This is a genomic window from Microcoleus harperi Pol14_C6 (genome assembly GCF_036701295.1).
Taxonomy (GTDB): Bacteria; Cyanobacteriota; Cyanobacteriia; order Cyanobacteriales; family Microcoleaceae; genus Microcoleus.
Genome location: NZ_JAUBQN010000045.1, coordinates 1 through 50,715, shown reverse-complemented (window position 1 = coordinate 50,715; position 50,715 = coordinate 1). Strand labels below are relative to the sequence as shown.

General features: G+C 46.8%; 39 protein-coding genes and 1 pseudogene. 18 read left to right on the top strand and 22 right to left on the bottom strand.

What is annotated here, in order from left to right; all coding sequences use genetic code 11:
• Positions 1-486 precede the first annotated feature (486 nt).
• Positions 487-909 carry a hypothetical protein gene (locus QUA27_RS23420; protein WP_333070958.1) on the top strand — a complete coding sequence of 141 codons (423 nt, stop codon included), beginning with the start codon at positions 487-489 and terminating at the stop codon, positions 907-909.
• Between the two features lie 176 nt (positions 910-1,085).
• Here the strand turns inward: QUA27_RS23420 and QUA27_RS23415 are convergent, their stop codons facing one another.
• The 4 genes from QUA27_RS23415 to QUA27_RS23400 form a co-directional block, all read right to left on the bottom strand.
• Complete coding sequence (locus tag QUA27_RS23415; protein WP_333070956.1) at positions 1,086-1,973, bottom strand: ROK family protein; 888 nt, start codon at positions 1,971-1,973, stop codon at positions 1,086-1,088.
• A gap of 223 nt (positions 1,974-2,196) precedes the next feature.
• Entirely contained in the window at positions 2,197-2,901 is a 705-nt protein-coding gene (locus QUA27_RS23410) for a tetratricopeptide repeat protein (RefSeq protein ID WP_333070953.1), read from the bottom strand.
• 153 nt (positions 2,902-3,054) lie between these two features.
• Positions 3,055-4,257 (bottom strand): murein transglycosylase A, encoded by a 1,203-nt coding sequence (gene mltA, locus QUA27_RS23405; RefSeq protein ID WP_445251538.1) that lies wholly within the window; start codon positions 4,255-4,257, stop codon positions 3,055-3,057.
• Positions 4,258-4,270: 13 nt separating this feature from the next.
• Entirely contained in the window at positions 4,271-4,528 is a 258-nt protein-coding gene (locus QUA27_RS23400; RefSeq protein ID WP_333070949.1) for a hypothetical protein, read from the bottom strand.
• A gap of 321 nt (positions 4,529-4,849) precedes the next feature.
• On the opposite strand from QUA27_RS23400, the gene QUA27_RS23395 reads away from it, so the two are divergent.
• The 3 genes from QUA27_RS23395 to carB all read left to right on the top strand — a co-directional run bounded on the left by QUA27_RS23395 (position 4,850) and on the right by carB (position 9,163).
• Positions 4,850-4,978, top strand: a complete 129-nt coding sequence (locus QUA27_RS23395; RefSeq protein WP_333070948.1) for a hypothetical protein — start codon at positions 4,850-4,852, stop codon at positions 4,976-4,978.
• Positions 4,979-5,098: 120 nt separating this feature from the next.
• Complete coding sequence (locus tag QUA27_RS23390) at positions 5,099-5,338, top strand: hypothetical protein (RefSeq protein WP_333070946.1); 240 nt, start codon at positions 5,099-5,101, stop codon at positions 5,336-5,338.
• A gap of 513 nt (positions 5,339-5,851) precedes the next feature.
• A complete protein-coding gene (gene carB / locus QUA27_RS23385) occupies positions 5,852-9,163 on the top strand; it encodes a carbamoyl-phosphate synthase large subunit (protein ID WP_333070960.1) in 3,312 nt (1,103 codons plus the stop codon).
• A gap of 170 nt (positions 9,164-9,333) precedes the next feature.
• Here carB and QUA27_RS23380 read toward each other — a convergent pair whose 3' ends face one another.
• Together QUA27_RS23380 and QUA27_RS23375 are read right to left on the bottom strand one after the other, a co-directional pair.
• Entirely contained in the window at positions 9,334-9,603 is a 270-nt protein-coding gene (locus QUA27_RS23380; protein WP_333070945.1) for a DUF6737 family protein, read from the bottom strand.
• A 52-nt stretch (positions 9,604-9,655) separates the two neighbouring features.
• Positions 9,656-10,258 (bottom strand): Uma2 family endonuclease, encoded by a 603-nt coding sequence (locus tag QUA27_RS23375; protein ID WP_333070943.1) that lies wholly within the window; start codon positions 10,256-10,258, stop codon positions 9,656-9,658.
• 244 nt (positions 10,259-10,502) lie between these two features.
• On the opposite strand from QUA27_RS23375, the gene QUA27_RS23370 reads away from it, so the two are divergent.
• The 7 genes from QUA27_RS23370 to QUA27_RS23340 all read left to right on the top strand — a co-directional run bounded on the left by QUA27_RS23370 (position 10,503) and on the right by QUA27_RS23340 (position 19,105).
• The gene (locus tag QUA27_RS23370; protein WP_333070940.1) at positions 10,503-11,165 is read left to right on the top strand and encodes a vWA domain-containing protein; all 663 of its coding nucleotides are present in this window, start codon (positions 10,503-10,505) and stop codon (positions 11,163-11,165) included.
• Between the two features lie 175 nt (positions 11,166-11,340).
• Positions 11,341-12,108: a PP2C family serine/threonine-protein phosphatase gene (locus QUA27_RS23365; RefSeq protein ID WP_333070938.1), complete on the top strand. Its 768-nt coding sequence runs from the start codon at positions 11,341-11,343 to the stop codon at positions 12,106-12,108.
• A 176-nt stretch (positions 12,109-12,284) separates the two neighbouring features.
• Entirely contained in the window at positions 12,285-12,956 is a 672-nt protein-coding gene (locus QUA27_RS23360; RefSeq protein ID WP_333070936.1) for a YciC family protein, read from the top strand.
• 149 nt (positions 12,957-13,105) lie between these two features.
• Positions 13,106-13,798, top strand: a complete 693-nt coding sequence (locus QUA27_RS23355) for a hypothetical protein (protein ID WP_333070934.1) — start codon at positions 13,106-13,108, stop codon at positions 13,796-13,798.
• Between the two features lie 349 nt (positions 13,799-14,147).
• Positions 14,148-15,914 (top strand): NACHT C-terminal helical domain 2-containing protein, encoded by a 1,767-nt coding sequence (locus QUA27_RS23350; RefSeq protein ID WP_333070932.1) that lies wholly within the window; start codon positions 14,148-14,150, stop codon positions 15,912-15,914.
• A 264-nt stretch (positions 15,915-16,178) separates the two neighbouring features.
• Positions 16,179-18,296: a DNA-binding protein gene (locus QUA27_RS23345; protein WP_333070931.1), complete on the top strand. Its 2,118-nt coding sequence runs from the start codon at positions 16,179-16,181 to the stop codon at positions 18,294-18,296.
• Positions 18,297-18,565: 269 nt separating this feature from the next.
• Complete coding sequence (locus tag QUA27_RS23340) at positions 18,566-19,105, top strand: MgtC/SapB family protein (protein ID WP_333070929.1); 540 nt, start codon at positions 18,566-18,568, stop codon at positions 19,103-19,105.
• 329 nt (positions 19,106-19,434) lie between these two features.
• On the opposite strand, the gene QUA27_RS23335 is transcribed toward QUA27_RS23340, so the two are convergent.
• A complete protein-coding gene (locus tag QUA27_RS23335) occupies positions 19,435-20,535 on the bottom strand; it encodes a precorrin-8X methylmutase (protein WP_333070928.1) in 1,101 nt (366 codons plus the stop codon).
• Between the two features lie 161 nt (positions 20,536-20,696).
• On the opposite strand from QUA27_RS23335, the gene QUA27_RS23330 reads away from it, so the two are divergent.
• Together QUA27_RS23330 and QUA27_RS23325 are read left to right on the top strand one after the other, a co-directional pair.
• Positions 20,697-22,610, top strand: a complete 1,914-nt coding sequence (locus tag QUA27_RS23330) for a heavy metal translocating P-type ATPase (RefSeq protein ID WP_333070927.1) — start codon at positions 20,697-20,699, stop codon at positions 22,608-22,610.
• Between the two features lie 317 nt (positions 22,611-22,927).
• Complete coding sequence (locus QUA27_RS23325) at positions 22,928-24,994, top strand: elongation factor G (RefSeq protein WP_333070926.1); 2,067 nt, start codon at positions 22,928-22,930, stop codon at positions 24,992-24,994.
• 276 nt (positions 24,995-25,270) lie between these two features.
• Here the strand turns inward: QUA27_RS23325 and QUA27_RS23320 are convergent, their stop codons facing one another.
• Together QUA27_RS23320 and petP are read right to left on the bottom strand one after the other, a co-directional pair.
• Complete coding sequence (locus QUA27_RS23320; RefSeq protein WP_333070924.1) at positions 25,271-26,365, bottom strand: Get3/ArsA fold putative tail anchor-mediating ATPase NosAFP; 1,095 nt, start codon at positions 26,363-26,365, stop codon at positions 25,271-25,273.
• A 185-nt stretch (positions 26,366-26,550) separates the two neighbouring features.
• A complete protein-coding gene (petP, locus tag QUA27_RS23315) occupies positions 26,551-26,751 on the bottom strand; it encodes a cytochrome b6f subunit PetP (protein WP_333070922.1) in 201 nt (66 codons plus the stop codon).
• 669 nt (positions 26,752-27,420) lie between these two features.
• On the opposite strand from petP, the gene QUA27_RS23310 reads away from it, so the two are divergent.
• On the top strand, positions 27,421-28,527 hold the full coding sequence (locus QUA27_RS23310; protein ID WP_333070921.1) for a FecR family protein: 1,107 nt from the start codon (positions 27,421-27,423) through the stop codon (positions 28,525-28,527).
• A gap of 567 nt (positions 28,528-29,094) precedes the next feature.
• Positions 29,095-30,909 carry a CHASE2 domain-containing protein gene (locus QUA27_RS23305; protein WP_333070919.1) on the top strand — a complete coding sequence of 605 codons (1,815 nt, stop codon included), beginning with the start codon at positions 29,095-29,097 and terminating at the stop codon, positions 30,907-30,909.
• Positions 30,910-31,064: 155 nt separating this feature from the next.
• On the opposite strand, the gene glsA is transcribed toward QUA27_RS23305, so the two are convergent.
• The gene (glsA, locus tag QUA27_RS23300; protein WP_333070916.1) at positions 31,065-31,991 is read right to left on the bottom strand and encodes a glutaminase A; all 927 of its coding nucleotides are present in this window, start codon (positions 31,989-31,991) and stop codon (positions 31,065-31,067) included.
• A gap of 426 nt (positions 31,992-32,417) precedes the next feature.
• On the opposite strand from glsA, the gene QUA27_RS23295 reads away from it, so the two are divergent.
• Complete coding sequence (locus tag QUA27_RS23295; RefSeq protein ID WP_333070915.1) at positions 32,418-32,759, top strand: hypothetical protein; 342 nt, start codon at positions 32,418-32,420, stop codon at positions 32,757-32,759.
• Here QUA27_RS23295 and QUA27_RS23290 read toward each other — a convergent pair.
• Both QUA27_RS23290 and pap read right to left on the bottom strand, forming a co-directional pair.
• Complete coding sequence (locus QUA27_RS23290; protein ID WP_333070914.1) at positions 32,756-33,856, bottom strand: YdcF family protein; 1,101 nt, start codon at positions 33,854-33,856, stop codon at positions 32,756-32,758. The genes QUA27_RS23295 and QUA27_RS23290 overlap by 4 nt on opposite strands.
• A gap of 247 nt (positions 33,857-34,103) precedes the next feature.
• Positions 34,104-35,591, bottom strand: coding sequence for a polyphosphate:AMP phosphotransferase (pap, locus tag QUA27_RS23285; RefSeq protein ID WP_333070913.1), 1,488 nt, complete (start codon positions 35,589-35,591; stop codon positions 34,104-34,106).
• A gap of 705 nt (positions 35,592-36,296) precedes the next feature.
• Here pap and QUA27_RS23280 point away from each other — a divergent pair.
• Positions 36,297-37,256, top strand: a complete 960-nt coding sequence (locus tag QUA27_RS23280; protein ID WP_333070910.1) for a GNAT family N-acetyltransferase — start codon at positions 36,297-36,299, stop codon at positions 37,254-37,256.
• Between the two features lie 155 nt (positions 37,257-37,411).
• Here QUA27_RS23280 and QUA27_RS23275 read toward each other — a convergent pair whose 3' ends face one another.
• The 7 genes from QUA27_RS23275 to QUA27_RS23245 all read right to left on the bottom strand — a co-directional run bounded on the left by QUA27_RS23275 (position 37,412) and on the right by QUA27_RS23245 (position 44,094).
• Positions 37,412-38,305, bottom strand: coding sequence for an ABC transporter ATP-binding protein (locus QUA27_RS23275; RefSeq protein WP_333070909.1), 894 nt, complete (start codon positions 38,303-38,305; stop codon positions 37,412-37,414).
• A gap of 128 nt (positions 38,306-38,433) precedes the next feature.
• Positions 38,434-39,207, bottom strand: coding sequence for an ABC transporter permease (locus tag QUA27_RS23270; protein WP_333070907.1), 774 nt, complete (start codon positions 39,205-39,207; stop codon positions 38,434-38,436).
• 249 nt (positions 39,208-39,456) lie between these two features.
• The gene (locus QUA27_RS23265; RefSeq protein ID WP_333070905.1) at positions 39,457-40,500 is read right to left on the bottom strand and encodes a hypothetical protein; all 1,044 of its coding nucleotides are present in this window, start codon (positions 40,498-40,500) and stop codon (positions 39,457-39,459) included.
• A gap of 524 nt (positions 40,501-41,024) precedes the next feature.
• On the bottom strand, positions 41,025-41,768 hold the full coding sequence (locus tag QUA27_RS23260; RefSeq protein ID WP_333070904.1) for a hypothetical protein: 744 nt from the start codon (positions 41,766-41,768) through the stop codon (positions 41,025-41,027).
• Between the two features lie 207 nt (positions 41,769-41,975).
• A complete protein-coding gene (locus tag QUA27_RS23255; protein WP_333070903.1) occupies positions 41,976-43,001 on the bottom strand; it encodes an ABC transporter permease in 1,026 nt (341 codons plus the stop codon).
• Positions 43,002-43,209: 208 nt separating this feature from the next.
• Positions 43,210-43,554, bottom strand: a complete 345-nt coding sequence (locus QUA27_RS23250) for a hypothetical protein (RefSeq protein ID WP_333070902.1) — start codon at positions 43,552-43,554, stop codon at positions 43,210-43,212.
• Positions 43,555-43,923: 369 nt separating this feature from the next.
• Positions 43,924-44,094: a hypothetical protein gene (locus QUA27_RS23245; protein ID WP_333070901.1), complete on the bottom strand. Its 171-nt coding sequence runs from the start codon at positions 44,092-44,094 to the stop codon at positions 43,924-43,926.
• Between the two features lie 120 nt (positions 44,095-44,214).
• On the opposite strand from QUA27_RS23245, the gene QUA27_RS23240 reads away from it, so the two are divergent.
• Entirely contained in the window at positions 44,215-47,610 is a 3,396-nt protein-coding gene (locus QUA27_RS23240) for a PAS domain S-box protein (protein ID WP_445251537.1), read from the top strand.
• Between the two features lie 41 nt (positions 47,611-47,651).
• On the opposite strand, the pseudogene QUA27_RS27515 reads toward QUA27_RS23240, so the two are convergent.
• The 3 genes and pseudogenes from QUA27_RS27515 to QUA27_RS23225 all read right to left on the bottom strand — a co-directional run bounded on the left by QUA27_RS27515 (position 47,652) and on the right by QUA27_RS23225 (position 50,404).
• A pseudogene (locus QUA27_RS27515) lies at positions 47,652-48,379 on the bottom strand (IS1 family transposase).
• A gap of 85 nt (positions 48,380-48,464) precedes the next feature.
• Complete coding sequence (locus QUA27_RS23230; RefSeq protein ID WP_333070896.1) at positions 48,465-49,790, bottom strand: sensor histidine kinase; 1,326 nt, start codon at positions 49,788-49,790, stop codon at positions 48,465-48,467.
• Positions 49,791-50,029: 239 nt separating this feature from the next.
• Positions 50,030-50,404: a response regulator transcription factor gene (locus tag QUA27_RS23225; protein WP_333070894.1), complete on the bottom strand. Its 375-nt coding sequence runs from the start codon at positions 50,402-50,404 to the stop codon at positions 50,030-50,032.
• Positions 50,405-50,715 lie beyond the last annotated feature (311 nt).

The following is a 50,715-nucleotide window of genomic DNA, read 5'->3' as shown; positions in this document are numbered from 1 at the left end:
TCGCCTGATTGATCTGGCGATCGCCTGCTTGACGTTACGAGCGCTACACCAACTCTTTTAAGATACAAGGGGCGGGTGAGAGTAGACAATATTCAAATCGCCCAGACAATCGACATTACAAAACCCACCCAACAGCCCAATAGGATTTGATAGGGGTCGCAGTTACCGGACTAGATATCGGGCAGCATTCTCAACGAGTGAAAAACCTCACCCCCCAACCCCTATGCTAGGGCTGGGGGGCTAGTACCACAAGGGAGAAGGCATAAGGCATAAGGCATAAGGTAAAAATACTGATATATTTTTACTTAACTTTTTACGGATTTCAAGGGTGATACCAGTTTCCCCAAAAAATGCAACTTTAGGCAACTTCCCAACCCCGATAGTCATCAGTCATGCCCAATTTAAAATCTAAAATCTAAAATCTAAAATGGTATGAGTTGTCAAACTATCCTAAAATACCAGGAAACACAGGTTTGAGGAGGCTTTGTGGCTTATTGGAGCAAAATTACTTATGAGAAAAGTACATACATAATTGACCTTGACACTATTAGTGCTTTTTCTAGCGAACTGGATAACAAGCGTCTCACCTTTTGGCTGCCTAATAGCAGTCAGCCGATTATCCTCAATCCCCAAGGCAATTATGAGGCTTACAAGCAAGTTCTCGATTACCTCAAAAAAACCATCGATCGCAATTCTAGAGGCTCGTGGATTAAAATTAATTATGACCGCAAAGAATTTGCGATCGATATGAGTCGAATTAGCTCTTTTGCTTGCGAACAAAACGGTCGGCTAAGCTTTTGCCTGCCTGACAGCGCAACTAACATTATTATCCTGCGCCAAAGCAACCCGGACGCTTATCAAGAAATTCAGGACTACATTAAAAAAACGACTGGACAATCACTGCCATGAAGAAGTCCTTGGTCATTAGTCCTTAGTTAGAAGCACTAACAATGAAGGATGAAGGAGACTATGTTTAGTAACTCCTCACATTCATTTTATTTTTTTTGAGCTAAAGTGTTTAGGTTGCATCCTAATTTTAGATATGAAAAAAGCGCAGTAAAATGGGCTGAGTTTTTAAATTTTAACTATTCAACAAGCTGCCAAGCTAATTTGGCCGCCCCTACCATGCCTGCTTGATTGCCCAATTCAGCAACCAATAACTGTAAATCTTCGCGAGAACTCGGCAGTACACGTTGCTGAATTTCGGCTTTAACCTGCGGTAAGAAAAATTCTGCACCTGCACTAATTCCGCCGCCGATAATAATAGCTTCCGGCGTTAAAATATAAATTATACTTGCCAAACCGATACCCAGATAGCGCCCGTAATTTTGCCAATATTCTAAAGCTTGGGCATCTCCAGACTTAGCTAAATTGGCTAATTCTATAGGTTCTAAACCAGTTTCCCGGCGAATTGCCTGCACCGAAACATACTGTTCTAAAGAACCGCGATTGCCGCTGTTGCACTCCGGGCCGTCGGGATTTATAGTAATCAATCCTAGTTCTCCGGCCGCGCCTTGATGACCTACAAATAGTTTGCCGTCTAGGATAACTGCACCGCCGACTCCTGTACCTAAAGTTATTAAAATTATATTTTTAAAGTGCCTGCCTGCGCCCAACCAAGCTTCTCCAAATCCGGCACAGTTGGCATCATTTGCTAATATGGTCGGCAGTCCGGTTTTAGCTTCCACCCAGTCAGCGAGGGGGACGTTATGCCAGTTTTTGAGGTTAATTGCTACTCTAGCTATTCTGCCAGCGGCGTCTGCGGGGCCTGGAGTGCCGATGCCGATCGCGCTTACAGCATTTTCGACCGGATTCAGTTGTAAAATAGCATCCGTCATTGTACCTAAAACTGCTTCTGGCGTTGCGGGTTGAGGGGTTGGAACAGTTAAGGATTGGTGACAAATGCCGTCTTTGCTAAATCTGCCGAGTTTAATTGCTGTTCCGCCTAAGTCAATGCCGATTACTTGTGTCATTCGATGTGGGTTTTGGATGCAATAATTAAGGACTAATTTTAATAGTATAAACCTATTGTATGTGCGCCTAACATACCTTACAAATTAAGTTGTACTGAGGACTAAAATTCTCAAACTTCTCTTTTAAATGTATGATAATTATCCCGGCAAACTGCGATTAATTATTAATAGTATCAGGTCGCTCGCAATACCTAACAAAAATTCTGGATACAAGCGAGTTCGCCTATTTAATTTCGCCTAACTTACGTTGCGCTACCTCTCGGTTGTGCAAAGCATCGTGATAGTCGGGTTTGAGAGCAATTGCCTGGTTATAAGATGCGATCGCCTCTTCAAATCTTCCTAAATTATACTGCTCATTCCCTCGCTCGCACCAGGCTTTCGCCTCTACATTAACTTCCAATTCTGCCTCCGCACCCTCAGCGCCTCTGCGGTTCACTTCCCCAGAAAAACCCAAACCATCCCCAACAAACACCGCCTCAATCACCCTCCCCTTTGTATCCTCCTCCTCAACCTCCGGCAGCGGAAACCGTGTCAATATCTCCCGCCCAATTTGCCTGGCAACCTCTGACAATTCCCCGCTGGCAATTCTACCTAACAATACCAGCCGCTGCGCCAATTCCTGAAGCGATGCCACGGCATCGGCAGCAGCAGTCTCATCATGTTCGCCCTCTAACAATCTTTGCCCAAACCGTCGCAACCAAGCCGCCAATTCACCATCTTTAAGGCGTTTTGCGATTAAGAATCCCGCTACATCCCCTCGACTCCAGCCGGCATTCACCCCTTCCAATATTTCCATGAATTTCGACTCGTATTCAGCGTCAGTTAAGGCTGGGCGGATGGCGGTATTTCCCGGCGGGGTGGATGGGGTTGGGGCTCCGAATATTCGCTGAAATAGTCGTTTGAAGAATTGCAGAATTTTGTTGAGCATTGGTAAGATTGAGAGGGTCGGGTATTTTCTATTTTATAGCAATTATCAAAAATAGATTATATATTGATTGTCGGCGATATCTGTAGGGACACGGCGCATTGCCGTGTCCGGGATTGCAACGCACAGTAAACAATCACATCAAGTAGAATTAATCTACTTTAAAAGCGGATAATACAGTTCTCCTGTCGAGTTGATATAACCGGCCCGATCGCCCGCTAAATTCCCAGTTCCCATAAATACGTCAACTCTCCCCGCACCTTTGATTGCACCGCCCGTATCCTGATCCAAAACGTAGCGATTTACCGCATTTTGTTCGAGTTGTCCCGCCGCATTCGGATAAGGGAGTTTTGTACTAATTAATGCTAGTGCGCCAGGGGGCATTAAAGCTTTATCGGTGGCGATCGACCTTTCGGCAGTTACTGGCACTCCAATGCTTCCTGTGGCTGGAACTCCGTTAGTATCCCGGAAGAATACAAAGCTTTCATTTTTCGGCAAATACTTGTTCATCTCTGCCGGAAAATTAGTGAAATATTCCTTGAGTTTAGGCAAATTTAACTCTTCTAAAGTAAATTTTCCGTCTTTAACTAATTCTCGCCCGACTCCTGTATAACTGTGACTGGTTTTGCCTGCAAAACCGACGGTCATCACGCTACCATCTGTTAGCTGCAATCTCGCAGAACCTTGGACGTGCACGAGAAATGCTTGGAATCGATCGCGCAACCAAACTAATTCTAATCCTCGCAGCAATCCTTTACTTGCCTGCAAAGCATCTTCGCCTTCTAATTGCAATCTTGTCGGGTGAGGTTTCGGCCAAGATGCCATGTTTGGCGGCATCCGGTACAGGGGATAACGATATTCGGAATTAGGCGTGCGAGATGCTGCATAAGTCGGCTCGAAATAACCTGTAAATGCGACTGTTCCTTTGCCATCTTTGCCCGTGGATTTGTAAAATACAAATTCGCGCTTGACCGATTCCTGAAGTTGTGCAGGGGTTGTGGAACTGACAACTAATTCGCGGAATCGATCGAGGGAACGCCGAACTCGATCGCGCGTAACTCCTGCGACTGGATAGCGGCTGTAAGCAGTGGTGGCGGCCGATGTATCGAGATAGCGGAGGCTGTTGTCGATCGACTTTAACAGCAATTCCCGATCGCCCGGTTTGCCATTTTCGCCCCAGATTTGAGCGTCAAAGGCGAGATCATCCGACTCGCCAGCTTGCAATTGATTTAGACTAATTGGTTGCAGTGGCGGGGCTGCAACGGCGGGCACCGAAAAAGCGATCGCCAAAACGCAACAGGCAATGGCTAATAGCTGATAGCGAAAAATCTTGCTCAATTTCCAATCTTTCCTACTCAATTGATTATTTTCCTTATTCATCGTATCGTTCGACGCTAGAAGTAAATATCGGTTCTACGCGAATTGCGAGAACGCTGGTAGGCCGAACTACCATGTATTCGCCTTGAATATTTTTGATCGGGACGTTAAGAAATTCTCTTGAATCTTGTTTCGGCACCAGTGTACTGCTGTACCACTTTTGAAAATCTTGCAGCGTTGCGAAACGCACTTCTTCGCGGTGGCCACCATCAAGCAGCAGGTGTACGGAATATTCGCTGGGTGTTCTAGGCATAGGATATGGAGAGAGTTGTTGGAGGACAATCTAAAATCTAAAATCTAAAATCTAAAATTGATGTGGTTGCCCTCAAGCAGCAGGTGCACGGAATATTCGCACTTGTGTTCTAGGCATATCTTTATTTTTGATTTTTGATTTTAAGCTTTTGGAACGATTCCATATTTTACCTCTTCCTCGGCGCATTCCCTCATCTAGTAGGTTGGGTGGAGGGAGAGGGACAGACGGGGAGAAGCGGAGGGTGGGAGAGACCGGAGAGTTGCTGCAGGAAAATCTCAATCTAAAATCTAAAATCTAAAATCGATTGACGGCGGCCCCCCATTGCGGCTACGCTGTGAAATTAAGGCTGCTTTCCTCAAAGAGGAAGCAGCCCGCGTCGCTCAAAAATCTAGTTGCACTGCCCAAAGCTGCTACCAACAGCAATGGACAGCTAACCGCCAAACTGAGTAAGCAGTATGGAGGCTAATGGAGAATTTTAACACTCTCTGTAGCCGCCCTGCTCTGTGTTAACGTGCGGGGCGGCTGGGTTTTTGGGTTTTCCTAGAAAACCAAAAACCAGGAGACCATATTATGTCACAGGAATTCGTACCTGACGATAACTTGTCCGCGCGTCCAAATTCCGACTCAGCAGTATCGGAACAGGAAGTCGTGCGGATAACGGTTGTTGGTTCCCGCGCAGCCGTGTTAGAAACCATCCACACCTTGTACCGACTGGGATTTGCCGCCGTCGGCGATTGGAGTCCGCCGCAGCGAGGTGCAAAGCCGGGACAAGTTATAAGCGTACTCATTCGCCGATCGCGCAAAGCTTAACAATAGGCTGAAATACGCTAGGGACACGGCAATGCCGTGTCCTCCATCGCCGCGGCTACATAGCTGGATCTGTGATGGTGACATCCTCGGAGGGCGATGGCGTCCCGCTCCGCAAGCTACGGAAAAAGTCATCATCCAACCCGGTTAATTCTACCCGTTTCCCACAGTCAGGACACGCCTTGGCTGAAGTCTCTACAATGATTAATCAGGCGGAATACAGGGATTGTGTATTTTAGAACACGATTTGACCGCAACACTTAAAATAGTCTTGATTTACCGATCGACTGCACCCTTTTCTCATCAATATTTCTGGTTAGCTGGGGGTGTCTGTCAGCCGGAGTTGCGAGGTTCTGCTTCCAAAAGGCTGAGAATGGTGCACAATTTCAAATTAACAACAAAACTTGCACTATTTTGAGTAAGCTTTGGGGGGAACAGCTCAGAAAGCCTGTTCCTAAGACTGAGGCAAAATATCAAATTAATCCTCCACCTTGTCCAATTACTAATTACGAACCTATGCCCCGTCGTCAAGACTTAAAAAAAATTCTTCTCATTGGTTCCGGCCCAATTGTTATCGGTCAAGCGTGCGAATTTGACTATTCAGGGACACAAGCTTGCAAAGCGTTGCGAGAAGAAGGTTTTGAAGTAGTGTTGGTGAATTCCAACCCTGCAACAATTATGACCGATCCGGAAACTGCCGATCGCATTTACATCGAACCTCTAACGCCAGCCATCCTCGAACAAATCATCGCTAAAGAAAGACCTCAAGCAATTTTACCGACAATGGGCGGTCAAACAGCACTAAATTTAGCAGTGGCTGTCGCTAAAAATGGCGTTTTAGAAAAGTACAACGTCGAGTTGATTGGTGCTAAGTTGCCAGCAATTGAAATGGCAGAAGATCGGCTATTATTTAAGGAAGCGATGGCGCGAATTGGGGTCGCCGTTTGCCCTTCGGGAATTGCCAACACTCTCGACGAAGCCAAAGCAATTGGTCACCAAATCGGCAGTTATCCGTTAATTATTCGTCCTGCTTTTACAATGGGCGGCACGGGAGGCGGCATTTCTTACAATCAAGAAGAGTTTGAAGAAATGGCACAAGGCGGGATTGATGCCAGTCCAGTATCGCAAATCTTGATCGAACAATCTTTGATTGGTTGGAAAGAGTACGAACTGGAAGTAATGCGGGATTTGGCAGATAATGTGGTGATTATTTGTTCGATCGAGAATCTCGACCCGATGGGCGTCCACACCGGCGATTCTATCACCGTCGCCCCGGCGCAAACTCTCACAGACAAAGAATATCAGCGCCTGCGAGATGCTTCGGTGAAAATTATTCGCGAAATCGGAGTTGAAACCGGCGGTTCCAATATTCAATTTGCCGTCAATCCTGTCAACGGAGATTTCATAGTTATTGAAATGAACCCTCGGGTTTCCCGTTCCTCCGCCTTGGCCTCGAAAGCAACTGGTTTCCCTATTGCCAAAATGGCGGCAAAATTAGCGGTAGGTTACAGCCTAGACGAAATTTCCAACGATATTACCAAGAAAACTCCGGCGTCTTTTGAGCCGACAATTGACTACGTGGTGACGAAGATTCCCCGATTTGCCTTTGAAAAATTCCCTGGTTCCGAACCGACTTTAACAACGCAAATGAAGTCTGTTGGGGAGGTAATGGCGATCGGGCGCAGCTTCAACGAATCTTTCCAAAAAGCACTGCGGGGATTGGAAACAGGCCGCGCAGGTTTCGGGTGCGACAAACCGGAAAAGTTGCCGAGTTTGGAACAAATTCGCGCCGGATTGCGGACGCCAAATCCCGATCGCATTTTTACAGTTCGCCACGCGATGATGATGGGAATGTCGGTGGAAGATATCTTCGAGTTTACAGGAATTGATCCTTGGTTTTTGGATAAAATGCAGGAATTGCTGGAAACTGAGAAGTTCTTGAAACGAACGCGGTTGGAAGAGTTGACAAAAGAGGCAATGTTTGAAGTAAAGCAGTTGGGTTTTAGCGATCGCCAAATTGCTTACGCCACCAAAACACCGGAAGATCAAGTCCGCGCTTACCGCAAAGAGTTAGGCGTAATCCCGGTTTACAAAACAGTCGATACTTGTGCCGCTGAATTTGAAGCGTTTACACCGTATTATTATTCCACCTACGAAGCGGGAGCGGCAATTTGGGAATTGGGCGACGAAGAAAAGAAAGTTTCGCCTGTAGGCCACAGTCTCGCGCCGGAGTCGGAAGTTTTGCCTTCTACCAAACGAAAAGTGATGATTTTAGGTGGCGGGCCGAACCGGATCGGACAGGGAATTGAGTTTGATTACTGCTGCTGTCACGCTTCCTATTCCCTAGGAGAAGACGGCTTTGAGACAATTATGGTCAACTCGAACCCGGAGACGGTTTCGACGGATTATGATACGAGCGATCGCCTGTATTTTGAACCGCTAACAAAAGAAGATGTTCTCAACATCATCGAAGCCGAAAATCCAGAGGGAGTAATTATTCAGTTTGGCGGTCAAACGCCGCTGAAATTAGCGGTTCCTTTACAAAAAGCTCTGGAAAATCACCCCGATGTACAAACAAAAATCTGGGGAACTTCGCCGGATTCCATTGATACTGCTGAAGACAGGGAGCGATTTGAAAAGATTCTGCGGGAATTGGATATTCAGCAAGCTGCTAACGGTTTAGCCCGCAGTTTTGAGGATGCTTTAATAGTAGCTCAACGGATCGGTTATCCGGTAGTGGTGCGACCGAGTTACGTATTAGGCGGGCGAGCAATGGAAATTGTTTATTCCGATACGGAATTGGAACGTTACATGACCTATGCCGTCTTAGTAGAACCCGATCATCCGATTTTAATTGATAAGTTCTTGGAGAACGCGATCGAGGTTGATGTAGATGCGATCGCCGATGCTACTGGCAATGTGACGATCGGCGGTATTATGGAGCACATCGAGGAAGCGGGAATCCACTCCGGCGACTCTGCTTGTTCTATCCCTTACCAAACGCTTTCTGACGCAGCTTTGGCAACAATCCGTCGCTGGACTGTAGAATTAGCAAAATCCCTGAAAGTAATCGGGTTGATGAACATTCAATTTGCCGTTCAAGGGGAACAAGTTTTCATTTTGGAAGCTAACCCGCGCGCTTCTCGAACAGTACCTTTCGTGTCCAAGGCGATCGGAGTTCCCTTAGCAAAAATGGCGTCGCGCGTCATGTCCGGCAAAACTCTAGAAGCTTTGGGTTTTACTAAAGAGATTATACCCACTCATGTTTCGGTAAAAGAAGCTGTATTGCCCTTTGCTAAGTTCCCGGGAACTGATACCTTGTTAGGGCCAGAAATGCGATCGACCGGTGAAGTCATGGGAATTGACACCGATTTTGGCAAAGCCTTTGCCAAAGCTCAACTCGGTGCCGGACAAATGATGCCGTTGTTGGGAACCGTGCTGATTTCGATGCGCGATCGGGACAAACTAGCAGTTGTACCAGTTGTCAAGGAATTCTTAGAATTGGGTTTCAAAGTAGTCGCAACTCACGGGACACGCAAAGTTTTGCGAGAGCAAGGTTTAGAGGTAGATTTGGAATTGAAACTGCACGAAGGGCGACCAAATTTGTTGGATTCGATCAAGAATGAGAAAATTCAACTAATTATCACCACACCTTCGGGCGAAGAATCCCGCGCCGACGGAATCTTTATCCGGCGCACAGCTTTGACTTACAAAATCCCGATTATTACGACAATAGCCGGGGCCAAAGCGACAGCAGCGGGAATTCGATCGCTCAAATCCCACCCGATGGAAGTAAAAGCAATTCAAGACTATTACCCCCAAGCCTAGACAGCGAAACACCCTATTTTAACTGGTTCCCAGACTCTTGCTGGGAACCGATGTCACTCTTGCTCTGCCTCGCTTGCGCTTGCGTTAAGAACAGGCTTTCCGACCTGTTCCACAAAGAGTAGATTTGATTGTGGGGCGGGCATACTGCCCGCCCATCACAAGCTTTAGTCTCAACTTTTAATCTCCGATTCCTGATATTTCTCGAGAATCCCGCTAGACAGCATCAACCTCGGCCAAACTAACAAGAAAAAACCCATCCAAGCTAATAAAGGAATCGCCACTAAAACAGTTATCCAAACAGTTTTCAATAAAAACCAACTACCGCTAATTAGGCTAGTACCAGTTAAAAGAATCGACCAAGGCTGACACCACCAAGGTTTGTAACTCCAAGGACTAAGAGCTTTTTGATCGGAAAGTTTTTTATCAGAAATAGATTTCATATTTTCAGTAATTTTTTATGAATGATAGTCTGGTTAGGTGGATCAACGAAAGTTAAACATTCATCACCTCTTCTGCTGTTAGCGTTAATTCGGGAAAAGTCCGCGACACAATTCGTTCGCTGCCTTTAAACGCGCTTCTTTGATAGTTTCCCTCTGCATCCAAAAGGTGGACAAATACAGTTGGAACTTTGGGATTTCCCAAAAATTCCCTGCTGCCAATCGCTAAATAATCGACAATCCAATACTCAGGAACTCCGAGGCGCCGATATTCGTCCAATTTGTCTATATAATCGTCCTCCCAATTTGTTGATGTTACTTCCACTGCCAGTGGAATTGGTTCCCGCAAGGCAGAATAAGCAGAACGGTTCGATCGCCACAAATCGCGATCGATTACGCTGACATCTGGTCTCCGCCCTTGTTCGATGCCGGCTTTACTTACAGTTCTGATAACGGCGGTATTGTTGACTACGTAATTTAAACTTAGCCGTTTAACTTGATCTTTAAATGAGTCAGACGTAAAATCAGCAACATCATCATGATTTCTTGTCACATTCATCTCTACAATTTCTCCATTGACCAGTTCATAGCGTCCATCTTCTGGACATTCTACAAGGAATTGGTCAAAGGTTAATTTCTGTGTGACTGTTGCAATCATAAGATTTGTCCTTATTTTGCAGTAATACTATTAGTATATAGTACCCCAGGCAGGAATGAATTTCTTTTTTTGACCGCAGACATCCAATTCTACAATTTAAAATCTACAATTTAAAATCTCAAATCGATTCAGGTAAATGGTAAAATGCGATCGCCCTAGCAATTTGCACTTAAATTTGTTACTCACTTGATACAGTAAAGTAACAAACCTAGAAATCGAGCCACTCCCAGGTCAACCCCGAACCATGAGATTAGACGAAGCCGTAGAATTTGCCGAAAACCCAGAGCCGCGCTGTCCCTGCGTCCTCCTGCTGGACACCTCCGGCTCCATGCAAGGCGCACCCATAGATGCCTTGAATGAGGGGCTGGAAATTTTTAGGAATGACCTAATTAAAGACGAACTAGCTAAAAAGCGAGTCGAAGTCGCGATTATTTCATTTGACAATCATATCAAAGTCGTGCAAGACTTCGTGACCGCCGACCAGTTCGAGACGCCACTGCTGACAGCTCAAGGACAAACCCACATGGGCGCTGGAATTCAGCTAGCATTAGATACTATTGCGGCCCGCAAATCCGAATACCGCAACAACGGCATTACCTACTACCGCCCGTGGGTATTTATGATTACCGACGGCGAACCTCAAGGCGAATCCGACGATGTTGTGGAAATAGCAGCACAGCGGATTAAAGAGGAAGAAACTAACAAGCGCGTGGCATTTTTTGCTGTCGGAGTCGAAGGCGCTAATATCCCCCGTCTCGCGCAAATTGTCGAGCGCACGCCTGTAAAATTGAAAGGATTAGACTTTAGAGAGATGTTCATCTGGCTCTCGGCTAGTATGCAGAGAGTTTCTCACTCAAAAATTGATGAACAAGTAGCACTGCCACCACCCGGATGGGGAACTGTTTAGTCATTAGTTGGAAGTCCTTGGTCATTAGTAAGTGACCAGCGGTAAGTGCGGTGTGCATCTCCCTACATAATAAGTAAGGTGTGGTGTGCATCGCCCTACCTAATTAGGGATAAATAAACCCGTCCAGACTTTGCATAGTTGTGAATTTACGAAGTTTTGAGTTAAAGAGTTATTAATGCAGAATTCATCCTTTAATTGGCAAGTGGTAGCGGCATCGGTGATAGGTACAAGCCACGAAAAAAGATCGCAGCCTTGTCAAGATGCCCACTGCTGGCGTCTCTTGCCAAACGGTGTTTTAGCGGCAGCGGTTGCTGACGGTGCGGGTTCGGCAGCACTCGCAGAAATTGGGGCAAAAATTGCTGTGGAAGCGGTTGTCGAAACGATTTGCCAGCAACAGGAAAGGCTGCCTGAAAATGACGACGAATGGCAAGTATTCTTGAGAGCATCCCTGCAAGTTGCGCGGGCGCAGGTGGAAGCAGAAGCGGCAGTGCGGGAAGTGGCGCCGAGAGATTTAGCCTGCACTTTAATTGCGGTTGTTGCTACGCCGGAATTAATCGCAGTTGCTCAAATCGGCGACGGTGCGGCGGTAGCAGGTGATAGTGCAGGAAATGCGATCGCCCTGACTGTACCTCCCTGCGGCGAATACATCAACGAAACCGTGTTTTTGATTTCGCCGAATGCTATAGAAACAGCGCAATTTCAGGTATTGCGGGAAAAACTGCGGCACTTGGCAGTTTTTTCCGACGGCTTGCAAATGCTAGCGCTTAAAATCCCGGAAGGCACGCCCCACGGGCCGTTTTTTGCGCCTTTGTTTCGGTTTTCTGGCGAGTGGAAAGAAGAGGAAGATGCGAAACAGCAGTTAGAGTCATTTTTGCGATCGCCCCGCGTTTCCGAACGCACCGACGATGACTTAACATTATTGTTAGCAACTTTTTCTAATTAATAATGTCTCAGTAGGTAAGGGCTAACAAAAATAGTATCTTTTTCGGGCGGGTTTAGCGTAAGATCGTGAGATACCGGCGAGTTGATGAGTATTCTCACTTACCCTCCCATGTAATGTTTATTTTTAAAGCCCACTTAATATGTTCAAATCCACTTACAAATGCAGGATAAAAAATTATGACAGCTTCACGAATTAGTGCCAGAAGCCTGTTGCGAGAAACCTTCACTAATGTAGCTTCTAGATACGCTCCCCTGTTGCTCATCAACTCTCCAATTTTGATATTTGTCGGACTCAATAGTTTTGGCAATCTAGGTTCAGCAGGTGTTGCTTTCAATATTATCTACTGGTTGGTGGTAGTTCCTTTATTGTCGGGAGCTATGATTTTTTACATTTACCGAGATTTCACAAAAAATCAAGTAACTGTGGGTCAGGCTTTCAATCAAGCAAACAGAAAATTGCTACAACTAATTGCGGTTTCTCTTATGTGTTTGCTGCTGGTATGCGCTGGCTTCATTGCACTCATAATTCCTGGGGTTTATGTATCATATCGGTTAATGTTTTCATCTTACGCTACCGTTATTGATAACTCTTCGGCACTCGACAGTATTAGCAGCAGTTGGGAATTAACTAAAGGGCGTTGGTGGTTGGTATTTCGATCCACTTTGCTGATAATTTTTGTGGTTTTTGTGCCAATAGTATCGATTTGCCTATTAATCGATCCGACGGGGAAATCCTCAACATATCAGCTTACAGCTAATCTACTCGGGTTTTTAGCCGGACCGTTGATGAATGTTTATTTTGTTTTATTGTACCAGCGCCTGCGGGAATCAGCCGCAGTTACTCAATAGACATCTCCTCAAATAAAGTTAAGGGCTGGCAGGATACTTACCCACAACAATTTTGGGAGATGTCTATTGAGCGGTGAAAATTTGGTGCGGTTCTATAATAAAATCGAGGTGTCAACAATTCTGGTTTAATCTGTACAGTAGGTCGTCACTTGCAAGCACAAGAGATTAAGGATAAGCTCAACTCCCTAATTAGCGCAGCAGATCCAATAGATCCGAGTTTGGCGAGAAGATTGGATGAAATCAATCGCTGGGTGAAAGATGTTAAACCCGGTTCGCTAACGGCTAAAAAATTTGTGATGGCTTTTTTGCTACAGCTTATCCGAGATTCTCAGGTTTGGCTGGCAGTTCAATCTCTACCTTCGGAAAGAGAACAGCAAGCAGCGTTTGAGTTAATGAATCCGGGGGAAAGGTATTGGTACAGCTATCTATTTCCTAAATGGCTGAGCGAAAACGATCGCAAATTTTACATCTGGAAACAAAAACTCAAGGCCGGCAAATTCGATCCGGGAGATGATATCGTGATTCGGGCGATCGCAGCCCGAATTGTCGATCGCCAAGGCACTGTTTTGTATCGATATGTTGCAGATCTTTCTATGGCAACCGATTCGATCGTTAGCAGCCGCCAACAGCAGCCACTCTGCATTCAAGTCACAACTCTTTCGGATGAATTCTCTGAACAAAAATATCAGAATTGGCAACAAACTCTTCAAGATTGGGGGATTGACAGAGGATTATTTTTAAGTTATGATAAAAACGATGCAAATTTCCTGAACCAGTTAGTTAACATTGCATTATATAATAGCGATAATTTACCCGCAGGTCGTTACCTCAAGTTCCCGTAAATCAAGCATATCTGCTGCTGAGAATAGTTCGACTGCTTAAAACTCGGTGAAAAAAATTTGACTAACTCACATATTGCACAATTTTCGACAATGCTAAAAACCTAACCCCCAGCCTGCTTCTGGAAAAGGGAAAACAGACCAAGATTTTTCCTCCCCTTTTCGGTTTCCGGGAGGGGTCGGCCAGACGGTGCCAACAGGTGCTTGATACGAAGGCTAAGCAATGGGAAGATTTACCGCAGCAATCAATCTTGTGAAATAACTACCAACTCGCTCTAAATTGAATTCAGATTTGATTTAATCAGGGTGAAATTGTTGGAAATAAAATTAAAATACATCAAAATCAAATACTATGACTGTACAAGGTACACACACCGTTGAAAATAACTTGCAAAAAGTCTGGGAAGAACTGGAAGCAGCCAGAAAAATGCAGGATGAATGGATGAATCACGGGGTAGATTTTGTAGATTTGTATGTGGAAGATGCGGGCGGTGATTGGTTGGAAAAGTGGGGTAAATGTGAAGAAGAATTAGAGCGAATTAAACATAAAAATGTAGATATTGAAGCAGTCAAAGCAGCGATAGACATTCCCAGCTTTCAGCAGACAAAACTGCTGGAAATCGCCTTGAATTGCCGTTACTCTACTAGCTATTACTCCGATCGCCCCGAGGAGTCTCCCGCTTGGCAAGAGGTTAAGTACAAACGGCTGTCACTCTTAGGGGGAGCGATTTTCGGTGCTGTTGTTACCGATTACCTCTACCGTGAAAATCCAGAACTCGACCCAGATGCTATCTCAACCTTAAAAGCTCGTTTAGCAGAGCCGAAAAAACTTGCGAATTTTGCACAAAATTTGAAATTAAACGAACTCAGTTGGCGCGTAGGGAATGAGAAAGAAACAGATAAAAGCGAGTACAATAGAGTTTTTTCGGAGACTTTTGAAGCTTTGTTTGGGGCGATTTACTTGGAGTTTAATCGCGATTTATTTCGTGGGGGAAACTGGCTGATTCAGCACTTGATTGAACCAACGGTTAGCCAGCATCTGGATCTAACTGGGCGGCGACAAAGGGGACCCGAAAACGAGGTGAAGCGTCGGGAAATCCTGGGTGGGGATATTTTAGAGGCGATCGCGATCGACTATTTGTACAACCGCTTTCCCGAACGCAACGCCAGCCAGCTAACTCGCTGGAAAAATATGTTAGTGGCTAAAAAGATTTTTCCCAAAGACTTTAAGGCAAAATTAGGCAGTCATTACCTAGAGTTGCAAAGCAATTTCTCGCGTACCCGCGACTGGTTGGTGGATAACTTTATCAAAAGCGCAGTTGACGAACTACTAGAGGAAAGCGAAACTCAACCAGAATACGTGATTGACAGTGCGAACCCGGAATCGCTGCCAGAATTGGTCAGCCGGATTACCGACAAAAAGTGGAAAAATGAATTTGTGAGAGTTGTCAGCATTTTGCAACCTGCTGACGAACTTTTGCTGCTGATGCAACAAAAATTAGATAGTATGGCGGCTAAAGACGAAACTTTGCAGCAGTTGCTAATCTGGGCAAATCACAAGTCTCAGTTAGTGCAAAGGAATTTTAAACCAGTCGAAATTCGCGCTTTTTATGTAGCCTTAGTTTGCGTACTCGATTTGGCTTTGACTCGCGTCCTCGATCCGAGTCTGAAGTTTGATAGATCGAAAGTTCGCAAGTTGCGGAATTGTTTGGCAAAGGCAGGAAAAAATGTAGAATTTGCAGATGTTAACGAGTCTCTGAAATTGGGTTTTGATAATGATGTGGCGGGTATTTTGGTTGGCATTTGGGCGCTGGATATTGAACCAGAACTTAAACAACTGCTGGCACAATTTCAGACGGAGATGCCTGATTTGCAAAACTGGAAAAAGTGGCGCAAAGAGTGCGGTAGCTGCTGGCTGGCAAAATTCAAAACTGCGATCGGCTACAATCGAGACTTTTGCCCCCAACAGAAAACTTTGCTGAAACAGTATTACTATGCCCACAACTTGCTGGTGGAATGCCTCAACAGCGATAATTGTCAGGTGACACCGGCCGTCCGACAAAAAATTGAGGATAAAATGTTGTTATTGTCGGTGGATTTGAAGCTGGTTCACATTTAATTTTGATAGCGCGGACGGGCGGGACGCCTCTCTCACGAAGGGACGAACGGGCGGGACGCCCATCCCACCAATGGAAACAGGGCTTACCCACTCCCACCCAAGAAACCGGGTTTTTTACCGAATCTGCGGGCTGCAACGCCTCTTTTGGTGAAAAACCCGGTTTCTCCTCACCGGTGCCTAAGTCCTAACAAAGGTAAGATTTAATGGGCAAGTCAAATTTATTGAGTGATGGCTTCCAAATCCTGTATCCCATAACGGAATTCTATGCAGTTGCAGCGCCAATTTAGCGGACAACTGATTGCGATCGACACCAAAACCGCGATCGCCAGTGGGGGTGAAGGTCGCATCTACCCGATCGCCCAAGACTCGTCCCTTGTAGCCAAAATCTACCACAAACCGACAGACGAAGACGGCGACAAACTCACAGTCATGTTCAGTATGCCGCCGGATGCGCCGATCGCGGAACCCGGGCACGCTTCCATTGCTTGGCCGATCGATTTGCTGCATACTGTCGGCGGGCGAGAAAAAATTGTCGGTTTTGTGATGCCGCGCGTCAACAAAGTGATGCCGGTACACACTTTCTACACTCCCAAAACCAGGCGCGAACAAAAACCTCTATTTAGCTATCTTTACCTCCACCGTACCGCCAGAAATCTCGCCTCGGCTGTAAATGCCCTCCACGTCAGGGGTTACGTCATCGGCGACGTAAACGAGTCGAACATTCTGGTGACGGATACGGCGTTGGTAACGCTGGTAGACACGGATTCGTTTCAAGTCCGCGATCCTTACACGGGTTACGTTTATCGGTGTCCCGTGGGGAAACCCGAGTTTACGCCGCCGGAGTTGCAGGGGCAGACTTTCCGCGATATTGATCGATCTCCAGAGCACGATTTGTTCGGTTTAGCGGTATTAATTTTTCAATTGCTGATGGAAGGTACGCACCCGTTTTCGGGAGTTTATCTCGGTAGCGATGAACCGCCGTCTTTGGAAGCGAGAATTCGATCGGGCCATTTCCCTACAGGTACGAAGCGGATTCCTTACCGCCCGATGCCTGCTGCGCCTCCTTTTGAGATGCTGCATCCCCGACTGCGACAGATGTTTATCCGCTGTTTTGAGGAAGGGCACGGCAATCCTTCGGCGCGCCCGGATGCGAAAACTTGGGTGAATGCGATTCGGGAAGCGGAAGATGCTTTGATTACTTGCAGCAAAAACAGTCAGCATAAATACGGAAATCATCTCAGTCGCTGCCCTTGGTGCGATCGGGCAAAACTCCTCAAAGGGCGCGATCCGTTTCCTTCGCGGCAAGCAGTCAACAACGGATTGCACTTGCAGCCGGCGAAAACCAAGCGTAAAAAGCCCCAACCACCGCCCGTCGTGAGGGAGCCCGCAGTGCGCCGGCAACAGCCCTCTACGGGGCTGCCGCGCCCCCTCGGCCAGTACGCAGTGCCGCTGCTGCCGATGCCGATGTCTTCTCGGAGTCGGACTCCGGCGCCTCCGGTTCCTGTCGGCAAGTTTGAGCGCATTTTTCAGGATGCTGCTTGGGGAGGTGTTTGGGGCAGTTTGTGTTTGGCGGCGATCGGGGGGATTTATTCGGTAATAGCTGAGGGCGGCGCCGCTATTTTGGGGGCGATTTTTGTTGGTACGATTTGGGGCTGTTTTTTTGGGATGATGTGGGGCGTTTTTACTTTGCCGCCGAATCAGATTTGGCGGAAGTGGGGCGGAGTTTTGGTGGGGGCGGCTTGGGGGGCTTTTTTGTTAGCGGCGATCGGCGGTGCGGTGTTTGGGGCAATTAATAGCAATCCGGGAATCGGCGAGAGGATTTTGGCTGGGGCGGGGGTTGGTGCTCTCTGGGGCTGTGTTTGGGCAACTTTTCGGCCTCCTCTGGCGCTGCCGGTGGGGAGGGTGTGGGGCAGGCGGGGAGCGTCTTTGGGGGCGGTGTGGGGCTCGTTTGTGGGGACTCTGGCTGGTGTTTTGTTGGGGTCTGGGTTAGTGGTTTGGCAGCAGTACGGTGTCCAGATGCGACCGGTGGATGAGTTTGCGGGTTTGTTGCTGGGTGTGGCGATCGTGGCGGCTGGTGTGGGTTCTGTTGGGGGTGTGGTTTCTGGGTGTTTGTTGGGTTTTTGCGGGTTCGCGCCGAAGTTGCCGATTTCGTTTCAGCCTTCGGGTGTAAGTGGTGGGACTTTGGGGGCGATTTGGGGCAGTTTTTTGGGGACTTTTGCGGGTGCGGTGTTGGGTGCGGGGGTGTCTGCGATGTTTCCGGCTGTTAGCGCTGGGGTGCCGGTGGAGTTGGGGCCTGTGGCGGGGGCGATCGTGGGGGCTGGTTTGGGGGCGATTTGGGGGGTGGTTTCGGGTACTGTTTGGGGGGCTTTGGGGAAGTGGTGAAGAAAGAAGCAACGATGTAAATTTGCAACCGCATATATTTCTCTGCAACCTATTAGCCAAGCGCCTCCACAAAGCGTGCGATTTCCAGCGCTTGACGTTTCGGGCCCGCACATCGAACAGAACCTCTACTTGAATTTAACTTAGTCTTAACTTAAACTTAACCTGAATTCCCTAGTAAATCTAGCGACTAACCGGAGTTAGATTGAGTCAGCCTGCCACGCCTGGGAATGCGTGCGCGTGAAGAGCCAGTTCTAGTAGGAGTACAGGCAATGAGTTCTATCTTTTTCAGCCCCAACGATTGGCAAACAGTCACCTTTAGGCTGACGGCTGCACTACTGGTAGGCTTCGCGATCGGCATGAACCGCCAGCAGCCAGGTAGACCAGCAGGTTTAAGAACCTTTATGATTGTGAGTCTAGGCGCAGCTATATTTGTAATGATTCCTTTGCAGATGGATGGCGACAGCACCTTTTCCTCTTCCAATGCTTTGAGCCGAACTATCCAAGGAGTTGCCACAGGGGTAGGCTTTCTGGGGGGCGGAATCATTCTGCAACAAACTCAATACCCAGTGGGTAAAGCTGAAGTAAAAGGATTAACTTCCGCCGCAACTATTTGGTTGGCTGCCGGATTAGGTGCAGCGGCAGGCTGCGGTTTGTGGGTGATGAGTTTGATAGGAACGCTGTTTGCACTCTTGGTTTTGAGTGGCGTCAAACGGCTTAAGAAGTCTGCCTTGATTCGTGCTTATGCTAACAGCCAACCAAAAACACGAGTCAAAGATGCCGCCTCAGTGCAAGATCGGCAGCCAGAATAACTGAGCTTCCCTTTTAAAAAGTACAAGATATACTCACCACGGTCAAAGACAATGGTGAGTAGCTGAGTACCTTTTGCGGTTAATTGCTCTGGCTTGAAGCTCCGAAATTTTTAGGTGAAAATAGAATTCAAATCTTGTTTATGGGTGAGAGGAGCCTGAGTAAATAAGTCGGATATTGCTGTCTTAAACCCGAAAAATCGGAGCAATACTTAGAATATAAACACTTCTTTTTGCCATACTCTTTGAACTAGGTTTCAAGCCAGAATTGCGCTATCAAACAAATCCCGATACAGGAGAATTTGAGTTGTACGCTTTTCTCAAGCCAATTTTTACTTGAGATGACAGTGACAATTCGGCTTTTCAATCAAAGACTCAACCAAAGCATTCAAAGCAACCGCCGCCAACAACCCGCCGCCAAAAGTCCCCACAGTCGTAATATAAGCAACGCCCGATCGCACTAACCGCCGTTTCGCCACCGGAGAATGACTAAAACCGATCGGCATTCCAATTACCAAAGCCGGTTGAAGTTGGCCACTCTCGATCGCCTCGCAAACCGCCATCAGCACAGACGGCGCATATCCTATCACCAATATACATCCTTTTTCCAGTTTCAACAACTTTTCAAACCACTCACCCTGCTGCCAGAATTCCTGTTCCGCTTCCGCCGCAGCATTGATGTGCGGATCGTCAATTAAAGTTGCAATACTTGTTCCCAAATGCGCCAATCTTGTCCCATCCAAAGCAGCAAAAACGGGCGGCACATCAGCCACAATTTGACACTGATTTTTCAAAGCTTCTCGCGCCGATTTAATCGCCGTTGCGCTCAACTTCACAAACGGCAGCAGCGAACAATCACCGCAGGCTAACACCAGTTTAGAAAGCAAGTCTACCTCAATTTCCGAGCGATCGCCCAAATCCGGCAATAACTGCTGCAACGACTCCCCAAAATCCTCCGGGTGAGTGTGCGCCCCCGCATCCCAACCCTCCCAAAGTTGTTCCAACTCATCCAACCCCCCCTCAGTTTCCGCCTGCAACAGCCTTAATTGCGCCAGGGCGTCCGCTTGCACGGCTTGACAGGAAATATCCCGTCCCAGCAATCCTTCCAGCGCCGAAGCCGTTTCTCTGAGGCGAACAATTTGCTGAATAACCGACAGATATTGCCGTTGCAGAGTCGCTATCAGCGCGTCAGGGGAAGCATCCGCGTCTGTTTCTAACAGTTTGCGGATGTGAGACAGTTGAAAGCCTTGCTGCTTGAGTGCGACTATTCTTTGCAGTCTTTGCACGTCACTGCGGGTGTACAGTCTGTAGTTAGAGGTCGATCGCACGGCCGGAGATAGCAGCCCCAAAGCGTGATAATGTCGCACCATCCGAGGGGTAATTGTCCCTTTTACCGCTTCTGTAAGTTGTTTGATTGTCAGGTATTCTTGCATGGGATTTTTTAACCGCAGATATGGGCGGATAAACGCGGATGGATGCAGATGGGTATGGAGCGTTATTGAGTTTTGTAATTTTGTTTGGTTTTACTCTTGACATTGACATTAATGTCAAGGTTTAGGCTACAGGAGTCATTCTACCAAATCAACCTTTACAAATGATTTCTAATTCTTTGTCAATTTCTCGCATCTCCCAGTTAGCAGAAGAACATCCCGACGCTTTAACAGCCGCCCTGTGCGGAATTCTAGTAATCTTGGGTTCGCTAGCCCTGCAATTCGGCTGGCTGGGTGTAGCCGTGTTAATCTTACCCGCAGCTTATGTTATCGGCGGCTATTCCAGTACCCGCGAAGGCTTAACTACGCTTTTTCAAGAACGCGAATTAGATGTAGATTTGTTAATGATTGTCGCTGCTTTGGGCGCAGCCGGTTTGGGGCTGTGGCGGCAAGAATATCATTTAATTGTTGACGGTGCGGTGTTGATTTTAATCTTTGCAATTAGCGGCGCGCTTGAAGGTTATGCTATGCAGCGGACTGAACGCAGCATCCGCAGTTTGATGAGTTTGACTGCGGATACTGCTAGGGTGGTAATGTACGGCGGGGAACGGTTCGTTGCGATCGACAAATTGGAAATTGGCGATCGCATTTTAGTCAAGCCCGGAGAAATCATCCCCACAGATGCGATAATTATTGAAGGCAGCAGCGCGATCGATCAAGCCTCGATTACCGGCGAATCGATGCCCGTGGAAAAAACCAGCGGCGATGAAGTCTATGCTGGTACAATTAACGGTGTCGGCGCGCTGAAACTCGAAGTTCATAAAACTCCAGAAAGCAGCTTGATTCAGCGAGTGATTCGGCTGGTTCAAGAAGCGCAAACCGCAGCGCCGCCTTCTCAAATGTTTGTGGAAAAATTCGAGCGCGGTTATGCTAAATTAATTGTCGGTTTAGGCTTGCTGCTGGCAACTTTTCCACCCTTTGTTTTGGGCTGGAATTGGGAAGAGACAATCTATCGGGCGCTGATTTTCCTAGTAGTCGCCTCTCCCTGCGCCTTGATGGCTTCGATTATGCCGGCGCTGCTTTCGGGAATTGCTAATGGGGCGAGACAGGGGATTTTGTTTAAAAGTGGCGCGCAATTAGAGATGATTGGTAAAGTCAGGGCGATCGCCTTTGACAAAACCGGAACTCTCACCACGGGAAAACCTGAAGTTATCCAAATTGTACCAGCAGCCGGATATACTGAAACAGAAGTTCTGCAATTGGCAGCAGCCCTAGAAGCTCATTCCGAACACGCGATCGCCTCTTCAATTGTCAGCGCCGCCCAGCAGCAACAATTACAATTGTCAACCGCTACCGACGTACAAGCAAAAATCGGTCAAGGAATTGTCGGCAAAGTCAACAATCAAATTATTGCCATTGGTAAAGCCGATTTTGTCGAAGCAACTTCCGAATTAGCTCAAATCAGCCAGCAGTTGCAAGCCGAAGGTAAAACCGTTGTTTGGGTGGCAAAGAGCGAGCAGCTTTTAGGAATCATTGCAGTAGCAGATACCATCCGCCCCGAAGCAGCAGCAACGGTAAAACGCTTGCAAAAATTAGGCGTAGAACATATAATTATGCTAACCGGCGACAACGAGCAAACAGCTCAACACATCGCCGGCCAATTAGGCATCAAAGAAGTGTACGCCGAACTTTTGCCAGAAGACAAAGTGCAGGCAATTAAACAACTGCAAACCCAGTATCAAACTGTAGCAATGGTGGGAGACGGCATCAACGACGCCCCTGCCCTCGCTCAAGCTTCCGTGGGCATTGCGATGGGGATTTCCGGCAGCGATGTTGCTTTAGAAAATGCTGATATCGTATTAATGGCAGATAAGTTAGAGCAACTAGCTAAAGCAATTAGTTTAGGCCGCCGCGCTCAAAATGTTGTCAAACAAAACATTGTTTTTGCACTCAGTTGCATTGTGCTGTTATTGGCGGCTAATTTTTTCGGAAATATCACCATGCCTTTCGGCGTCATCGGTCACGAAGGCTCTACAGTAATAGTAACCTTAAGCGGTTTGCGACTGCTGAGAAATTAGACACCAAAAACAGCTAAAATCGAAGCAGAGCCAAATTGAAATACGTTCCCAGGCTCTGCCTGGGAACCAAAGTCTTATCTGCGTTCATCCGCGTTAATCTGCCATCATCTGCGGTTAAAAATTCAAAAAAATATTAAGAAAAACTACAATTTGTGTTTGCGTCACTCAAAATACGCTAGCGTCAAAAGTATAGAATCATACCAAAATCTGAAATTGCTCGACACTGCAATAAAAATTAACCTAGAAAAAGTCTAGAAAATGGTATAGAACAGATTGCACCAAGAGCAATGGAAAACAAGTTTTCTGTTGGAGGCAATATGAACGAAAAAGTCCTTGGGGCCACGCGGAACGTTGCAATTGTTGGCCCTTATTTAAGCGGTAAAACCGCACTGCTCGAAAGTTTGCTGTCGGTGACAGGGACAATTACCCGCAAAGGAAATGTCAAAGATGGCAACACAATAGGTGACAGTTCGCCCGAAGCGCGCGATCGCCAAATGAGCGTAGAAGTAAACGCCGCCACCGCTGAATATCAAGGCGTCCGCTTCACATTTCTCGACTGTCCGGGCTCGGTAGAATTTGTCCAAGAAACTTACAATGCGCTGATTGGTGTGGATGCGGCGATAATTGTTTGCGAACCCGTTGCCGATCGCACTTTAACCCTCGCACCCCTGTTTAAATTCCTCGACGATTGGGAAATTCCCCACCTAGTTTTCATCAACAAGATCGATCGAGCTTGCACAGACGAAACTACTTGCGGCAGCAACTTCACCGAGGTAATCGAGGCGCTCAAATCCGTTTCCAGTAGACCGATCGTACCTCACCAATATCCGATCGGCAAAAACGAACAAATCATCGGTTTTATCGACTTAGTAACCGAACAAGCTTACCACTACCATCCGGGCGCCGCAGCAGATCCCGTCCCGCTTCCAGAACACCTCAAACCACAAGAAAGCGCAGCGCGGCAGCAAATGCTCGAAGAACTGGCGAATTTTGACGACCATTTACTCGAAGAATTGCTCGAAGAAATCAATCCCGACGTTGAAGAAATTACCCGCGATTTAAAGATGGAATTAGGCGCAGATTTAATTGTGCCAGTATTCATCGGCATGGCAGAACAAGATTTCGGCGTGCGGCCTCTGCTGCAAGCTTTGCTGAGGGAAGCGCCGACACCGGAAACTACAGCCGATCGCCGCGGCATTATACAAAGTGAAAACAAAGTTCTGGCTCAAATCCTCAAAACCTATTACACGCTGCAGGGAGGCAAATTATCGCTAGTGAGAATGTGGCGGGGGACGCTGGCAGACGGAGCAATTTTGAACGGCGTTCGAGTTAACGGTTTGTACCGCTTGACCGGCCAGCAAACGCAAAGTTTGCAGTCCGCCAGCGCCGGGGAAATTGTTGCTGTGGCAAGGCTAGAAGGCGTGAAAACAGGCGATACGCTAGCGCTAGACCGATCGGAAGAATTGCCAAAAGCCGAAATCATCCCGCCTGTCTACGCACTGGCGATCGTCCCAGAAAAGCGCAACGATGAAGTTAAACTGAGCTCTGCTTTAGCTAAATTGCTAGAAGAAGACCCATCTTTAGTCTGGGAACAGCACGGCGACACTCATGAAATTATACTTTGGGGTCAAGGCGAAATCCACCTGAAAGTAGCCTTAGACAGGTTGCGTCGCAAGTATAATTTGCCGATGGTAACTCACTTACCGCAAGTGCCGTACAAAGAAACCATCCGCAAACCAGCATCTTCCATCCACGGGCGCTACAAACACCAAAGCGGCGGACACGGACAGTTTGGCGACGTGTACCTCGATATTACACCGCAGCCTCGCGGAGAAGGCTTCAATTTCACCGACAAAATAGTCGGTGGCGTCGTCCCCAAACAGTATATTCCCGGCGTGGAAGTGGGAGTGCGCGAGTATTTGGATCGCGGCCCGCTGGGTTTTCCGGTGGTAGACGTAGCGGTGACGCTGACGAACGGTTCCTACCATTCTGTGGACAGTTCCGAACAAGCTTTCAAGCAAGCGGCGCGTTTGGCGATGCAGGAGGGAATGGCGAAGTGCGAACCGGCATTACTGGAGCCGATCGCCAAAGTTGAAATTTGCGCTCCGAACGAGTGTACATCAAAGGTGTTGCAGTTGGTCAGCGGACACCGCGGCCAAATTCTCGGCTACGAAGGTAAAAAAGACTGGAAGGGATGGGATGCAGTTTCTGCTTATTTGCCGATCGCAGAAATGCAGAATTTGATCGTAGAATTGCGATCGCAGACAATGGGAGTCGGATTTTTTAATTGGGAGTTCGATCGATTGCAAGAAGTGCCGGAACCTTTAGCTAAGCGGGTTTTGCTAACAACTGGCGGCAATGGAAACGGCAACGGTAAAAGTTAAGCTGTAGCGGCGGGTTTCACCAACCATCTTGACAATAATGCAAAGGATAAATAAACCCGCCCTCGCCCCACGGCAAATCAGAATGTACTTTGCGATTTACCGTTGGGTGGGGACAGGTGGTTGAGATTCTTTGTTTGAGGCGATTAGGGTGGGTGAAACCCGCCCTTACGATCGCACAAATTATACGATGGCGAATCAACGAGACATGATATTAGAGAACTCGATAATTCATCAGTGTATCCGTGTCAAAATCCGTGTCGTGCCTTCTTCCTTACCCTAAAAAGAAATAATCAAGTAACCGTTCAGGAACTTAGCACCAGTAACAGATTTCCCAGTTAGCGCCGGAGGCAGCAAAATATTGCGCCGCTGATCGCCCGCTTCGATCGTTACTTCCGGCCCGGATTGAATCAATTTAATTTCTTTCTTGTCAAACCCAGGCAAAAACAAACTAACTTGACGCTGTGCAATGTTTATGTTAATCGGTGTAGGAGCTTTTGCCGCCTCAGAAAAATCTGGCAAAGCATCAATTAGCGGCTGCCAGTTATTGTCACTGTGCGCCGGAACCGAAACAGCCGTCAAAGGCTCAAAATCGGCAGTAAGAGCTTCTGTAACCGGTGCTTGATTGACAATGACACCGCCCACAGTCAGGCTAACTTGTTGAGAACTTCCCCAAAGATAGCGGGCAGTTGCGATCGCACTTGCATCCCCAGTCGTCACCAAAAACGCCGCCGTGCGGTTCGGATCGGCCAGCGCTTCCTTACCCTTATCCAAAAGATTATCGACTTGCTTAGTCGATTGAAAAGCATTATCCCCCGACATATCCACAGTCAACACGGTACTGACAACCGGTTGAATAAAAGGTGAAAGCGCTTTCCCCAAATCCGAATCTACCAAAGCTTGGCGGAACCTGCGGATGTACCAACTCAGAATTTCCGGCATTCCCAGCATCCGCAGCGTATCCATGCCGCCATTGCCGTCATAAACAATTACATCGTATTGTTTGCTGTCCTCGTATTCCCGAAGTTCGTTCAACGCCAGCGCGCTGTCCATCCCCGGTAAAACTCCTAATTCTTGACCGTAAATCTGCTTGAAAAAGGGAGTGCGGACATATTGAGCTTCTAGTTGTTTAACTTCGTCCCACCTGCGTTCTAGCAGCGGCGCGCTTTGCACCTGAACTGCTTTGAGGTTGGGGGCGATTTCCTGGGGGTTGAGAGTCAGAGGAACCCCTAGCAGAATACCCAATGCAGGGCCAGGATCTTGGCCGAGCAGCAGAACTCGCTTGCCTTGAGCCGCGTATTTTTTAGCTGTTGCGATCGCGATCGTACTGCGGCCAGTGCCGCCTTTGCCCAAAAATGTCAAAATCAAAGCCATTTTCTGTTCTCACTGCCAAAGCTTACTCTTTAACATTTAAGCGCAACCTTCAGCCAGAGTGGGGGAGGGGGGAGAATGGAGGAAGAGGAGAGTGGGAGAGTCGGTGAGTGGGAGAGGGGAAGAATTGGGAAAATTTTTCCTCTTCCTTCTTCCTTCTTCCTTCTTCCTTCTTCCTTCTAAATCTGTTAAACGGGTTCTAGCTCATCTTCAAAGAACCAAGTCGCAAAACCGTCAAACTTGACAACCACGCCTACTCCGCTACCGTCAACCATTTTGAATCCGTCAACAGTGCCTACTGGATTCTCCTTTATCTTGCCCACTATATTTGCAGGTATCCGATCTCTGAGACGGCGCACCTTCACTCTCTGACCTACTTCTATTGCCACGGAAATTGTTCTCCTGCTCTATATAACCTATATACAACCGTTTATTTTACAGTTTGGCGTCTACTTCGGAACAGCAACACCAGCAGGCGATCGCTCACTATGATTTTCCATCGAAATTTCCACCAACGTTCCCTAAAAGACGGTATTCTAGTCGCGGTTGGTCGATCGTCTACCCGAATTCGCTTGGGTGTGCTTCATCAGGTTCCACAGCGGCAAGCTCAACTTCCAGAGCCTCGCGCACCACGGAGATAATTATTTTTTATCCCTTCGCAAAAACAATCTTTTTATTAATTGCCACAACTACAAGATTTATTTCCAATTAGTCATCCTTCCGGAAGAAGCCAAAAGACATTCAGAAGCATTAACTAATTTTATCTTTGCTATATATAAATCTTCTATTTCTAACATTGACATTGGCTAACATCAATGCTGTAAAGCACTTGGAGTCTGGATTGCAAAATTTTCCGAAGTCAGATTGTAGTAAAGTGCCATGTTGTAACAGTTTACTACAATCTGACAATAAAAAGAAGATTTAATGCTAAAATTTCATGTTGAGAAACTTTATTTTTACTGCTGTGTTACGGCATAAAAAGTGGAACGATTGCCGGATTTAGGGTGTCTGATACAGGAAAGGAAGTCTAGAAACTTCAAGATGACAAAATTGAAATTATGAATAAAATTTTTACCTGTGGGCGCTCGACCAAAATTCCGCTCCTAAGTTTGTCGTTAGCTGTGTTCGCCTGTCTGCCACTCAGTCGTGGGACGATCGCCAGTCCGCTCTCTCCGTCCCCCAAACAGCCGTCGAACGCTACTAAAATTATCTCAGTCGATCGACCGTCAGCACTGCCAACAGCCTCAAAAGCTCCAACAAATCCGGCAACAGTGGCGGCTAATTCCTCCCCAGCAGAGACGATAAACGCCCAGGGAACAGCGGCCGGACGATCGCTCGAAATAGAAGAAATTCGCGGTACAGTCAGCTTTAAAGGACGGCCGGCGGTTGTGGGCGATCGGCTACTCGCCCCCGGAGACGAAATCATCACCGGCCCCGATTCCACAGCCCGTTTAGGCATCGACAACGACGCCGGCATCGTGGAAGTTGCCGAAAAAACCGCAGTCAGAATATCCAATTTGTCAAGCAGTGCAGGCGGCCAAAAAGACACAGCGATTTTTGTCAGCAGGGGGCGAGTCAGGTTGTCGATCGGCAAAACTGCTGCGACAACTCCCGCAGCCAACACCTCAACAATTATCCCCCCAAACCAAATAGCCGCCCTCAATACCTTCAGCGGACTCGGCAAATCCAGTCAAATTGCCCAACAAAAAAGTTCTGCCAAAACCGCCCCAGTCAGAGTTGAAACCCCAGAAGGCGTTGCTGGAGTTCGCGGCACCTCCTTTGGCGTCAGCGTCGGCGGCGGGAAAACCGCCGTCGAAACTATTGAAGGTGCAGTCGTAGTATCCGGCAACACCGACTCGGAATTAGTTGTCAACAGCGGCAACGCTACCACAATTTTCCCTCAAACCTCGCCCGTGGCGCCCTCAGCCAGCCCTCGCCTAGCTAAACTCAAAGTCCGCAGCTTGTTGAGACTCAGTGGCAATATCTATCACCTCAGCGGTCAAATTAACCCGATCGACATAATTTATGTCAACAACGAAGCGATTAAGATCGATCGAAATGGCAACTTCAAAATCCAAGGAATTTTACCTCCAAGCCGCCGTCTCAAAATCGTAGTCCGAGGCCCGTCAATCACAGAACGGCATTATAGCCTCGCAGTTCCCTAAACAACCTATCTAAGAGTAAAGTGCGCGGGCAGTCTCGGAGGAAGTAAGTTAGATCGTAAGTCTTATTTGAGTTGATTATTTCGTAGAGGGGCGAAGCATTTCGCGGTGAAACTTCGTAAGCCCAGTCGCGTCTAAATATTAAAGTCAAGTTTAATGCAATTATTGTGAGGTGTCTCGCCCGCCTACAAATATAATTTAGATGCCCAACAGATTAGTCAAAATAAATAAACTTGGCGTTAACCTTTCGCCATTAGGGTCTTGTAAAATTTCATGACTCTACTAGGGATTCCGGTTGCATCTAAATAATCAAATTGAGTCAACAGTTAACACTCAACCATTCAGTTTTTAGATACCGAGTCAAGAGTAAACTGTCACAAGTTCACAATCCCTAGGAGTGCAACCGGAATTGATATATAGTAAGCCTCGCATCATTTGTGAATTTCTTACTCCCTCCCCTCGATCGGGTGAGGGTTGGAGTGGGTGAAAAAATTTACGACTCATTGAGGATGGATATAACTCCTCTCGAAAGTCGGAGTCTAATGTCAATGAATGCGTAAAATTAATTGCATGAAGTTCAAAGAATGGATCGATCGTCTCAAACAAAATCAACTGCTCGGTCTGCGGCACTATATAGCCACAAACCCTCCCTGGATGACAGGAGCAATAGTAGGTATAATGTCTGTCGCCATGCTGCAATTTGGAATGTGGAAACCCCTTGAATATTTGGGATACAAAACCCTATTTCAAATTCGAGAATCGGGTTTTTTTCCAAATCCGGGATGGGATAAGAGAATTGCAGTAATTGCGATCGAACGGCATTCCTTGCAGGAATACGGTCAATTTCCTTGGCCTCGCAACCGCTACGCCCAACTGCTAGAGGCGCTGAAAAAATCCCCCCCCACAGCCGTTGGTTTTGACATTCTTTTCCTCGATCCAAGCCCTAAAGATGATATTTTAGCCCCGGCAATTGCCGCCAACGGCAAAGTTGTACTCCCTAGAACCCTCAAAGAAGAACCCGTAGCATCTTTAAAAGCAGTCGCCGCAGGTGTCGGCCACATCAGCCAAGAAGCCGATAGCGACGGTATTAGCCGCGAGTCAAAAATTTTTCTCAACGGGATTCCTAATTTCGGTTTAGCCATGACTCACAGGTACAATGCTGCTAACCCCGAAGATCCAGTATTGCTTCCCCAGTCAAAAAATAAGCAGGAAAAAAAAGTTTGGATTAACTGGCCGGGGAAAACAGAAAATCTATCTACCTATGCTTTTGTTGATGTGGTACAAGGTAGAATTCCTGCAGACGCTCTGGCCAATAAGTTAGTTTTAGTTGGCATAGTTGCTACGGGTTTAGACCCCATATCTTCACCTCTCAACAAGACTACGGCTGGGGTTTATTTATATGCAGCGTTGGTTGACAATTTGCTCAATCAACGCTTGCTGCAGCGGCTGCCGGTACTGGTAGAAATTTTGTTATTGTTGGGGATTGGCCCGCTTACCGCTTTGGTTCTGTCCAAGCGAGGTGTTCAAGAGAGAATTGCGATCGCTCTCGGTTTGCCTGTTGTTTGGATTGCGGCTGCGGCTTTGCTATTTGGCTTCTTTTTTTGGTGGGTTCCGATTGCTGCACCTATCGGCACTCTCATTTTAGCTGGCACTGCTTTGCAACTGCGGGAACAGTACGAAAAGCAGCAGTTGATGAGGTTATTTGAAAAGCACGTCGCTCCGGAGACGGCTCAGCTTATTTGGGAACGAAAAGCTGAGATATTTGAACAGGGAGAACTCGAACCTCAAGAGCTTACAGCAACCGTGCTGTTTATGGATATTCGTAGTTTTACTTCGATTTCAGAAAAAATGCGACCGCGAGATTTGCTCACCTGGTTGAACAATTATTTGGAAGCGATGACCGACTGTATTATGGATCACGGCGGTGTTGTAGATAAATACATCGGTGATGCAATTATGGCAGTTTTTGGGGTACCTTTTTGCCATACCGAATATCGGCAAATTCAACAAGATGCTTTGAATGCAGTTGCGGCTTGTATTGCAATGCACGAACGGCTGCACCAACTTAACCAGCAGCTTAGAAGTGAACGCAAACCTTTAATTAAGTTTGGTATTGGTTTGCATACCGGACAGTTAGTTGCGGGCAGCGTCGGCGGTTCCCGGCGTTTGAATTATTCTGTGATCGGCGATGCTGTCAATGTTGCTGCTAGATTGGAAGCGATGAATAAGGAAATTGTTTCTGACAGTCCTTTTAATTTGTTGGTGACGGCGAGGACTTTTGCTTACGTGCGCGATCGCTACGAAGGCCAAAAAGTAGGCTCGATTCAATTGCGGGGCAAAAAAGAAGAGACTGTGGTTTATGCTATTTTGGGTGAAAAGCATTAGTTATTGGGCATTGGGCATTGGTTCAGGACTGACGTATCAAAACCAAAGAAACTGGGTTTTTGGCAGTTGATGCCAGCATTCACGAAATATTCTCGCAAAAAATCCCGGTGGTTGAGCGAAGTCGAAACCCTGACCACCCGTGCGTAATTCTTAATCTAATCAAATACGCTCAGTCGCAGAGTTTTAGCTATTTTTTCTAACAGAAGTAAGCCACCGATAGAATTTCCGTCTCGATCCAAGGGCGGACTGTAAGATGCGATCGCACCTTGACCCGGAATTACCGAAAGCATTGCCCCGCTCACTCCCGACTTAGCCGGCAGTCCCACCCGCAGCGCAAAGCGGGCGGATGCTTCATACAAACCGCAAGTTGCCATCAGTGCTTTGACAGTACGGCAGTTTTCGCCGATTTGTCGATCGCCACTATTTACCAAAACCATCCCCAGCTTAGCTAAATCTTCCACAGTTCCCGACAAACAGCAGACGCGGTTGTAGGTTTCTAAAGCAATTTCCGCGTTTTGAAGATAACCCGATTCTACCATTTTTAAGGCGAGATTCCAATTATTTTGATTAGGATTTGTCTTCACTGAATCAAGCATTAACTCGTCCACAAATAACTGACTGTTTGCCTGTTGATTTAACCAATCGAGCAAGTTTTGACACCGCGCCACAGCATTTTCACCGGGAATCAAAGACGCTAGGGTGATCGCCCCGCTATTAATCATCGGATTTCTCGGCTTCCCTTGGTCTATTTCGAGTTGAGTTAAGGAATTGAAAGGCAGTTCCGAAGGCTCGCAGCCCACCCAGTCAAAAACCGTTTTTTCTCCCAATTGGCACAGCAAATAAAGCAGCACTAAGGGCTTGACTACACTCATCAGCGGGAATGTTTGAGCAATACTACCCCAGCTCAAAATTTTACCGTCAATTTCCCGAATTTGCACGGCAAAGCCTTGTCTATCTGCTTGTGCAAGGAGAGGGATGTACGCGGGGATTTGACCGGATTTACTGCGATTTATTGCCTCTTTTGCCCAAGCTGCCAGTTGTTCGGGTTGCAGGCAAGATAGTTTGCTGGTGGATATTTGCACTATAGATTATTTAGATTATTTAAAATTTTAGATTGGCATTCCTGGCGCGATGTTGAGCCAGAAACCCAGTTTATTAACCGAATTGCGTCACTTCAGCTCTCTGTGACCAGAAACCAAGCTCGAACTTCAGGCTATTGACATTTCGGCGCACCGGCAGAAAATAAATTTTTCATAAAAAACCTGTATTTTGCATAAAAACCTCTCCTTCACCCAGATAGATAATTAGCAGCTTCAAGGCAATGCTGCTAAACAAAACAAACAAGCACTAGCTTGAAATGCCTTCAGGTTCTGATGTCTAAGCCCCAGTAAGGAGCGGGGTACATATTTAACTTAATTCTTTCAGAGTTCGCCAAATCCTGTCCGGAAAACCCCCGAACCTTTAAGAATTTACTATCCAACCGGATCTACAAAAACCAAGATAAAAAAATGACAGAAGCGAAAGCAGAAGCACCAAAGCCCGCTCCCATGATTTTTAAGGGTGTGTGCAACGACGGGGTTCTCAAAGGCAAAGAAATAGAAGGCAAACTAGATATCAAAGTCAACGTTGAATCTGTCAAAACCCCTGAAGCAAAGCCCACAAAATCCCAGTGGGAGCCAATTATCTTTTGGGTATTGTTTGCATTCATGGCAAACTTGATTGTCGGCGACCCCGCCGGAATGAGAAAAAAATACAGCTCCCCACAAAGGTCTTCTTCTCATCAGATTTTAAACCAATATGGGGAGCAGTCGCTGTTGCCTAAGAAAAACACCAGCAACTTGCCACTTTAGGCCCTGGGAGCCTGCCAGCCGCGCAAATAGTAATAGAAAGACCCGAAATATTCATCGAATACTCGCGTCGTAGTTACCAAAGCTTCTGCACTAGGCAAAAAATCTCCCGCGTCTAAGCGCAGTCTGGAGCTCCCTCGTGAGGTGGGTTGAAAAGTGTAGAAGTCGGTAGCCCTGGGAATCACCTGAATTCCCATATTCGCAAAAGCTAGGCTGGCACGGCGCATCTGAATCGCAGATGTTACGAGGATGACTTTGCGCGGGGCGCCACGGCTGTCGAGTATTTTTCTCACCTCTTCAGCGCTGGTGCGTATGTTGCTGCCGTTATTGTCCAGAACGATACTGCTGCGTGGCACGCCCATGTTGTTTGCCAGCAAAGTCTCGATATCCTTAGCTTCGCCAACATAACCCTCCAACTCGTGTCTCGGGCCAGCGGTAACGATGACCATCGGTGCGAGTTGTTTTCTGTACAAAACGGCAGCATAGGGCAGGCGATTGCCGGTATCTGTTAGTTGAATCGCTACTCGGTTGGGGATGTGAGGCTGAGTAGTTCCCTTGCCCAGTAGGACGATTGCCGCTGCGGTTTCGTCGCAGCAAACTGTGCGGACGGCTGCGGCGGCGTCCCGTTCTGCTTGTTCGGCGAACCAGTAAGCAACAACTGGCATACTCGAAAGGATTAAAACTAGCAGGGCTGCCAGGATCATTCTCGGCGCCGGGTTGCGGATGCCCCCGTTCGTGATCAGCGCCGATGCAATCACCAGCAGCGTGATGGAAAAACCCAGCGGCTTAAAGAAGAAGGCTATGAGCCCGAAAATCGCTGCTCCGACCGGGGTGTCTGGTGCAAAAAAAGCTAGAATCAAAAGGCTGATCAGCAGTAAAACGCGCAGCCGGTCTAATAAAGGATTGTCTTTACCCCCTGATTGATCCCACCACGATTTGATCAGTGAGAACAGGAGGAATAGAAATAGAATGCGAGCTAACAGTTCTGGCATCTTGCAATATTCTGTGTCTTCATAAATTAGTACAGAAGTTTTGGAAACGAGCGCGAATTTAGCTGCGGGAGGAAATACGGGAATCGGTGAGTTTTTAACGGTCGCCAATAACGCAGCCCGATCGCATTTATCCTAATGCTCGCTTCCGGTCAGCTATCAACTATTGGTTGCAGGGTGCAAGCCCGCTACTTCCAGTCACAGATTGCTGACAGTTAATTGGTAATTGATAACTGGTAATGGTTGATTGGTAATTGGTAATGGATCGAGCACGCCGCAGGTGGAATTGACAATTCAAGCTTGCTTTGTTCTGCCTACTTTTTTCCCCATTACCTGTTACCGATTCACCAATCCCAATTTATCGGCGCTTCAGTTGATTCCGAATTGCCTCCGTTACCGTTTGAATTACTTTAACACGAGCATAATACTTGTTATTGGCCGCAATTAGCGTCCAGGGAGCAAGCGGCGTGCTGGTGCGCTGAATCATTTGATTCACAGCCACTTCATAATAATTCCACTTTTCCCGATTTCGCCAATCTTCCTCGGTGAGTTTGTATTGTTTAAATGGATTGTTTTGCCGCTCTGTAAACCGCTTTAGTTGCTCGTCAGGACTGATGTGCAGCCAGAATTTAACTAAGACACAACCGAAACTGGTAAGTTGCTCCTCAAATTCGTTGATTTCCTGATAAGCTCGCCGCCATTCGAGTTCGGCGGCAAATCCTTCGACTCGCTCGACGAGCACTCTACCATACCAACTACGATCGCAAATGCTAATTTTACCAGCCGTTGGCAGCCGCTGCCAGAACCGCCAGAGGTAGTGATGCGCTTTTTCTTCGTCTGTCGGGGCCGCAAAGGCATTAACGGTGTAACTGCGGGGGTCTAATACGTCCGTCAAGCGTTTGATTGCTCCTCCTTTACCGGCGGCGTCCCAACCTTCAAACATCACTAATACGGGGATTTCCTCTTCGTCAATGCTTTGTTGCAGTTTGCCAAAACGGGTTTGTTGTTCGCGAAGTTGCTCTTTGTATTCGTCGGGCGACAGCGATTGAGTTAAATCTACTTGGGCCAGCAAGTCGGGTTCGGTGGGTTGCAACCTTTCTTGAGGTGGCAATTTTACGGGTGCAGATTGCATCGGCAGCCTGTCTAAGGCTTCTGTAATGGTCGCTGCCATTTGCGTTAAAACTTTGACTCTGGCCCACCGCTGACAATCGCCTTCTACTAGCGTCCAAGGTGCGCGGCCCGTGCCGGTTTGGGCCACCATTTCTTCTGCCAAAGTTGTATATTCTTCGTATTTTTTGGCTTGTTTCCAGTCTTCGGGCCGCACTCGCCAAGCTTGTAAGGTGTCGTCTTCTAGTTTTTTGAGCCGGTGCTTGAGTTCTTTTTTGCTCAGGTGAATCCAAAATTTGGCGATTGCCGCGCCGTCATCTACCATCTGCCGCTCGAAGGCGTTGATTTGCCTGATGACTGTGGGTACTTGGGCGTCGGAGACTCGATCGAACAATCGGTCTTCTAAAATGTGAGTGTACCAACTGTGGTAGAAAAAACCAATTTTGCCGCGGGCGGGGAGTTTCTGCCAAAACCGCCACAGGAAAGGATAGCCCATTTCTGCATCTGACGGCGGCCAAATTGGGTGGACGGCAAACCCCCGCGGGTCCATATACCCGACCATTTGTTGGACTAAAGCGCCTTTGCCGGCGGCGGCCCAACCTTCGAGGACGATAATTGCGGGCAATTTTTTTTCTCGGCAGGCCAGTTGGAGCGATCGCAACTGTTGCATTAAAATTTCTATCTTGGCCTCGTAGGTTTCTTTATCTAGGGAAATGTTTAAATCCAGGTTGTCAAGCATATTTACCTTCTACCAATCCGAAATCTAGTTTAATGTTAGTTTAATGTTTGGATAAATCCCAGCTAAAATCAGGTAAAAAAGTGATAGTAACTACTGTTACGGTCGGTTAAAACTGCGATACTTCTCCCCTCAAAAACCTGCTCCCGTCCATACTACCAAAACTCTCCTGACCTCAAACTTGCAAAAAAAAACAGCTCAGGTTATAGTTGAGATAGGGGACTTTTAAATAAGTTCAATTTCTCCCCTCCCCCGATCGGGCGAGTTAACAGGAGGAGCAACAAATCCCTGAGAAAGGATTTATTGTAAAACAGAGCAAAAGTAAAAATAAACTACCCGGTGGGGGTGACAACTTCTTTACTTAGCTGTAAAAACTTGATCCAAACAATAGTTACTTAAGCACCAAGCTTGGTAACGAAAGAGAGCGCGACTCATCGACATCCAGCCATAAATTTACCTACAAAATTAGCCCCAAAGGGCCAACCAATTTTTATGATTGCCTAATTAGATAAAACCTGAAAACCTGGGTGATATAAACAGGTTTCTGAGTTTTATCGACACCACAATAAATCTGCATTACATCCGCGTTTACCTGCGTTCATCTGCGGTTAATCATCAAAAACTCGGAGTTTTGCAAGAAATTCACTGTACTTGTTTGCCAATACCACTTAAGAGGAACAGTCCGAATTTACGGATTGCAAGTTTTCTATGAATATCTTAACAACACGCTCCTACAAGGGCGAAACTGACTGGTGCGCGATCGCAAATTTAATCGATGCTTGCGAAGCAGTCGATCGACTCGGCGAAGAAGTCTCAGCAACTGAACTTAAGCTAATACTTGATGCCCCCAAACTCGACCAAGCCCGCGACGTGCAATTGTGGGAAGATGGTAATTACAAACTAATCGGTTTGTCACTCCTAGATATGCCCGATTCGCCAGAGGAAATCGACGCTTGTCTTTGGTTTTACGTGCATCCAAACGTGCGCGGCGCAGGTTTGGAAAAATATATCATTAAGTGGGGCGAAAAGCGGCTGCGCGAAGTAGGAAAAGAACGGAATTTGCCTGCAAAATTGCGTACCTACAGCCGGGAGGACAAAACCGATGAGATCCGGCTGCTAGAAAAACAGGGCTTTGAGGTCGATCGCTATTTTTGGACAATGGCCCGATCCCTCGCCGAACCGATTCCCGCGCCGGAATTCCCAGCAGATTTTGCACTGACTCACGTATCGGGAGAACAAGACATCCAACCCTGGGTAGAAATGTTCAACCAGTCATTTATCGATCACTGGAATCACCACGATTTAACTGCGGAAACCGTGCGTTATTGGATGCAAGATCCGAATTATCAGCCGGAATTAGACTTGATTGCTGTTTCGGGCGATCATAAATTTGCTGCTTTCTGCGACTGTCAAATCAAATCCCAAAAAAATGCCCGCAGCGGCACAAAAGACGGTTGGATTGAATTGCTGGGTACGCGGCGCGATTTTCGGAAAATGGGTTTAGGAAAAGCGATGCTATTAGCTGGTTTGCATAAGTTGAAAGCAGCGGGTGCAAACACAGCTAAACTCAGCGTTGATGCTGACAGTTTGACAGGGGCGACAAAGCTTTACAAATCGGTCGGTTTCCGCCCGATGGAAACTTGGATCGAGTGGGCAAAAGCCGTGTAATATCAAATTTAGTTAGATATCACATCTTGCACCATTGGCTATAAGTTTTTCAAGAACAGGCAAGAAGCCTGTTCCACAAGACATTAAGTTTATTGTGGAACAGGCTTCTTGCCTGTTCGCAAGATGCGATGCAAAACCGTCGCACTGTGTCATTGTTAGCTTTGTTTCGTTACTTCGACATAAATATGTTCTAACCGCACCGGATACCGAGCGATTGAATCAATAGAAATCCCGTCGAACAGCAAAATAATCTCTTTTAATTCTAAACGTTCCGGCAGCCAAAAAGCTAAATCGCTACCGTAGCGACGGGGGATGAAACTGTATTGTTTAGCGCGGGCGATGACTTCAGCTTCTTCGTCGGTTTTTACGATGATAATTTCTTGAGCCGGAATCAGTTTTTGCAACTCTTCTAAACTGCCCTCAGCTACAATACTGCCATTTTTTAGAATCCCGATTTTCTGACAAAGACGCTCAGCTTCATCCAACAAGTGAGTTGTCAGCAAAATTGTAATTCCTTCCGATTGCAATCGCTGAATCAACTCCCAAATTTCATAGCGAGCCTCAATATCTAAACCCGTTGTCGGTTCATCTAAAATTACTAATTTAGGCTGGTGTACCAAAGCCACCGCAATATTCAAACGGCGCTGCATTCCTCCGCTCAAAGTTTCTACTGGGCTTGTAGCTCTATCTGTCAAATTTACTGCTTTCAAACAGTGTCTTACTTGATAGCGCCGCTGCTTGCGCTCTAAGCCGTAAATTTGAGCAAAAAAGTTGAGGTTTTCCTCACAACTAAGGCTTTTGTAAAGCAAATTTTCTTGAGGCGCTACACCTATTAAGGATTTTGTAGAGTCAGAAACAGGTTCGCCATTAATAGAAACCTGGCCGCTGTCGGCATTTAACAAATTACATAAAATATTGATAGTTGTAGTTTTTCCCGCCCCGTTTGGTCCGAGCAAACCGTAAATTTCTCCAGCTTGGATGTGCAGTGTTAAATCTTTAAGCACTGAACGTTCGCCATAGGACTTATTTAGCTTTTCTATTTGCAGCACTGCTTTAAGTCTCCGTATTATTTTATATATTTACGGTTTTTTCTGAACGATATTAAACCGCAGAGAGCGCAGAGCGCGCTGAGTCTCCAGAAGAGAGAGATGAATAATTACCACATAATGAGATAGTTTTAAAGTCTTCTTTCTACTCTCAGCATCCTGCGGTAAGAAAGCCATCCACCTGCAATCATGGCAATAGAAAATATGAATAAATACCAGAAGTGTTCGGCAATATCAGCCAAATCTTTGCCGTCAGCCCACACGCCCATCAGCGCTTCGTTCATGTGATAAATTGGATTGTACTGGGCGAGTTCCAGCAGACTTTTGGGAAACAGCGAAGTCGGCAAAAATGCGCCTCCTAAAATCAACAAGGGGACGCCGAAAGCGGCTACTAGGGAGTTGACATCCTCAGTGCGCCTCGCAAACTGGGTGCCGAGAATAAAGCCTACACCTACATAAGATACAATACTGAGCAGAATAATCGCACATCCTAGCAGAAGAGAGCCTTGGAATTGTGCTCCTAAAAAAGAGGCGATCGTGTATACTAAAATTACCTGACCGATGCCGATGCAACTGTGAGCCAGGAAAATCCCTAAAAAGTAGGAAGTGCCGCTCAGAGGGGAAATAAACAAGCGTTTGAGGGTATGCTGTTCTCGCTCTGCTACTACTGTTGCTACGCTACCACCGAGACAGCTAAAAAATAAAGCCGCTCCTACTAAGCTTGCAGGTGCAGCAACTTCAAAGGCTTTTGCTGTGCTGAGATTAGCCCGTTCTTTTAAAATTAAACCGTTAATAAACAAGATAGAAACTGGAAATATACTCCACAGGACTAAGCTGCGTCGCCGCCTCCCCAATTCAATTAAAATTCGCTGTGCTACTGCGAGCGTTTCGTACCAGTATTTCATAGGAAATCTATTAGTATTGTGAGAATTGGGAATTGGTGAGCACGCCACCGGATATCATATCATAGAGATGCCAATAAGTTGAACTCTCAATAAAAAACCCGCCGACGCGGGTTTTGTGATTTTAGAGAAATAGGTTTTAACACCAGTTAAAAAAAAAGGGAACTGTAAGAACTTTCAAAACCATATCGAATCAGCTATTCCCAATCGAAAAGCGAAAATTGTATAACTTGTCGCGGTTTCTCGCTGGTCTCAATTAATACTAAAGTTCTTACCTCTGTAGCATCCTTGAAAGGAAGTTAAACTGGTGCGGTTTGTCTGTTCCAATTTAGTCACCAGGGAGGAAGTATTGGAACTGCCAGTGGTAGCACCCCACTTGTAGATAAAGTCGCCGAGATTGTCTCCGGTTTCTTCGTAGCTGTGCTCTTCAATTGGAATTCCCGAAACTCCTGAAACAGTTTGGTTGTGGTACCCGTTAACGATGATTTTTTCGATAACTGCGCCCGGTTCTGCGGTAATGTTCCATTGCACCGGTTCGTAGGCTGAAAGTGCGAGAATTATTGGCTTGTTTCGGCGTTCTACCTTGACTTCGATCGCACTTTTTGATAAATCTCGGTTCTTGTGATCCGCATTGGCTTCGTAAACGCCTATTAAATGAAGTTCTTTATTTCCGCTTGACGAACCGATATAACCTGAAAAATCGTCGGAACCGCCAAGCCCGCAGTTAGCGCCAGAACTAATTGGAGAAATAAAAGCCGCTTTTTCGGCTATTTTCTGCTGCACCGCCGGTACTACCCACAATCCGGTTCCGATGCCTAAAGCACCTATCAAAGCGGCCGCGATACCGAAAGGAAGGGCATTTGTGAGGTAGCGAACAACTGGTTTGGCTGTTAGTTGAGATAGCGTTTGCTGCCAAGTTTCACCAGTTTGTCGATCGGCATTCCCGCCATCGAGACAGGCCAATAAACCTAAACTTTCCGGCTGTTCGAGCAGACTTTGAACAGTTTTCCCCTCGCCGACGTAGAGATTTCTAGTTTCGGTGTCTAAAAGCAGCCAGTAGCGATCGCCCTCGCCGAGGTTGTACTCTTGTAGCGCAGGATCGACTAAATCGTGCTGCAAAAACACCAGCCAAGCCATATTATTGCCAGTGCCGACTGTTTTGCCGTCGCTGGAAATAAGTTGGTCGATGTCGGGTTCCCAGCGCCAAGCTACCCAACGACTATCTCCTCGATAGCCCAGGGATTTTTCTAGTTGCGGATGAGCGGTTATTTCTAAGCGTTGAACTAAGTTTGACACTAGATGTCCTCCTCAAGTGCGTTAGCGAAGCCCTCGGAGAGTATCGGGTCTAGAGCAATTTTGTTCCAATTTAAAACAAATATTTTGCTCATGAAGAGCCTCCGAATAATCGGGTTAATTTTGTCTGGCTAATGTTATCAGCCTGTACTTTCCAAACCACACTGGCTTAACAAAAATATGTCTGTTTAATGGCTTAGCTTGAGAAATTGGAGCTGGCGAGCACCCGCCTGGGAATAATTTTAACCTATGCCGATCGCTAATCCTGTTACGGATTAAAGCTGGCTATCTATCACTGCTTCTACCTGGTTGTCCAGTTTTGAAAGAGTGCTTGGCCGATAGCGTCTACAAGTTCTTAGCTTAACTTTTATTTGGCTACTTTGCTACAAAATATGCCGATCGCACCTGACATAAATATTAAGCAGGCAAATAAATATTCCGGCTTCCTCGCGGGTGAACAATCCCTAAAAAAGAGACGGTTTCAGAGAAACCCGGTTTCTGTGATGAAAGTTCTGACACTTCGCCGATTACTGGCGGGGCCCATCAATCGCATCTCTAGTCGGTGCAACACCTCCGGGGCTAAAGGAACTCGGCGGCACTCTCGGAAGATTGAGATTGGGATTGGGGACTAAATCGCTGTTGCTATCGCCAGCAGTTCCACCCGTGGGAGACGCACTATTATTGGGATTGGTACTCGGCGAACTTCCCGGATTGAGATTATTGGGATTGGTATTCGGCGAAGTGCCCGGATTGGCATTATTGGGAGTGATATAGGGCGAACTTCCCGGATTGAGATTATTCGGATTGGTATTCGGCGCTGTTCCCGGATTCTGAGTGGTATTCGGCGAAGTTCCCGGATTGGCATTATTGGGATTGGTACTCGGCGCTGTTCCCGGATTGGCATTATTGGGATTGTTGGGATTTGCCGTGCCTGTTGGAGTAGTTATCGGCGTGCCGACACCATCTCTGGTGATGGCGTTGGGGTTCGGGGGAGGAGGCGGAGCAGCCCCATTGGGGTTATTTGCAGGAGCATTGGCGGGGTTGCCCGCAACTGGAGCAGGGTTTTGGGGAGCAGCATTGCTGCCGCACAAGCTGACTAAATCAAAAGTTGTGCCGCCTCGGGTTTCGATGAAGCAAACCGGCACATTTACATCGGGGTTTGAGGCTCTGGGAAAATCGGCTGTTCCCGGCATGGGACGGCTAAAGGCAGCTTCAGCCATCAGTGGGGTCAAGGCCGCCGATAGAGCGGCGATTGTTCGCAATAATCTCATCAGCGTTTCCTCAAATGTATAATTTTATTTTCTCCAGTATTGCCCATAAATCGCTAAGTGTCGTCACTCTAAAAGCCGATCGATGTTTTTGACAACTGCTTCTACAGGGCCACCGCTGGCTGCAACATCTGGCGAACGCAGAAATACAGGTAGAAAAAGCCTAGAGTGCCACAGTCGCGCATCTGCTGCCCTTCTTCCTTGATATTGTTAGTACCGAATTCGCGGGTCAACGTAAGCGTTCAAAATATCAATTACAATGCTGGCAATTACGACAATTGCCGCAAAAAACACCACAATACCTTGAACAGTTGGATAATCGCGCAAGCTAATCGCTTCGTAAAGGCGATTTGCCAACCCCGGCCAAGAAAAAGTAACCTCTGTTAAAATAGCACCGCCCAACAGTGCAGCAAAAGTCAACCCTAAGACAGTAATCACCGGAATTAGTGCATTTTTCAGAGCGTGAGCCCATAAAATCTGGAATTCGGGAATGCCTCTAGCTCTAGCTGCTTCGACATAATCTGCTTGCAAAGTTTGCTTGAGATTCACCCTGACAATGCGCTCGAAAATGCCGCTCAAAAGAATGCCCAAGGTCAAACTCGGAAGTGCCAAATAATGCAAAGATGTGAGAAACTGACCCGGGTTAGCGCTCAGGAGACTGTCAATCGTGTAGAGTCCTGTGTAGCCTTCGGGGGCGGGGAATGTGACGGGAAAGCGAGTTCCCAAGGGAAACCATCCCAACTGCACTGCGAAAATTAATTGCAAAACCATGCCGGCCCAAAAAGCGGGCAGCGAGTAAGTGATAATGCCAAACAAACGGCCTGCAGCATCGAAAATAGTGTTGGGGCGGGATGCTGCCAGGGAACCGATACTGATGCCGACAATTAAAGCTATGGCCATGCTACAAACTGCTAATTCCACTGTAGCGGGGAAATAATCTCCGATAATTTGCCACACGGTTTGTCCGCGAGTGGTGATTGAGGTTCCCAAGTCGAAGCTCAACAAGTCTTTTATGTATTTGAGATATTGCTGCCACAGGGGTGCGTCGAGGCCGAGTTGAGTTCGCATTGCTTCTTTGGCGGCTGCGGGAGCTCGTGAGCCGAGAATGGCATCTATGGGGTCGCCCGGAGTGGCCCGCAACAATAAAAATACTGCTGTGGTGATTGTCCACAACATTAGCGGTGCCAGGAGCAAGCGGAGAAAAATATAAGATTGCAGGGCTTTGGAACGAGACATAATATTTGGGAATTGCCAATTGCGAAGTCATTAGTCATTAGCCAGATGTTGAAGGCATCAGGCAGATGGAAAGCAGAAGATGGAAGAAACAGATATTGTATATCTGCGACTTCCGTGCCGCGAATCAGGGGAATTGGGAATTGCGAATAGACACTTGAGTTGATTTTTGCGAAAAAGTCGATAGACTTTTTCGCAATTGGCGATTTTTCTATTCGCCCAGCAGCGATTCAAAGGCGGCTTGCAAAGACTTGATATCGCCTACTCTGGCTACTAACAAGTTTTCGCTGCCGGCATCCTCCAGCCTATGCCTCCAATACTGGATGCTATCGGAGTTGTTCATCCAGAAACTAATCACGGTGTCTACAACTCGATCGACATCCCAGCCCCGGTAAGGAGAAACTGTCTCCACGGATGCGACAAACGCATCGAGAGTACACTTCCAGTTTCCCAAGTATTCTACACCCGATGGCTGCTGTTGTTTCAGCAATTCCTGCTGCTGGTTAAAAAATGTTAAAGTTGGAGATACGCCCAGGATTTCAAATGTATAGTTCATGTCATCCTCCAGAAGTATTATTTTGCCAAAAGATTGAGCGTCAAAAAAAGCCAAAAACGCTTTAATTTGCTGCTTTTGATGGAATGCAGATGCTTCAATTATCCTCTAGGTACTCGATGGCTTACGCCCGCTACGCTAAGGGATTTTGGCGGCTTATATTATTAATAGCAAATTTTTTAACACCCGATTGTCACAGAATTTACATTTGTCCTGGCACTGTAGAAAAAAATAAAATCAAATTTTTATTAACTAGGCATAAGGAAGACAATGCCCACCCGGACAAAGTGACACCTTTTAGATTTAAAAGTTGAGATTAAAAATTTGAATAATTGGCAATGACTGATGCCAACCACAGTGTAGATCACAGGTCTAAAGTTGTTTTTTTTTACGGAGTGTGACTTTTTGACCGCGAGTCCCTAGAGCGATCGCCACATTCAGGCAAGTAGTGGCATGATTAATATTACAAGTTTTTACAGTAGCGGTGGAAACCTCAGCCCCGTTTTGAGCGGCTGGTCGCTGCACTTCACTATTGCTGTACAATTTTGTAACTTATATGTAGGGAATCTTTTAAACGACAAACGAGCGGCAAACTCGGTAGGTGTCAGAATATTGATGTTATTGAAAAATCTGAGCAGTTGTCTGATGAAAAGCTCGCCCAAGATGTCACTGAGCCTAGTTTTGTTGATACCGCTGGTGGTGCAAATCTCCGTAGCAGTCGGCGTGACTGGATGGCTTTCGTTTCGCAACGGCCAGAAAGCCGTCAATGACCTTGCTACGAGGTTAAGCTTGGAAGTCGCAGCGAGGACGAAAGAAAATTTCCGCAGTTTTGGGGATGTGTCTCATTTATTTCTGCAAATGAATACTGCTGCGATCGCCTCTGGAAACTTAGACCCAGAAGACTTCCCCAACTTAGAGCGCTATTTGTGGAACCAGACCAAGCTGAGCGATCGAAATACAACCATCTACTACGGCGACGAACAGGGCAGATTCCTCTTGCTCAAGCGAGAAGCAGAACACTTAGTATACATCAGAGACGAATCAACCGCTCCAAACCGCCAAATTTATCGCCTAGATAGCCAAGGAAATCGCACTGAGTTAATCAAAACCGTCCCCTATGACCCCCGTACTAGACCGTGGTACCAAGCTGCCAAACAGTCACGTAAAGCCACTTGGTCTCCCATCTACGTCTTCGCAGCACCGCCAGTGCTGGGCATTACGCCGGTGATGCCTATTTACAATGACACAGGTAAGCTGCAGGGGGTACTGGCAATTGACCTGACTCTTTCTCAAATCAGCGATTTTCTCAAAAGCATCAAAATTAGCCCGTCGGGACAAGTTTTCGCGATCGAACGCAGCGGTCAAATAGTCGCCAGTTCTACAGACGAATTGCCCTTTGTCACCGACAAAGAGGGACAAAAACGGCTGTTGGCGACACAGAGCAAAAATCTGCTAATTCGATCGGCCTCCAAATACTTGCAAAAACGATTTGGTAGTTTTGAAGAAATTGACAGCAAAGGACAGTTTACCTTCGAGATAGAGGGCAAACGTCAATTCATTACTGTTGCTCCCCTGCAAGACGGCCGCGGCCTCGATTGGCTGATTGTAGTCGCAATCCCGGAAGCAGACTTTATGGAGCAAATTAACGCCAACACTCGCACAACTATCTTATTGTGCTTTTTTGCCTTCGTACTGGCGATCGCACTCGGAATATTTACCTCTCGCTGGGTTGTCAAACCGATTACCCGATTGCTGGAAGCTTCCAAAGCTTTAACAAAAATGTCCGAATCATCCGACTTCACCTCGGTAGAATTAGACGGCGAAGTCGAAGTTCAAGGCGTCAAAGAACTCGGTCTTCTAGCTCAGTCTTTCAACCAAATGGCCCGACAATTGCGATCGTCTTTTGTTGCCCTAGAACAAACCAACTCTAGTTTAGAACAGCGAGTAGCAGAGCGCACTGCCGAACTCGAAGCCGCCGAAGCAGAGTTGCGGGCTTTGTTTGCAGCCATGAAGGAATTAATTATAGTTGTGGACGCCAGCGGTCGCTACTTAAAAATCGCGCCCACCAATCTATCCCTGCTGTACAAACCAGCCGAAGAATTAATGGGCAAAACAGTCAGAGAGATGTTTCCGCAAGCTACAGCCGACTATTTTATCAACCACATCCGAGCAGCTTTAGATACTCAGCAAACTGTCAGCATCGAGTACGATTTAACCATTAACGGCGGCGAAGTTTGTTTTGCAGCGAGCATTTCGCCGCTTTCTGAAGAATCGGTAATTTGGGTGGCTCGCGATATTACCGAACAGAAGCGATCCGAATCCGTGCGACGCCAAAGGCAAAAACAATTGCTCAAGCAAAATACGGTTTTGGTAGAACTGGCAAGAAATAAAGCGCTGTATCGAGGCAATTTGCAAGTAGCTTTGAGGCAAATCACCGAAGCGGCGGCTCATACCCTAGAGACAGAAAAAGCTGGGGCGTGGCTATATGATGAGAGTCGATCAAAACTGCAATGTCTCGACCAATTTCACCGCAGCAACCACCAGCATTCCCAAGGTAATGAAATCGCAGCAGCAGACTATCCAAATTATTTTAAAGCTTTGGAAGAACACCGAACGATCGCAGCCGATGACGCTCTCTCAGATGTTAGAACTAGAGAATTTGTGGCATCTTACTTTACACTAATCGGCATCAAATCCACCTTAGATGCGCCAGTGCGGCTGGGAGGACAAACAGTGGGAGTCATCTGTATCGAACAAGTGGGAACTACTCGCAACTGGACATTAGAAGAACAAAATTTTGCTGCTTCCCTGGCAGATTTAGTATCATTGGCGATCGAAGCCAGCGAGCGCGATCGTACACAAATCGCTTTGCGCCAAGCAGAACAAAAATATCGCAGCATCTTTGAAAATGCCGTCGAAGGCATTTTTCAAAGAACCCCCGAAGGTCAATTCTTGAGCGTAAATCCAGCTTTAGCGCGCATCTACGGCTACGCCACTCCTGAAGAATTAACATCAAATCTCACAAACATCAGACAGCAAGCTTACGTCAATCCTCAGCAGGGCGATAAGTTTATGCGGGTGATGGAAGAATTCGGAGAAATTTCGGGGTTTGAGTCAGAAGTTTACCGCGTTGACGGCAGTGTAATTTGGATATCCGAAAGCGCGCGTGCAGTGTGCGACGCCGACGGCAAGGTACTCTACTATGAAGGCAGCGTTGAGGATATTAGCGATCGCAAAGTCTTTGAATCCGCCTTGCAACTCGCCCTAGAAGCAGCCGAAGCCGCTTCCACCGCAAAAAGCGCTTTTTTAGCAAACATGAGCCACGAACTGCGAACACCTCTGAATGCCATCATCGGCTACAGCGAAATGCTCCAAGAAGAAACCGCAGAATTGGGTTACGATGAACTCACTCCAGATTTAGACAAAATCCGCTCTTCCGGCAGACACTTGCTATCACTAATTAACGACATTCTCGACATTTCAAAAATCGAAGCCGGTCGCATGGATCTTTACTTAGAAACCTTCGACATCGCCACCTTGATTGAAGAAGTAGCATCTACCGCCGTGCCACTAATTGAGAAAAACGGCAACACTCTAAACTTGCACCAAATTAGCAATATCGGCACTATGCACGGTGACATTACGAAATTGCAGCAGATTTTATTAAATTTGCTGAGCAATGCCGCCAAATTCACTCAAAACGGTACAATTACCCTCACAGCTAGCCGAGAAAAGATTGGGGGCGACAGCAGTGAAGCAAAACAAGAAAACACTTATGAACCTGTAGCAAGCTCTCAATCTTCAATTGCTAGTAAAGAATTTTTAGTTGTTAATTGTACAGATACAGGAATTGGGATGACTCCCGACCAGTTGCAGCAAATTTTTCAACCCTTTACCCAAGCAGACGCTTCCACCACCCGCAAGTACGGCGGCACCGGTTTGGGACTAGCCATTAGCCAGCGTTTTTGCCTAATGATGGGTGGCAATATTTCCGTAAAAAGTCAGGAGGGTGTTGGTTCTACTTTTACCATTCGCTTGCCGATTAATCTGCAAAATTAGGTAGTGGCCTGAAGGAAAGGATCAATAGAATAAAACCGAATTCAAAGAAAAGTAGGCATTTTGAGTTGTAAATTAGCCTTATAATGATGGACAAAGCGCCAAATAGCAGCAATAGGATTCTCCAATTTTTTAGAGAAGGATAAGCTTTTTCTTACCAGCCGAGATACTCGTTGTCGAATGGTGCAGTTGAAGCGCTCGATATAGCTAGTAAAACCACTATCTTTGTCTACACTGCGATGACGTTTACTGGGCAATACAGAATCATAGGCGCTCCAATGGTCAGTATAAATAACTGCACCTTGACGATAAACTGGTGGCATTGAATTCCATAATGCACTCTTCTGATACCGCGCTACGAGCTCCAATATGTACGCCACCAATTTCCCTAGTCTGGGCATCCAATGCAAGCCATACCCACTGCTGATTTCCTTTATTATCGACAAACGACCATAACTCATCCATCTGAACATTCAGGCGCTTTTTTGGCGAAAGCACTTACCTCCACTTGCTTCTTTTCAACAACAGAAGCGGCATTTACGTAGCGCTGGACTGTATCTTCTGATACTTATAATAGCCGAGCAATCCCAGCCTGAGAAATACGTTCAAGTAGCATCCGTGACATTAACTCCTGTTGTTCCTTGGTAAGAGCTTTCCATGCCGGATTCAAAACAAATTGACGACCACATTCTCGACATGTCTAGTTTTGTTTACGATGCCGAGTTTGACCGTTACGACTGACTGCTTCGCTCGCCACAATTAAGACAAGAATGAATTTCTACTGTCATCTCACTAATGGTAAACACTTCTCTCTAAGAGTATCTTACTCCATCCTTTCCTTCAGAACACTACCCTACTTATGATTCTAAGGGTAGAGAAAGGGTGAATACAGCCCCTTGACCGGGTTTACTATTGGCTGTAATGCTGCCTCCATGCGCTTCAATAATGCGTCTGGCAATCGCTAGACCCAGACCAACCCCATTCTTACTAGAGCGGCTCGTGGTGTAAAACTGTTCAAAAATGCGAGGTAAATCGGTTTCAGGAATGCCGCTTCCCTGGTCTCGAATTGAAATCAGAGCCTGTTGCTGGTTGCCAGAGGCAGCAATGAAAATACGAGCATTAGGGGTAGAGTACTTAATCGCATTGTCTAAGAGATTCAAAAAAGCCTGTAATAAGCGTTCCGAATCGCCCATAATCCGAAGGTCAGCAACATCAACTTCTACAGTCACGTTTTTAGCCTGCATACGAACTTCCATTGCTCTAATCGCACGGCTGATGACACTTTCTAAGGCAATGGCTTGGATTTCTAATAGCGTGACACCCGCTTCTAAGCGTCCTAAATCAAGCAAATCGTGAATCAAGCCCGAAAGCCGCTTCGTCTCCTCTTTGATGGTTTGAAAGAAGCGATCGCGCAACTCCAGCTCATCCACAGCGCCACGCTCCAGCGCATCAATGGTGACTTGAACGTTACTCACAGGCGTCCGCAATTCATGGGAAACATTCGCTAGGAAGGCTCTGCGTTCGTTGTCCAATGATTTCAACCGTTCACTCATACGATTCAGTTCCGTTGCGAGTTGGTCTAGTTCATTGCTTTGACGAATCACGAGTTTGTCATCAAACTGTCCTCTACCCACACGAATCGCAAAGTTTCGCATCACCTCAATGGGTTTAGAGAGACTTCGGGCTAATCGATCGCTGACCAAGGTACAGAGAAGAATGGTCATGCCAAGGGCGGCTAAAATTGTCCAGATCAGCCTTACAAACTGTTTCTGAAACTGTTCTAAAGTAATCGAGATGCGTAATATCCCCAACATCTGACCGTTGCGAGTCATCGGTTTGACAATATAGAGGCGATCGTCTGTTGATAAAACCCCTTTAGCAATGCCCTGCATCGAATGACCGTGTAGTGCTTCTGAAACGCCAGGTATCAGCAGCCAATTGGTGATTTGTCGATCTGTTTGAGGGTTAGAGGTGGCTAGCAGCGAACCTTGGGCATCAAAGACACGGAGTGTGATATTGGCGGGTGCCCCATGGCGCCGAACAATGATCTGCACCCGCTGCGTATCTTTTTCTTCGAGGGCATCTGCAACGCTCTCGCTCAGTGCTGTTGCCCAGTTTTCTAAATCTGTCTGACGAGACTGCATGAAAAAGGCATAAAACGTCCATAGGATGTAACCCGACATAAGCGAGGTTCCTAAGACGATCAGGAGCAGGTAGGTAAACAAGAGCTTCGTGTGGATTGAATTCCACCGAAGAGATGCTAACCATCTGCTCGTGAAGGAGTCTTGGGCAAAAAGTTTCATCGGCTCAAACATGACTGGGATAAATGGTGTATCCGTTGCAAGCGATCCTAACCTAGCGCCATTGGTCACGGATTGAGCCAACCGAGCTATCAAACCCTTGAAGGATGCCTTAACCGCTTTTAAGCAGATTCCGCATGATGGCGGCGCAGCAAAGCTTTAATCCGTGCGAGCAATTCCTGCGTATTGAAGGGTTTGGTCACATAATCATCTGCCCCTGCCTCTAAGCCCAACACTTTATCCATATCTTGGTCTTTAGCCGTTAGCATCAGTATAGGCACATTAGAAAAAGCGCGGATACGCCAACACACTTCCATCCCATCAACTTCTGGCATCATCAGATCGAGCAGAATGATATCGGGTACTTGCTTGTGGAATTGTTTGATCGCGCTGTGTCCATCTGGTGCTGTAGTGACCTCATAGCCTTCCTTTCTCAGTGAGTAAGCAAGGCTTTCACAGAGTGGGGCTTCGTCGTCTACCAACAAAATATGTGGCATTAGTATAAATAGTTACATTTCATATCGAAAGTCTCAAAGATAGGATTCATCGACATCTACCTTGAGAGGTAAATTGTCTTGCTCCTACTCAGGTTTTGCTGCTTACAAATACTAGGCAGCAAAACGATGGGCAGTTACGAGCGGTTATACAATAAAATATTTAACCGCTTGTTTTATAAAAATGGTTAATGTCTATATATAGCCTTTATCAGAAAGATGAGGTATCATGTTACTGACCCTCACGAGTGAGTGTCAAGCAGAGAAGATAAGATCAAATGAACTATAATTACATGGTTCAGTAAAGCCACGCG

Coding starts and splice junctions, on each gene's coding strand:
- QUA27_RS23415 (WP_333070956.1), bottom strand. CDS start 1,973: ATGACACAAGTAATCGGCATTGACTTAGGCGGAACAGCAATTAAACTC.
- QUA27_RS23410 (WP_333070953.1), bottom strand. CDS start 2,901: ATGCTCAACAAAATTCTGCAATTCTTCAAACGACTATTTCAGCGAATA.
- QUA27_RS23400 (WP_333070949.1), bottom strand. CDS start 4,528: ATGCCTAGAACACCCAGCGAATATTCCGTACACCTGCTGCTTGATGGT.
- QUA27_RS23390 (WP_333070946.1), top strand. CDS start 5,099: ATGTCACAGGAATTCGTACCTGACGATAACTTGTCCGCGCGTCCAAAT.
- carB (WP_333070960.1), top strand. CDS start 5,852: ATGCCCCGTCGTCAAGACTTAAAAAAAATTCTTCTCATTGGTTCCGGC.
- QUA27_RS23380 (WP_333070945.1), bottom strand. CDS start 9,603: ATGAAATCTATTTCTGATAAAAAACTTTCCGATCAAAAAGCTCTTAGT.
- QUA27_RS23375 (WP_333070943.1), bottom strand. CDS start 10,258: ATGATTGCAACAGTCACACAGAAATTAACCTTTGACCAATTCCTTGTA.
- QUA27_RS23370 (WP_333070940.1), top strand. CDS start 10,503: ATGAGATTAGACGAAGCCGTAGAATTTGCCGAAAACCCAGAGCCGCGC.
- QUA27_RS23365 (WP_333070938.1), top strand. CDS start 11,341: ATGCAGAATTCATCCTTTAATTGGCAAGTGGTAGCGGCATCGGTGATA.
- QUA27_RS23360 (WP_333070936.1), top strand. CDS start 12,285: ATGACAGCTTCACGAATTAGTGCCAGAAGCCTGTTGCGAGAAACCTTC.
- QUA27_RS23350 (WP_333070932.1), top strand. CDS start 14,148: ATGACTGTACAAGGTACACACACCGTTGAAAATAACTTGCAAAAAGTC.
- QUA27_RS23345 (WP_333070931.1), top strand. CDS start 16,179: ATGCAGTTGCAGCGCCAATTTAGCGGACAACTGATTGCGATCGACACC.
- QUA27_RS23340 (WP_333070929.1), top strand. CDS start 18,566: ATGAGTTCTATCTTTTTCAGCCCCAACGATTGGCAAACAGTCACCTTT.
- QUA27_RS23335 (WP_333070928.1), bottom strand. CDS start 20,535: ATGCAAGAATACCTGACAATCAAACAACTTACAGAAGCGGTAAAAGGG.
- QUA27_RS23330 (WP_333070927.1), top strand. CDS start 20,697: ATGATTTCTAATTCTTTGTCAATTTCTCGCATCTCCCAGTTAGCAGAA.
- QUA27_RS23325 (WP_333070926.1), top strand. CDS start 22,928: ATGAACGAAAAAGTCCTTGGGGCCACGCGGAACGTTGCAATTGTTGGC.
- QUA27_RS23320 (WP_333070924.1), bottom strand. CDS start 26,365: ATGGCTTTGATTTTGACATTTTTGGGCAAAGGCGGCACTGGCCGCAGT.
- QUA27_RS23310 (WP_333070921.1), top strand. CDS start 27,421: ATGAATAAAATTTTTACCTGTGGGCGCTCGACCAAAATTCCGCTCCTA.
- QUA27_RS23305 (WP_333070919.1), top strand. CDS start 29,095: ATGAAGTTCAAAGAATGGATCGATCGTCTCAAACAAAATCAACTGCTC.
- QUA27_RS23295 (WP_333070915.1), top strand. CDS start 32,418: ATGACAGAAGCGAAAGCAGAAGCACCAAAGCCCGCTCCCATGATTTTT.
- pap (WP_333070913.1), bottom strand. CDS start 35,591: ATGCTTGACAACCTGGATTTAAACATTTCCCTAGATAAAGAAACCTAC.
- QUA27_RS23280 (WP_333070910.1), top strand. CDS start 36,297: ATGAATATCTTAACAACACGCTCCTACAAGGGCGAAACTGACTGGTGC.
- QUA27_RS23270 (WP_333070907.1), bottom strand. CDS start 39,207: ATGAAATACTGGTACGAAACGCTCGCAGTAGCACAGCGAATTTTAATT.
- QUA27_RS23260 (WP_333070904.1), bottom strand. CDS start 41,768: ATGAGATTATTGCGAACAATCGCCGCTCTATCGGCGGCCTTGACCCCA.
- QUA27_RS23255 (WP_333070903.1), bottom strand. CDS start 43,001: ATGTCTCGTTCCAAAGCCCTGCAATCTTATATTTTTCTCCGCTTGCTC.
- QUA27_RS23250 (WP_333070902.1), bottom strand. CDS start 43,554: ATGAACTATACATTTGAAATCCTGGGCGTATCTCCAACTTTAACATTT.
- QUA27_RS23240 (WP_445251537.1), top strand. CDS start 44,215: ATGTCACTGAGCCTAGTTTTGTTGATACCGCTGGTGGTGCAAATCTCC.
- QUA27_RS23230 (WP_333070896.1), bottom strand. CDS start 49,790: ATGTCGGGTTACATCCTATGGACGTTTTATGCCTTTTTCATGCAGTCT.
- QUA27_RS23225 (WP_333070894.1), bottom strand. CDS start 50,404: ATGCCACATATTTTGTTGGTAGACGACGAAGCCCCACTCTGTGAAAGC.